The 57,671-nt window shown below is 55.4% G+C and carries 45 protein-coding genes, 1 tRNA gene and 1 pseudogene (1 of these 47 only partly in view); 27 read left to right on the forward strand and 20 right to left on the reverse strand.

Annotated features, from left to right (window positions below):
* The first annotated feature begins 596 nt into the window (after positions 1-596).
* The 5 genes from LA5095_RS11335 to LA5095_RS11355 all read left to right on the forward strand — a co-directional run bounded on the left by LA5095_RS11335 (position 597) and on the right by LA5095_RS11355 (position 6,941).
* On the forward strand, positions 597-3,830 hold the full coding sequence (locus LA5095_RS11335) for a helicase-related protein (protein WP_055114961.1): 3,234 nt from the start codon (positions 597-599) through the stop codon (positions 3,828-3,830).
* Positions 3,831-3,877: 47 nt separating this feature from the next.
* The gene (locus LA5095_RS11340; RefSeq protein WP_055114963.1) at positions 3,878-4,243 is read left to right on the forward strand and encodes an RNA-binding S4 domain-containing protein; all 366 of its coding nucleotides are present in this window, start codon (positions 3,878-3,880) and stop codon (positions 4,241-4,243) included.
* A gap of 222 nt (positions 4,244-4,465) precedes the next feature.
* Positions 4,466-4,798: a ferredoxin FdxA gene (gene fdxA, locus LA5095_RS11345; protein WP_055114965.1), complete on the forward strand. Its 333-nt coding sequence runs from the start codon at positions 4,466-4,468 to the stop codon at positions 4,796-4,798.
* A gap of 456 nt (positions 4,799-5,254) precedes the next feature.
* Positions 5,255-5,851, forward strand: coding sequence for a CarD family transcriptional regulator (locus LA5095_RS11350; RefSeq protein WP_055114968.1), 597 nt, complete (start codon positions 5,255-5,257; stop codon positions 5,849-5,851).
* A 226-nt stretch (positions 5,852-6,077) separates the two neighbouring features.
* Positions 6,078-6,941, forward strand: coding sequence for an RNA polymerase factor sigma-32 (locus LA5095_RS11355; RefSeq protein WP_055114970.1), 864 nt, complete (start codon positions 6,078-6,080; stop codon positions 6,939-6,941).
* A 33-nt stretch (positions 6,942-6,974) separates the two neighbouring features.
* Here the strand turns inward: LA5095_RS11355 and LA5095_RS11360 are convergent, their stop codons facing one another.
* Positions 6,975-8,000 (reverse strand): alpha/beta hydrolase family protein, encoded by a 1,026-nt coding sequence (locus LA5095_RS11360; RefSeq protein WP_055115619.1) that lies wholly within the window; start codon positions 7,998-8,000, stop codon positions 6,975-6,977.
* A gap of 155 nt (positions 8,001-8,155) precedes the next feature.
* Here LA5095_RS11360 and LA5095_RS11365 point away from each other — a divergent pair, with 155 nt between their 5' ends.
* On the forward strand, positions 8,156-9,241 hold the full coding sequence (locus LA5095_RS11365; protein ID WP_055114972.1) for a helix-turn-helix domain-containing protein: 1,086 nt from the start codon (positions 8,156-8,158) through the stop codon (positions 9,239-9,241).
* On the opposite strand, the gene LA5095_RS11370 is transcribed toward LA5095_RS11365, so the two are convergent.
* Together LA5095_RS11370 and LA5095_RS11375 are read right to left on the reverse strand one after the other, a co-directional pair.
* The gene (locus LA5095_RS11370) at positions 9,222-10,655 is read right to left on the reverse strand and encodes a M48 family metalloprotease (RefSeq protein WP_055115621.1); all 1,434 of its coding nucleotides are present in this window, start codon (positions 10,653-10,655) and stop codon (positions 9,222-9,224) included. The genes LA5095_RS11365 and LA5095_RS11370 overlap by 20 nt on opposite strands.
* A 64-nt stretch (positions 10,656-10,719) precedes the next feature.
* The gene (locus LA5095_RS11375; protein ID WP_144435955.1) at positions 10,720-11,538 is read right to left on the reverse strand and encodes a hypothetical protein; all 819 of its coding nucleotides are present in this window, start codon (positions 11,536-11,538) and stop codon (positions 10,720-10,722) included.
* Positions 11,539-11,946: 408 nt separating this feature from the next.
* Between LA5095_RS11375 and LA5095_RS11380 the strand changes: the two genes are divergently transcribed.
* Positions 11,947-12,023, forward strand: a tRNA-Arg gene (locus tag LA5095_RS11380).
* Between the two features lie 599 nt (positions 12,024-12,622).
* Here the strand turns inward: LA5095_RS11380 and LA5095_RS11385 are convergent.
* From LA5095_RS11385 to LA5095_RS11425, 9 genes are all read right to left on the reverse strand, one after another.
* Positions 12,623-13,249 carry a hypothetical protein gene (locus LA5095_RS11385; protein ID WP_144435956.1) on the reverse strand — a complete coding sequence of 209 codons (627 nt, stop codon included), beginning with the start codon at positions 13,247-13,249 and terminating at the stop codon, positions 12,623-12,625.
* 70 nt (positions 13,250-13,319) lie between these two features.
* On the reverse strand, positions 13,320-14,645 hold the full coding sequence (locus LA5095_RS11390) for a hypothetical protein (protein ID WP_055114978.1): 1,326 nt from the start codon (positions 14,643-14,645) through the stop codon (positions 13,320-13,322).
* A gap of 12 nt (positions 14,646-14,657) precedes the next feature.
* Positions 14,658-15,506 (reverse strand): hypothetical protein, encoded by an 849-nt coding sequence (locus LA5095_RS11395; protein WP_055114981.1) that lies wholly within the window; start codon positions 15,504-15,506, stop codon positions 14,658-14,660.
* Complete coding sequence (locus LA5095_RS11400; RefSeq protein WP_055114983.1) at positions 15,503-16,357, reverse strand: hypothetical protein; 855 nt, start codon at positions 16,355-16,357, stop codon at positions 15,503-15,505. Before LA5095_RS11400 ends, LA5095_RS11395 begins: the two co-directional genes overlap by 4 nt.
* Positions 16,358-17,173 carry a hypothetical protein gene (locus LA5095_RS11405; RefSeq protein ID WP_055114984.1) on the reverse strand — a complete coding sequence of 272 codons (816 nt, stop codon included), beginning with the start codon at positions 17,171-17,173 and terminating at the stop codon, positions 16,358-16,360.
* On the reverse strand, positions 17,170-17,937 hold the full coding sequence (locus LA5095_RS11410; protein WP_055114986.1) for a hypothetical protein: 768 nt from the start codon (positions 17,935-17,937) through the stop codon (positions 17,170-17,172). Before LA5095_RS11410 ends, LA5095_RS11405 begins: the two co-directional genes overlap by 4 nt.
* On the reverse strand, positions 17,900-19,417 hold the full coding sequence (locus tag LA5095_RS11415; protein WP_055114989.1) for a hypothetical protein: 1,518 nt from the start codon (positions 19,415-19,417) through the stop codon (positions 17,900-17,902). The genes LA5095_RS11410 and LA5095_RS11415 overlap by 38 nt, the downstream gene beginning before the upstream one ends.
* Positions 19,414-21,669, reverse strand: a complete 2,256-nt coding sequence (locus tag LA5095_RS11420) for a hypothetical protein (protein WP_144435957.1) — start codon at positions 21,667-21,669, stop codon at positions 19,414-19,416. Before LA5095_RS11420 ends, LA5095_RS11415 begins: the two co-directional genes overlap by 4 nt.
* A 3-nt stretch (positions 21,670-21,672) precedes the next feature.
* Complete coding sequence (locus LA5095_RS11425; protein ID WP_055114992.1) at positions 21,673-23,277, reverse strand: hypothetical protein; 1,605 nt, start codon at positions 23,275-23,277, stop codon at positions 21,673-21,675.
* A gap of 477 nt (positions 23,278-23,754) precedes the next feature.
* On the opposite strand from LA5095_RS11425, the gene LA5095_RS11430 reads away from it, so the two are divergent.
* On the forward strand, positions 23,755-24,453 hold the full coding sequence (locus tag LA5095_RS11430; RefSeq protein ID WP_055114994.1) for a hypothetical protein: 699 nt from the start codon (positions 23,755-23,757) through the stop codon (positions 24,451-24,453).
* Positions 24,454-25,181: 728 nt separating this feature from the next.
* Here LA5095_RS11430 and LA5095_RS11435 read toward each other — a convergent pair.
* From LA5095_RS11435 to LA5095_RS11445, 3 genes are all read right to left on the reverse strand, one after another.
* The gene (locus LA5095_RS11435) at positions 25,182-26,372 is read right to left on the reverse strand and encodes an IS91 family transposase (RefSeq protein WP_055114996.1); all 1,191 of its coding nucleotides are present in this window, start codon (positions 26,370-26,372) and stop codon (positions 25,182-25,184) included.
* A 4-nt stretch (positions 26,373-26,376) separates the two neighbouring features.
* Positions 26,377-27,282 (reverse strand): tyrosine-type recombinase/integrase, encoded by a 906-nt coding sequence (locus LA5095_RS11440; RefSeq protein WP_055114998.1) that lies wholly within the window; start codon positions 27,280-27,282, stop codon positions 26,377-26,379.
* Between the two features lie 268 nt (positions 27,283-27,550).
* Positions 27,551-27,796, reverse strand: a complete 246-nt coding sequence (locus LA5095_RS11445) for a hypothetical protein (RefSeq protein WP_055115624.1) — start codon at positions 27,794-27,796, stop codon at positions 27,551-27,553.
* A gap of 154 nt (positions 27,797-27,950) precedes the next feature.
* On the opposite strand from LA5095_RS11445, the gene LA5095_RS11450 reads away from it, so the two are divergent.
* The 3 genes and pseudogenes from LA5095_RS11450 to LA5095_RS32690 all read left to right on the forward strand — a co-directional run bounded on the left by LA5095_RS11450 (position 27,951) and on the right by LA5095_RS32690 (position 29,367).
* On the forward strand, positions 27,951-28,172 hold the full coding sequence (locus LA5095_RS11450) for a helix-turn-helix domain-containing protein (protein ID WP_055115000.1): 222 nt from the start codon (positions 27,951-27,953) through the stop codon (positions 28,170-28,172).
* Between the two features lie 686 nt (positions 28,173-28,858).
* Positions 28,859-29,074, forward strand: a pseudogene (locus tag LA5095_RS11455) (ATP-dependent Clp protease proteolytic subunit); the annotation flags it as partial.
* Between the two features lie 149 nt (positions 29,075-29,223).
* Positions 29,224-29,367: a hypothetical protein gene (locus tag LA5095_RS32690; RefSeq protein ID WP_158510368.1), complete on the forward strand. Its 144-nt coding sequence runs from the start codon at positions 29,224-29,226 to the stop codon at positions 29,365-29,367.
* A 104-nt stretch (positions 29,368-29,471) separates the two neighbouring features.
* On the opposite strand, the gene LA5095_RS11460 is transcribed toward LA5095_RS32690, so the two are convergent.
* From LA5095_RS11460 to LA5095_RS11470, 3 genes are all read right to left on the reverse strand, one after another.
* Complete coding sequence (locus tag LA5095_RS11460; protein ID WP_055115003.1) at positions 29,472-35,549, reverse strand: tetratricopeptide repeat protein; 6,078 nt, start codon at positions 35,547-35,549, stop codon at positions 29,472-29,474.
* Between the two features lie 299 nt (positions 35,550-35,848).
* Complete coding sequence (locus tag LA5095_RS11465) at positions 35,849-37,069, reverse strand: tyrosine-type recombinase/integrase (RefSeq protein WP_055115004.1); 1,221 nt, start codon at positions 37,067-37,069, stop codon at positions 35,849-35,851.
* A gap of 370 nt (positions 37,070-37,439) precedes the next feature.
* On the reverse strand, positions 37,440-38,681 hold the full coding sequence (locus LA5095_RS11470; RefSeq protein WP_055115006.1) for a Zn-dependent hydrolase: 1,242 nt from the start codon (positions 38,679-38,681) through the stop codon (positions 37,440-37,442).
* A 143-nt stretch (positions 38,682-38,824) separates the two neighbouring features.
* Between LA5095_RS11470 and LA5095_RS11475 the strand changes: the two genes are divergently transcribed.
* The 5 genes from LA5095_RS11475 to LA5095_RS11495 all read left to right on the forward strand — a co-directional run bounded on the left by LA5095_RS11475 (position 38,825) and on the right by LA5095_RS11495 (position 45,182).
* Positions 38,825-40,384, forward strand: coding sequence for an ABC transporter substrate-binding protein (locus LA5095_RS11475; RefSeq protein ID WP_055115626.1), 1,560 nt, complete (start codon positions 38,825-38,827; stop codon positions 40,382-40,384).
* A gap of 83 nt (positions 40,385-40,467) precedes the next feature.
* Positions 40,468-41,412 carry an ABC transporter permease gene (locus LA5095_RS11480; RefSeq protein WP_055115008.1) on the forward strand — a complete coding sequence of 315 codons (945 nt, stop codon included), beginning with the start codon at positions 40,468-40,470 and terminating at the stop codon, positions 41,410-41,412.
* The gene (locus LA5095_RS11485) at positions 41,412-43,349 is read left to right on the forward strand and encodes a dipeptide/oligopeptide/nickel ABC transporter permease/ATP-binding protein (protein WP_055115010.1); all 1,938 of its coding nucleotides are present in this window, start codon (positions 41,412-41,414) and stop codon (positions 43,347-43,349) included. Before LA5095_RS11480 ends, LA5095_RS11485 begins: the two co-directional genes overlap by 1 nt.
* The gene (locus LA5095_RS11490; RefSeq protein WP_055115012.1) at positions 43,346-44,356 is read left to right on the forward strand and encodes an ABC transporter ATP-binding protein; all 1,011 of its coding nucleotides are present in this window, start codon (positions 43,346-43,348) and stop codon (positions 44,354-44,356) included. The genes LA5095_RS11485 and LA5095_RS11490 overlap by 4 nt, the downstream gene beginning before the upstream one ends.
* A 34-nt stretch (positions 44,357-44,390) precedes the next feature.
* Positions 44,391-45,182, forward strand: a complete 792-nt coding sequence (locus tag LA5095_RS11495) for a FadR/GntR family transcriptional regulator (protein WP_055115014.1) — start codon at positions 44,391-44,393, stop codon at positions 45,180-45,182.
* Between the two features lie 81 nt (positions 45,183-45,263).
* Here LA5095_RS11495 and LA5095_RS11500 read toward each other — a convergent pair whose 3' ends face one another.
* Positions 45,264-46,211, reverse strand: a complete 948-nt coding sequence (locus tag LA5095_RS11500) for a LysR family transcriptional regulator (RefSeq protein WP_055115016.1) — start codon at positions 46,209-46,211, stop codon at positions 45,264-45,266.
* A 341-nt stretch (positions 46,212-46,552) separates the two neighbouring features.
* On the opposite strand from LA5095_RS11500, the gene torT reads away from it, so the two are divergent.
* Genes torT through LA5095_RS11545 form a run of 9 tightly spaced genes read left to right on the forward strand, consistent with a single transcriptional unit; the run spans position 46,553 to position 55,097 of the window.
* Positions 46,553-47,626: a TMAO reductase system periplasmic protein TorT gene (gene torT, locus LA5095_RS11505; protein ID WP_055115018.1), complete on the forward strand. Its 1,074-nt coding sequence runs from the start codon at positions 46,553-46,555 to the stop codon at positions 47,624-47,626.
* A 2-nt stretch (positions 47,627-47,628) separates the two neighbouring features.
* The gene (locus LA5095_RS11510; protein ID WP_082442499.1) at positions 47,629-49,191 is read left to right on the forward strand and encodes a sugar ABC transporter ATP-binding protein; all 1,563 of its coding nucleotides are present in this window, start codon (positions 47,629-47,631) and stop codon (positions 49,189-49,191) included.
* The gene (locus tag LA5095_RS11515; RefSeq protein ID WP_055115020.1) at positions 49,192-50,220 is read left to right on the forward strand and encodes an ABC transporter permease; all 1,029 of its coding nucleotides are present in this window, start codon (positions 49,192-49,194) and stop codon (positions 50,218-50,220) included. It abuts the gene before it with no gap.
* Between the two features lie 10 nt (positions 50,221-50,230).
* Entirely contained in the window at positions 50,231-50,962 is a 732-nt protein-coding gene (locus LA5095_RS11520; RefSeq protein WP_055115022.1) for a LamB/YcsF family protein, read from the forward strand.
* Between the two features lie 41 nt (positions 50,963-51,003).
* Positions 51,004-51,246: an acetyl-CoA carboxylase gene (locus tag LA5095_RS11525; protein ID WP_173937339.1), complete on the forward strand. Its 243-nt coding sequence runs from the start codon at positions 51,004-51,006 to the stop codon at positions 51,244-51,246.
* A gap of 11 nt (positions 51,247-51,257) precedes the next feature.
* Complete coding sequence (locus tag LA5095_RS11530) at positions 51,258-52,628, forward strand: acetyl-CoA carboxylase biotin carboxylase subunit (protein ID WP_029062781.1); 1,371 nt, start codon at positions 51,258-51,260, stop codon at positions 52,626-52,628.
* A gap of 10 nt (positions 52,629-52,638) precedes the next feature.
* Complete coding sequence (locus LA5095_RS11535) at positions 52,639-53,514, forward strand: 5-oxoprolinase subunit B family protein (protein ID WP_029062780.1); 876 nt, start codon at positions 52,639-52,641, stop codon at positions 53,512-53,514.
* Positions 53,504-54,478 carry a 5-oxoprolinase subunit C family protein gene (locus LA5095_RS11540; RefSeq protein ID WP_055115024.1) on the forward strand — a complete coding sequence of 325 codons (975 nt, stop codon included), beginning with the start codon at positions 53,504-53,506 and terminating at the stop codon, positions 54,476-54,478. The genes LA5095_RS11535 and LA5095_RS11540 overlap by 11 nt, the downstream gene beginning before the upstream one ends.
* A 25-nt stretch (positions 54,479-54,503) precedes the next feature.
* Positions 54,504-55,097 carry a biotin transporter BioY gene (locus LA5095_RS11545; protein ID WP_235808771.1) on the forward strand — a complete coding sequence of 198 codons (594 nt, stop codon included), beginning with the start codon at positions 54,504-54,506 and terminating at the stop codon, positions 55,095-55,097.
* A gap of 138 nt (positions 55,098-55,235) precedes the next feature.
* Here the strand turns inward: LA5095_RS11545 and LA5095_RS11550 are convergent, their stop codons facing one another.
* The gene (locus LA5095_RS11550) at positions 55,236-56,189 is read right to left on the reverse strand and encodes a LysR substrate-binding domain-containing protein (RefSeq protein ID WP_055115026.1); all 954 of its coding nucleotides are present in this window, start codon (positions 56,187-56,189) and stop codon (positions 55,236-55,238) included.
* 119 nt (positions 56,190-56,308) lie between these two features.
* Here LA5095_RS11550 and gabT point away from each other — a divergent pair, with 119 nt between their 5' ends.
* The gene (gene gabT, locus LA5095_RS11555) at positions 56,309-57,598 is read left to right on the forward strand and encodes a 4-aminobutyrate--2-oxoglutarate transaminase (protein ID WP_055115028.1); all 1,290 of its coding nucleotides are present in this window, start codon (positions 56,309-56,311) and stop codon (positions 57,596-57,598) included.
* Positions 57,599-57,602: 4 nt separating this feature from the next.
* Positions 57,603-57,671 carry the beginning of an NAD-dependent succinate-semialdehyde dehydrogenase gene (locus LA5095_RS11560; RefSeq protein ID WP_055115030.1) on the forward strand. Its footprint extends 1,377 nt past the window's final position, so 69 of the gene's 1,446 nt are visible here — the first part of the coding sequence; it begins with the start codon at positions 57,603-57,605; its stop codon lies beyond the right edge, outside the window.

Consider the following 57,671-nt stretch of genomic DNA (forward strand, 5'->3'; position numbering starts at 1 on the left):
TTGCAGTGCAAAAATTCGGAGCTGATTCAGAGATTTCTCATCTCAAAAACAGAGTGAATCCCGTGACCCGATTTGAAACAGGTGAGGGATGCGGTTGACGCCGACCATTCCGGCAAACAGGATTTGTCGCTTTTCGACTAGCGTCCGGCAAGTCATCACACACCATATATTGTAAGAACAGACAGGAAACATTCGGGAGTCAGCGATTCGTCCGGGTTTCGTTCTTGCTGTGTCCGTTTATTAACCGGCACATTGACGGCGCCACGTACCCGATTCAGATTAAATTAATCCTTGACACAGTTTCCCGAAATTTCCGCGCGCTGATTGCGAAGCGACTCAAGTCTTTGACCAGATTCAGGATTTCGTGGGGCAAATCAGCGCACGGACCATATCTTGTAGGGAACAAATCCTGAATCGTCCGGAGTCCGCGATTCGGTTTCGGTTTGTTCTGGAGTCGTTCTCCACAAGAATTTTGTTTGCTATGATTCGATAGAATTTCACCAAAAGAAATGGCGACATTGTCGTCCGGCCTGTGCTAGACACGCGGCACTAGATATAGGCGCAGAGCCCGAAGAAAGCCGATCAAAACCAATTCCATGTCACGCCCACAAACGTTGCCGCTGCCACCGTCGGCCAGGTCCCGCACCGTCACGGCTGTCCTTGGCCCCACCAACACCGGAAAGACCCATCTCGCCATAGAGCGCATGCTCGCGCAGTCATCCGGCCTGATTGGACTGCCTTTGCGCCTGCTTGCGCGCGAGGTTTACGGTCGGATCGTCGAACGTTCCGGTTCGGACTCGGTTGCCTTGATCACCGGCGAAGAAAAGATCATTCCGGAAAAACCCCGTTTCTGGGTTTCCACCGTCGAAGCCATGCCGCTCGATCTCGATACGGAGTTCGTGGCGATCGATGAGGTGCAGTTGGCCGGTAATCTTGACCGCGGACATGTCTTCACCGACCGCATTCTGAACCTTCGCGGCAAATCGGAAACGCTTCTTCTGGGTGCTGCAACTGCGCGTCCGCTGCTGGAAAGGCTGCTCCCGGGCATAAATGTCGTCACGCGCCCGCGCATGTCCGTCCTGGAATATGCCGGGTCGAAAAAAGTGTCGCGCTTGCCGGCGCGGTCTGCCGTGGTCGCCTTTTCGTCAGATGAAGTCTATTCGATTGCGGAATTGATCCGGCGACAGCGCGGTGGCGCCGCCGTCGTGCTTGGCTCGCTTAGCCCGCGCACGCGCAACGCCCAGGTTGAACTGTTCCAGAACGGTGACGTCGACCATCTCGTTGCAACCGACGCGATTGGCATGGGTCTCAACCTCGACGTACAGCACATTGCCTTCGCCGGAAATCGCAAATACGACGGCTACCAGTACCGTCAGCTGACTCCATCGGAAATGGGACAGATTGCCGGGCGGGCGGGCCGGCACACAAAGGATGGGACCTTCGGCGTGACCGGCCGTGTGGATCCGCTGGACGACAATCTTGTCGAACAGATTGAAAGCCACCACTTCGACAGCCTGAAAGTGCTGCAATGGCGCAACAGTTCGCTGGATTTTTCATCTGTGCGCACATTGCGGCAAAGCCTCGATACGGTGCCTCAGGAACAAGGACTCGCCCGTGCACCGACGGGTGATGACGTGACCGCTCTTGAACTTTTATTGCGTGACACCGCAATTTCCGGCATGGCAAAGGGTGAAAAAGCGATCGAATTGTTATGGGATGTGTGTCAGGTGCCGGACTATCGCAAGATCGCCCCGGCCAACCATGCAGAGCTTCTGAACACCATTTACACCCATCTGATGCAGGACAACTGCATCGCGGATGACTGGTTCACGCGTCAATTGGCCTTCGCAGACCGCACAGATGGTGATATCGACACTCTCGCCAACCGGATTGCTCATATCCGGACCTGGACATATGTTGCCAATCGCCCCGACTGGCTGGCCGATCCGGCCCACTGGCAGGGTGAAACGAGCAACATTGAAGACAAACTATCAGACGCCCTTCACGAGCGCTTGACGCAACGTTTCGTGGACCGGCGGACTAGTGTATTGATGCGACGTTTGAGAGAGAACGCAATGCTGGAAGCAGAAATTACCTCGAGTGGCGATGTGCTCGTAGAAGGTCAGCACATCGGAAATTTGCTTGGCTTCCGGTTTGCACCCGATGCGGCAGCTGAAGGCCCGGACGGAAAGACCGTTCGTGCCGCTGCACAAAAGGCCCTGACCACCGAAATCGAATCCCGGGCCGAGAAACTCGGCAAATCGGAAAACAGCGATTTCGTGCTGACATCGGAAGCCGCGATCCGTTGGCGTGGTGAACCGGTTGCCAAACTGGTCGCCGGCGAAGACGTGCTGACACCGACAGCATTGCTGCTTGCAGACGAGCACCTGACCGGACCGGCGCGCGATACCGTGCAGAACCGGCTTGAGCTTTGGGTGAAAGCCCAGATCGATACACTTCTGAAACCGCTGGTCGACCTGAAATCCGGCGAAGGACTCGAGGGGCTCGCCCGCGGCATTGCTTTTCGCATAGTCGAGGGGCTCGGCATTCTCGAACGCCAGGACGCCGCTGACGAAATTCGCCAGCTTGATCAGGACATGCGTGCGTCGCTGCGCAAGCATGGCGTCCGTTTCGGTGCCTATACGATTTTTGTTCCTGCTCTTTTGAAGCCGGCACCAAGCCAGCTTCTTGCTCAGCTCTGGGCCTTGAAGCACGGTTCGCTGGATATGAACGGCATGACCGAACTGCCGCAATTGTCTGCGTCCGGACGAACGTCTATTCCAGTTGACGAGACCATCGACAAGGCACTGTACAAGGTTGTCGGTTTCCGTGTGTGCGGACCCCGGGCCGTCCGCGTCGACATACTGGAGCGTCTTGCCGACCTGATCCGGCCGTTGATCGCGTGGAAGCCTCTGGATGCTGAAGTTAGCCCGCCGGAAGGTGCGATCGAACAGGGCGGCGGTTTCATGGTGACCGTCGCCATGACGTCTTTGCTGGGTTGCGCCGGTGACGATTTCTCCGCTGTTTTGAAGTCGCTTGGTTATCGGGTCGAAAGCAAGGAAATACAACGTCCGGTGACCGCAAAACCAGACGCTTCCCAAGCTGCGGAAACACTTGCAGTCGAACCGGAAGCGAAGGGTGAAAGCACATCTGCCACGGAAGAATTGGCGGCAGATACCGGGGCGACAGGCGAAGAAACCACCTCTTCAACCGACGATACGACACCTGTCGAAATGAATGCGGAGCCTTCCTCCGAAGACCTTGTGGGTGTTGCTGAAACTGTCAATTCCGACGCGGCGGCGGCAATGCCGACGGAAGGTGCCACCGGCGATACCATTGTGGAAGAGGCACCCGCCATTGCAGCGACGGAGCCCGTCGAAGACGCGGCGCCCTCTGCTCCGGCAGGTGACAACACCGGTAAGGAAGAAACTGAAGGCGCAGAAGCCGCCCCTTCCGAGGCCACGATTGCCGCGTCGTCCGATGAGGCTGCAGCAGAACCTGCCGAGATGGAAACGGTTACGATCGAGATCTGGCGCCCGGGCCGTCAGGACCGGAGACCACGTGGACGTCAGGATCAGCGGCGCGGTGACAACCGCAAGGGCCAGGGACATGGTCCCAAAGGAGGTCATGGTGAAAAGCGCCACGGCAAGGGAGGTGGCGGAAAGGGTGGACCGAACCGCAATCGGAGCGGCCATCAGGGTGGTAACAGGGGATCTGACGGCGGAAACCGCCGCAACAATCCGCCAAAGGACAAACCGATCGATCCGAATTCGCCATTTGCCGCTCTCATGGCCCTCAAGGCGGATATGGATAACAAGGACAAGAAGTAATTTCCCCCGGTCGCACACAAGCTGCCGCTGAAACAGACGGTGGCAGTCTGCGCATCGACAAGTGGCTCTGGTACGCCAGGGTCACCAAATCCCGGTCCCTTGCCCAGAAACTGGCGACAACCGGCCACGTACGGATCAACAGGGACAAGATTTCATCCGCCAGCAAAACCGTCAGGATCGGTGACGTGCTGACCATCGCGTTGGAACGAAGGGTTCTGGTTCTGAAGATTGCCGGGCTCGGATCTCGGCGCGGTCCGTTCGAGGAAGCCCGCAAACTCTACGAAGACCTTTCACCTCCGCTGCCGCCCAAAAAGGAATCGCCACCACCGCCACCTGGACAACGGGAGGCCGGTGCCGGGCGGCCGACCAAGCGCGACCGGCGCAAGATGGACGCGTTTCGCAGTGAAAGTTGATGCTGAATCCGGTATTTGAAGATAAAACGGAATAACTTTCTATTGTCGGCAAGGATTGCGTCAACCTGTGCGCTTGCGTGTGCCAGGCAAAAACGATACCCAACACCGATCTATGGATGAATTCGTGCGCACGAAAGGCAAGTGCCGCACGCAAACGACCGCCGGGCGAATGAGGGGCGCAACAGCCACGAAAATTCGCGACGGCACGCAGCGAGGATACCGATGACCTACGTCGTCACAGACAATTGCATCAAATGCAAATACACGGACTGTGTTGAAGTCTGCCCGGTGGATTGCTTCTATGAAGGCGAGAATTTTCTCGTCATCAATCCGGATGAATGTATCGACTGCGGTGTCTGCGAACCGGAGTGTCCGGCAGAAGCCATTCTACCGGACACGGAACCGGGCCTCGAGAAGTGGATCGAGATAAACGCGGAATACTCGGAAAAATGGCCGAACATTACCGAGAAGAAAGACCCGTTGCCAACTGCTGAGGAATTCGACGGTAAAGAAAACAAGTTTGAAGAGCATTTTTCACCGAATCCACCGACTTGATTCGTTCAGATATTACCTATGCGGCGGTCTGCCGCATGCGTGATCTCGGCGATTGCGAATCATATTTGACCATTAATTTCAATACCCTGCACATAATCGGCGGGCACAGCTTTGTGGTGATTGTGCACCACGAAAGCGCGACACTTTAATTTTCCACAAAAGTATGTTACATATAGGGAACAGTCGTCACCCACGAGAACAACCCCCAAAACGGAGTTTCGAAAACGTGGTCCGGATCCCTGGGAAACCGGATGCGTCGGCTCCCGACAGCGCTTATCGACTGAACAAGGTTCTATAGTGGAAATCGACGACTGACCAGCCCTGACACGCCGCATATCAACAGGCGTTCCATATCGGATCGCTCGGCAGGATGCCGTGTCGCAAAATTAAGGTGACCGTTCAACGGTCCAACACCGGTCCGAACGGATCGAAAACTGCGCAGGAGAGAATACGAGTATGGCAACGAATCCCAAAAAGGCCGCGCAGCGTCAAGGTTTCAAGACCGGCGAGTACATCGTTTATCCGGCACACGGTGTCGGCCAGATTACCGCGATCGAAGAGCAGAATGTTGCGGGCCACTCTTTGGAGTTGCTCGTCATCGTTTTCGAGCAGGACAAAATGACCCTCCGCGTTCCGGTTGCAAAGATCGCATCAGTGGGAATGCGCAAACTCGGCGATCCGGCAGCAGTCAAGAAAGCTCTGGAAACGGTTCGCGGCCGCCCGCGCGTGAAGCGCACAATGTGGAGCCGCCGTGCACAGGAATACGAAGCAAAGATCAATTCTGGCGACCTGAATGCAATTTCCGAGGTTGTTCGGGATCTCTTCAGATCTGACAGTCAGCCGGAACAGTCCTACTCCGAGCGGCAGCTTTATGAAGCGGCTCTCGACCGGATGGCGCGCGAAATCGCTGCTGTTAACAAGTGTTCTGAAACTGAAGCGGTCAAACAGATCGAACAGAACCTCGCGAAATCACCGAGTCGCTTGAAAGCTGCAGCAGCAGCTGAAGCCGAAGCGGAAGCAGAAGATGATGAAGACAAGGAAGAAGCTGCTTGATATCGAGCAGTTTTTACTGTCACTGACAGTTGAAAGGCCCGGCCATTTGCCGGGCCTTTTTTTGTTCAGGGCTACTCTTCAAACCCCGTCAGGCAATGTAGACAAGGGTTTACGCTCGCGCGGCAATCACGCAGAAGTGCACAAAATCTGCGCCATTGCCCCTGCCAAGTGATCTAACCTACGCTTCGGTACGTAATTCTCCCGAGATCCCATCGGAGCGCCAATCATGTCAGGAAACGAAAAGCGGCAACTGGTTCAAGCGGCAATGAAAGCCCCTTACCTCACACGTGAAGAGGAAAGGGAGCTCGCGGTAAGCTGGCGCGAGCAAAAGGACGAGAAGGCACTGGAAAAGCTGTCGCTGTCGCACATGCGGCTCGTGATTGCCGTGGCCTCTCGGTTCCGGAACTTTGGATTGTCGCTCGGCGACCTGATCCAGGAAGGCCATGTTGGTCTGCTCGAAGCAGCCGCCCGGTTTGAACCGGAGCGGGAAGTCCGTTTTTCGACTTATGCCACCTGGTGGATCCGGGCTTCAATACAGGATTACATTTTGCGCAACTGGTCGATCGTTCGCGGCGGCACGTCCTCTTCGCAAAAAGCCCTCTTTTTCAATCTGCGCCGCTTGCGTGCGAAACTCTCCAGCAACCAGACACCGCTCACGGACAGCGAACTGCACCAGAAGGTTGCCGACGCAATCGGCGTCAAGCAGTCCGATGTTGCCTTGATGAGCGCACGTCTGTCGGGGCCCGACACCTCCCTGAATGCACCGGTCGCCGACAGCGAAGGCTCAAGTGCCGACCGGCAGGATTTCCTGGTGTCCGATGCGCCCCTGCCGGACGAAATCGTCACCGGCAACATCGACTCCGAGCGGCGTCACAAGTGGCTTTGCTCGGCGCTCAGGGTGTTGAGTGAGCGCGAACTCAGGATTGTGAGGGAGCGCCGCCTTTCCGAAGACGGTGCAACACTCGAGTCGCTTGGTGCAAAGCTTGGAATTTCCAAGGAGCGGGTGCGCCAGATCGAAAGCCGCGCCATGGAGAAACTGAAATCGGCTCTCCTTGCCGAACAACCCGACAAGGCGGTCTACAGCACATAACCGGCTGTTTTCAGCCCTCCGCGGCGCAGGAATTTATTTGAGCTGTAACACGAATGCGCTCATCGTATCGGAGATCCTCCCGTGAATGGCTGCCCTGTCGGTGCCGGCGGGATCATCGCAGATCGGGTCGTCTTGCTCGTCTTTCAGCAACTTGGCGCCCCGATCCGTGCATTCGGCCAGAAACGTGAAATGATGCGCCGGAGACAGCGTGACATGGTTCGCGTTTTTCAGTTTCCCGACAAGATTGCTGCCATTCACGCCGACATCCGTCGCCGGCCACAGGTTTTCCCTGCCCAGACTTATCACTTGTATGGGGATTGAAGTCTCCAACAGGCTGTCGTCGTCGACCGCGTATGTGAAACCGGGGTCAATAGCAATCACGCCTGCGATACGCGTATCCAGACCGCTTTCTTCCAGACCGTCCGCCATGCTGACCAGGTCCACATCTCCCTTGGCGAAAAACAGGCAATCCTGAGCGGTTCCTTCGAAGCGACTGCAATATTCCGCATAGGCCTTCGCATCAAAAGTAACTCCGGCCAGTGTGAGGGCGCTCGCACCCCCGAGCGAGAAGCCTGCAGCAACAATGCGTTCCTCGTCGATGAACTGCGAAAAAAATGGATCGGACAGCAGGTGATCGAGAGCAGCACTGAGGTCGGCTGCCCTCTCCGCAGGTTGCAGGGACCGGCGTGGTGACGAATCTCCGGAAGTTGATCCTGGATGATTGACACCAACAACGATGATGCCTCGTTTGGCCAGCGCTGACGACATCCAGGACAGGGTATCCATGTTGCCGCCGGACCCATGGGAAAACAACAAAACGGGATAGCGGCCTTTCTTCATACCGGCTCCCACCATTGCCTTGGTACCCTTGAAGAGCGGGTTCTTGCCGATAAAACCGGCATAGGTTCTGGTTCCGGCGGGATACCAGATCGATCCCTGCATCAGCGACGGCCTGTGTGTCGCGGATACCGGGAAACGGTCAAAGCCGGCCAACTCCTGTTCATCGGCATTGGCAACGCTTGCTGACAAAAGAGACAGGGCAAAGAGAAAACGCTTCATGATCGAACATCCTTTCTTGATCTGCGCTTGGCTGATTGGATGGTCTTTTTCTGGCACCCGCCTCTCGATCTGGCGTCCTAAAACCGGATTTAGGTCGCCTCGAACCTGTTTTTGTCCTATCGCGTTGTCTCGTCATTGCATTAACCGAGACGAAGATGATTGTTCTGCCCCTGCCGTTGATCGTTGCCCTCGTGCTTGGCTTTCTGTTCGTCCAGGCAATTCTTGCAGGAAACCGGCCTGTGCTGTTTTCCACGCTCTTGCTGTTGTGCGCCCTGCAAAACTTCGTTGTCGCTGCCGGCCAGTATTACGGTCTGCACTTCGCCTTCCAACTGCAGCCAATCCTGGCTTCGACAATCCCTCCATTGGCCTTTGTCGCCTACATGTCCGCCTCTGTTCGGCAGGTCACACCGGCGCGCGACTGGATACACCTGTTCGGTCCGGCTTTCGTCTTCTTTTGCGTGCTGTTTGCACCCGTGACCCTCGATATTGTCCTTGCCGCGATCTTCCTGAGCTATGGTTTGGCGCTTCTCCTCAGCCTGCACGCCCATAAAGATGCACTACCGCTGGTCAAACTTGAATCCGGCGCAGTACCCCAGCGGATCTGGATGGCTATTTCGATTGCGCTGCTGGTTTCCGCCATGACGGATCTTGTCATCGGCTATGCATTTCAAACCGGCAGTCCGGGTTGGGCCCCAAAAATCATCAGCGCCGGTTCGGTTGCTTCGCTTCTGGCAATCGGATTGCTGAGCGTTTCTCCGGACCTGCGGACGCCGCCTGCCTGTTTGGACAAATCGAGCGAGGATGAATTCGGGCAGGCACCGGCGAAACCGGTCACAGAATTGGAAATCGACCTCGTCAGGCGCCTCGATGAGCTGCTTGTTGTCAGAAAATTCTACCTTGATCCGGGCCTGACCCTGGCAATGCTCGCACAGCGCCTCCACGTTCCCGCAAAAGAGCTTTCAACGGCGATAAACAAGACGACAGGTGAGAATGTATCGCGCTATATCAACAAGTACCGGATCCTGCACGCCTGCAGCCTTCTTCGGGAGGGCGCATCTGTCACGACCGCAATGCTGGATAGCGGGTTCAACACGAAATCCAACTTCAATCGGGAGTTTGCGCGGGTAACGGCGAAAACACCAAGCACCTGGGTTCATGTCGACGCCAATTACCAGGCTGAACCGGTAGCCAGCCTTCCATCCGACAAGCCGGGAACGACATCTAGTCCACCACAAGCTTGACCGCGGTTCCTGCTGGAATGACCTTGTTTCGATTGAGGTCGTTCAGGATCGAGAAGAATTCCAGCCTTCGCGACGGTTCCACACCGCTCATTCCGATCGCCAGCTTGCGCGGCGTGTCGCCTGCCTTTGTCTTGACCACCTTGATACGCAGCGACTGAAGGCGCGCCCGTTCGGTCGGCGTCAGCTGCCGGAAACTGTCGACTGTTTCACGAAAATCATCATCGAAGCCCTGGTTTGGCGACCTGCTCGCAAAAATGAACCGGTATCCCGTCCGGCCAATGCGCACGACGGAAATTCGGAAGGACCAGCCCTGGGTGATTGCAGCGCCGGTGACAGCCGGAAGGCCGTTGATGGTCGTCTCGCGGACACTTTCAGGAAGCAACCCGTTGATCCAGCCTGAATTCATGTAGTCCGCCAGGCTTGAGTATCCGCTGACATCGGCACCGTCGAAACGGATCGCCGTGCCGTCGCCGTTGCTTGCCAGCACGGCCTCTGTGGAGTTTTCCAGAATATAGCCCTTTGGTACGGTAAATCCGATTCCAAGTGCCTTGTGCAGGAAGGATCGCCCTCGCACGAAACCTTCAAGCGGATCGTCGCCATACAGCATGCCGTTGATCTGGGTGAGGTATCGGTCCCGATCACGTTCGCCGATACCTGGCGCTCCGATCTGTCGGGCGGACCGGACTGCGATCTGCAGGCGCTCCGGGGTCGATGGATGGGACGACAGAAAATCGGGCGCACCGGACGATGACGAATCTGCGGACTGATAACGCGCATAGGCGGCCATGGAACGCAGAAAACGAGCAGCTGCATAGGGATCGAAACCTGCTTTGGCCAGCGTCTTCACGCCGATCGCATCCGCCTCCAGTTCCTGAACCTGGCTGAACCTGGCGAACGACAATTGCGACGAGACGATCGCTTTCCGGGCCTCTTCGGAATCCTGAACAACATCCGTCAGGACCTTGTTGGCAAGCTGCTTTGCTTCTGCCCGCTGCTGGCGCTTGATCGCGTGGTTGGCGGTAACATGCGCCATTTCATGCGCGAGAACAGCGGCCACTTCCGAGGTGTCGTTCGCGAGCGCCAGCAGACCGCGAGTGACATAAAGATACCCTCCCGGCAGCGCGAAGGCATTGATTGCCGGAGAATTCAGGATCGTGATCTTGTAGCTCTGGGACGGATCGTCCGAGGCGGCCACCAGGCGGCCGACGACACTTGCGACAGCCCGTTCCGCGCCGGGATCCTTGTAGACCCCGCCATAGGTGGCAACGACGCGAGGATGTTCACGCGCGCCGATATCGTTGGTCAGGCCCGGGCGCAAGGTGCCCGGCGTCACAGTGCCAACGCTGGTTCCATCACCCAGAAGCTGGCAGGACGCCAGGGTCAGCGACAAACCGGCGACGAAAACAGCGCGCAGCCAGTTGCCTGCGGTGACGCGAAGGTCCGCAGCTAGTGCGCCGAAGCGGTGCTTGCGACGGAAATCAGTTGCTGTATCGACCGCCACGTTTTGCCCTTCTGCGTTCGAGAACCACCAGTTGCTCGGGATGCCGGAGCGCAATATACGGTCCGTCTTTTTCCTGCAAGACACCTCTTACTTCAACGACATGACCGGCCAGATCCTCGATCTGCCATCCGGTCAGGGCGAGAGCTTCGTTGAACCTGTCTTCATCGGAGGATTTGAGCGTTACCGTCAAATCGGACTTCCAGTGTCTTCCGAAATTGAGATAGCGGGTGCTGCGGGTTTTTCCAAGCGAAACTATGCGGCCCCGCGCGATCACATACTGTCCCGCCCTGCCGTCGAAGGATTTCGGCGCCGATGTCTGGAAAACCCCGGCGCCAGCCTGGCCTTGCCAAATCCCCGCGTGGGACTTCCTGGCGAACTCTTCCGCGCTTCGCAGCAGGTCAGCACAAGAGGGCGATGCTCTGTCGGGTGCAAAGATCGCTCCACCGTCCCTGAGTATCTGCACCTGCAGAAGATCAGCATCTTCACCATTTTGCATGACGATCCATGAGGGTATCAGGCCCCATCGGTTCGGCTCGTCGATTGGAACCGCCGTAAGACGGGTACCGCTCTTGGCCGAGAGCCGGATTGCCGATGGTGCGCGCTCGGCTCCGGTCGTGAGCACCTGGAGATCGGTGGCGATGAAGCTGCGCCCCTCCCCGTCCTGAAAAACACCTTCCTTGTCCCATGAGACGATCTCGGCATGATTTGCCTGATCGTCGACACAGGATGAGACGCCATCATCAATACCAAACGCCCCGGACACGGGAAGGGATTCACCGTCAGCCTTTGCTGGCATTGCGACACCAAGGAACAGACTGAACAGGCAAGATATGACCGCGCAGCTTCGGAAAATGACAGCGCCGTTGCCGGCACCTTCCCGAAAAAAATGTAAACTGCATGTACCGGTCACCAATTCCCCTCACGTCCGAACGACGCCTGGCCGCCACAATCTTCCGGCAAAGCCGGTCGCTCCCGCCAGTCGGTCGGCAGATATCGGTCTGGCTCATCAACCTGCGAGCGGTTCGCACTGATCCAGTTGCTAAGCAGCGAATAAGGCAAGTCCAAGACAAAGCCCTGAAACGGTGCACTCCTCCATTCAACTCCAGGGCGGAGCAGCAATCGTGCAACACCGTGTCATTCCGGATTGCCTATCATTCAATGGGGCTCGCAAAGTCGCGCAAATCATGTTAATCGACCCCGATCAGGCCCCGTAGCTCAGCAGGATAGAGCATCAGATTCCTAATCTGAGGGTCACAGGTTCGAATCCTGTCGGGGTCACCAGCTTTTTCAATATCTTAGCCTGTGGATGAATTTCACACCCAACGAGTGGCGTCCAAGTGGCGTCCAACAAGGGAACTCAGTTATTTGTTGCTGCAGTTGGGCTTTCGACGTGATGACTAGGTTAGTTGCACCGAAGAAATGAGTGGTGAAGCAACGCAACGACCTTTTTGGGGCCGGAAACGGATCGGCAGCTTTAAGCGCTTTGTTGGTTAAAGCAGACCTTCATGGCAACTAGTTTGGCGTCTGAACCCAGCAAATTTATTGAAATTCATGCAGGCACGATCGAATTCCATATCCGATTCCTCGTCACTTGACACTCATTCCTATTCCAATTTGGCATGAAGTCCTTCGATTGATTGCACCGGGGCCGAAGTTTGGAGCGCCGATGTAAGGGCAATTATTGTCAACGCACCTCTCTTGTCTTGGTTCGACAAAGCGAAACGATACTACTAACTTTGCGGAGAGGATCTTCCAACGAGTGCTGGAGTCTCGAATAGTGTACTCACAAGAACGACCTGGGCTATAGTTTGTCGCACAAATCAAAATTCGAAGTAATTTTTTGGCAAGCGGTTTCAACTCCCAAAAAACGCTTTTGTTTCTTAGTTGGCGTCGAGGATTTTCTTAAGATTGGTGACCGGGTAGTCCACGCCGCGGGTGGGAACGTTGAGGTTCAACTCGGCGGCGACTTCACGAACGAATGACAGGCAGTCAGACCAGGTTAACGTATATGTCTTGCCGCGCCATTTCTCCACCTTCCGGAGGACTGCGTCATATTGCGCTGGATCCACCCAAAGCTGGATCGCAACAGCCGGTTTCTCATCTTCAAGCACAGCTTCCGCGCCACGGTCCTTCAGAACCAGCTTATATCTCAGTAAAGCTGCATCGATGGCGATTTTCTTCGCGTCCTCAGGGTTCATTCCGAACAAGAGCGGGTGCTGCCAGAACACCGCATTGCCTTGCTGGCGCCACTCGGACAAGATTATATACGCATGGCCTGGTTTTTTCTCGTTCGGTCCTGACCAGCGGGCAAGCAAGGTAACAGCATAGACCATGACCCCGTCGCCGATATCGGCGGTCATCGGGGAATTGCGAATATCCTTAAAAAGATAGTTGCCGGGGCTCACGCCGCCGATGGCGACCGTTTCCGGGCCCTTCTTCCCGACGGCAAGGGCACTGTCTGACAGAGCCAAGAGTAATACAATCAGGGTGCAGGTCAGACTGTTCAAAAAGGATCTCATCAATACCTCCTATGCGCGTTTTGACGATTTTTTGCACGCGCTGCATCGTTCGATCACGCTACTGCCCTTGTGCAAAAACCAATTGGTTCAATTGCTTAATACAATGGTCGTTTGTTCCTCGGGTCTTGTCACATTCATGTAGGGCCATGACTGCTGCCGCAGTGAACAGGTGAAAGAGGCCTTTCTGTCCGTTTCCGGCGTGTTCGAGAATTTTATTCGGAACGAAAGCCGGCATCGCCCGGAATTCCACGCGACGATCCCGGGGATCCCCCGCAGAAGACGTAAGTTTCTCGCCATAGCGAAGGCTGAAACGGCCAAAGTCGCTGAGGGCAAAAATCCGCGGCAGAAAACGGCGGTTGCCATCGGCATTTGCGGTCTCCAGGCCGAGTATTGCGGTGCACCAATGGGGGGTATCCCCAGTTTCAGCTTCTGCTGCTTCGGGAAAGTCGTCATTGCCACTTCTATACACACGGCACTCATGCGCGAGCCGTTCACGCAACGGCACTAAATCGGTCAAAGGGCTCAAAAAAGATCGACCGGCTTTCAGTTTATCGGCGATGCTATCCAGCTGAACGGCGAGTTTATCGCGTGCCAAGTCATTTACTCCAACAGGATTTGGATCCAAAAGCGCTAGCAACACCATCTGAGCACGGTCTTGAGCGAGCCTCGCATTCATTTGCTCGTCAGCAGGTGTCATTTTTCTATTCGTAGGTTTCTGACCGTCCGCATGACCCTCGATGAAAATCTTGTCCAGCCCGGCAAATGCGCGCCCAGATACGTAGTCGCGGTCACTGGCGTTCTGTGCGCTTTGGCTCTCGAAGAATCCTCGACCGCGCACAAATACAGCGCTTTTGCACGTATCAATCATCTCCTGAATAGCGTCCGCATCCATCCGGACACTTATGTCAAGCGGTGCAAAACAGGGAAGAACGTCTGTCATCCGTTGGCGTATTTGCTCGATCGCCGCGATACTGCCATCTTCAAGCGTTGGAAGTTCGATTTTTCCCGCAGAAAAAAGTCCCCCGTATCGGTCGGTACGTCTAATTTCGGGTCTTTTTGAAAACTCATTCGAAGCTTTGTACGTGAGGACAGCGACTGACTCTCCATCTGGAACGGTTATGTGTATTTCGCTTGAGAAAGCTCCCTTATGCCCTGGAAAAGTGTCAACGCAGTCTTCCTTGTCCGGCCCACATCGCAGCTCGTACAGAAGATAATCAGACCCCAGGCCGGCGGTCCGCAATTGACTGGTTATACTCTGGAGGCTCCCTAGAGACGCAGCAACTGCCAAGAGTAGGATCGCGACAAGCCCGAACTGGATGTCTACGAACCCAAGAGTTGCTGGGTCCTCCATGCCGCCTTCTTCTTTAGGTTCTACCAAACGCATAGATTGCCCTTATCAACCAACCGATTTGAGTGCATCTGTGGCGGATTCGACGATTTCAAGTATCTCGCCAGAGGCGCCAGTATTGTCTTCAAGCAGATCGCTCAACTCCACCCTGCGGTCGGACAGCTCAGCGAACAGCGCAAGGATGGTGGTTTGCAGGCTACGAAACCGGTCGGCAAGTTGCTCGGCGCGGTTAGCATAATTGGCGGAATGGTTCTCCAGCGTCTCAAGAACACTGTCCGCGCGGTTTTCCCAAGCCTGTGCAAGCGACGCAGTGCGTGCCTCAAAATCATCGACGCATTGTTCGCCGAGTTCAGAAGCGGCCACCCCCAACGTGTCGTAAGCTTCCGTTGTCTCCTCCCGCGCCGAATTGAAGGCGTCTGAGACCTGTTCGACCGTGTCTGTCAGGTTGCCGGCGGTCACCTCCACGCCGTCGGTCACGAGCCGGGAGGCAACCGTGTCCGCAACGCTTTCAGCGCCATTTCGAGCCCTTTCCGTTAAGTCATCGATTTTTTCTTCAAGGCTGGCTCGGTTCTCTGGCGGTGCAATCTGGCCGACCCGCTCCGGCAAGTCGCGCGCCAGCTCGGCAAGGTCTCCCAGTTTGCCAGTCACCGCGCCGGCACGCTTTGCAAACGCTGTTTCAAGCGCGTCCACGATCCTATCAGCGTCGAGGTTTTCCAAGGTTGCGGCACCTACCTCTTCCAGCCGGGCGAGGATTACCACAATGGCGTCAGCTCTTTTTTTGATGCGACCCCGGGCGTCCACCGAGCGCCCGTTCAGCGCCTTCAGCCTGGCAACAACGTCCTTTGCTTGGGCCTCGGCAGCTTCAAAACGACCCTCAAGCTCCTGTGTTGTTTTCATAAACTCACCCCCACGCTCCTGGCGAGGCTTTTGAAAGCGGTGAACACTTCTTCAAGCATATCCGTTACGGGTTCCAGACTGTTGATTGCGTTTTCCAGGGTGCTGCGAACTTGACCACTCTGGGCGCTATCGTCCGTGATCTGGGTCACCAACTGTTCAACCAAATCCTCCAGATAGTCCTTCAAAGTGTTGATCGCGGCTTGCAAGGCTAAGGCGACATCGCTTGCAAGCCGCTCAAAATACTCTGAGAGCAACTGCTCGATTTGCTTGGCGATGGCGTCGCTGGTTGCCGATACGAAGTCGGAAACGGCCGATTGCATTGGTTCCAAAAACTCTTCGGACAACGTTTCGTCGAGAGACTGGATCGTCTCGGCGAACGTGGCTTGCGTTGTCTCCAGCAACGTGCCGATTTGTTCGTTTGCCTCATCCAGCGCCTCGGAATACACTTCGCGCGCTTGCTGGAGTTCTTCGTTCACGGTGTCGAGCCGCTCCAGTATTTCATCCCGGCACGTTTCCGTTTTTCCAATGAGAGCCTGCAATTCGCCGCTGATTTCACCGGTCGGCAAGGCTTCACGAGCGGCGGCGGAGAATGAGGAGAGCTCTTCAGCAGCTTCGCCAAATCCGGCGTCAAGCGCAGTGAGGTGATTACTAACCCTATTATTCATGCCGTCCAAGACGTCCCCAACAAGATCAAGGTTGCCTTGGAACTGAGTAAGCGCTGTCAACGCGGCGGCTTCAGCCGACCGGGCAAGGCGCGATGTACTTTCAATTCCTTCTGTTAGGTCTGACAGAGTTCCGTCGATTAAAAGTACTATGCTTGTAAGATTGTCGATACGCTCCTGTGTGACCATCTAAAGCCCCCCTGCGAGCAGTTTTTTCACCGTGCTAACCGCCTTTATAGCCGGACCGACATTCGGCGCCATCGTCGCTAGCGTGGTGTTTAGTTGAAGACAAACCTGAGACACTGCCTGGTCCAACCCCAAATCCATGACGACATCTTCAAGAACCTCGGAGACGATTTTCCGGGCCGCTTCTTCGATCTGGTCCCGTATCAAACCTTCACAAAGTTCTTTGAACTCCTCTTGGACGTCAGAGACCTTCTCGCCCACCGCGTTGGCGCCGCTCTCACCGGCGTCCAGAGCGGTTTCCATCAGGTCGTCGATAACGTTCACGAGGGACTCAAGCAGTTCATGCGCCGCCTGTTTGACCCGTGTTTCTAACAATTCTTCAAAACCATCCCCCAATTCGGCGCCCGCGTCAGAAATGGCGCTTTCGACTTCTGACAGGTGGTCTTCGGTGTCGGTGACAACTTCAACCCAGCTCTCAGTTTGGGTCTCCACTGTTTCCGAAAGCGCATCGGTGACTTCGGAGAAGCTCGCAGCCGCGATTTCCAACTCGGCTACCTGCTGCGCAAGGCTGTCGCGTTCTTCTCTAAAGACTTCCGGCAATCCGGTCAGTCGACCCAGTTCTGTGATCAGACCGGTGAGACCATCCAACTCGTCGAGGTCGAGACTGAATTCGGGAAGCTCAATGGCACCGGCCTCGTCCGCCACATTTTCGGCTATGCTGGCTGTTTCCGTGCCAAAAACTTCAATGGTCTGGCGCAATTCACCTGCCGAGGCCTTGACCTCTTCAAGGGACGCTTTCAAAGCTCTCAGGTCGGTCATGCCATCAATTCCATGATGGGTCTCAGGGCTTTGATCTTCTCCTGGAGGTCGGCAACGGGCTCAAGGACGTCATTGACTTTGCCAACGCCTTTGTTCAGAACGGATTCTGCTGTGTCCATTGCTTTTTCTGCTTTCGTGAACCATGCGTCGATCGTTTGTGTGGCATTACTCATGTCTGCTCCAAGCTTGCCGGTGAGCTGGTCCGACAACTCTTGATCCAGACGAGAGAGCTCATCGCCCCGCTCGATCAGAAACGCATCAACCGTCTCTTCAAGGCCTTCCTGTGCCGTCGCAATCTGTTCACGCCATTGTTCCAATTCGGCGGTAAACGTGTCACTGCTAGCCGTGATGGCGCCGTTAAAGAGGTCGTTTGCTTCCAGAATATCGTCGGTCGCATCGTTGACGAGCTCGGCCAACGCGTCGAACTTTTCCTCTACCTCCGATTCCGGGGTGTCAATGGGCTCGAGGGGATCAAAACTTGTTTCCAGGACTTCGATCGCCTTATCGATGTGTTCTTCGACAGGCAAAAAGAGAGCTTCCGCGATTTGCCCGAATTCATGCTCAAGGGCCTCTTCGTTTGTCACTAGTTGGATGGTGGCCACGGCTGCTAGCACCGCGGATAAGGTACCCGCTGATTGCTGCAACTGATTGGTTACTACTTCTTCCAGCGTGCAGACCGCGTTCTCGGCCGCGTTGACCAAGCCTTGCGCATCCTGCAGGTAGCCCTCAATCTGTTCCAATACCGTTTCGAGGTCGTCCTCCATCCGTCACCTCTTTTTGCCCTTGGCTGTTAAAACCATAAAAACTTAGAATTCCCTCGAAGTCATGCATGTCCTCCGGAAGACTTTCGATGCATGTTTCAATCAGTCTGCGGCGGACGGTCTTGGCTCTCTTCTGCAGATCATTGGAGTTGTCGTATAGCGCCCGCGTGCTAGTGCAGTCATGCAAAATGCCCTTCAGCCGCTCCTCGTTTTGGGGCAGCAACAAATTATTTAAGAGGCGTTCGAAAGCAGCAGTATCGATCAGAAGCGGCTCGACTTCCCGGCCATAAGGCGTGATGTCATCGGCCGCGGTCTCACAAGGGCCTCCATTGAACGATGTTGCGGCAATCGTTTGAGGTGCGGTCTCGTCGTAACCTGGAAAAAAAAGATTGGCGACGTAGAGCCGGCTCACGCTCTTTTGAGCCGCGCACTTGGTCAGTATAAGCGGTATCGCTCTGCCTTCGTCATCCCTGTATGTCAGGTAAACTCTTCCAAACCGGTCGATATCCAGGGTTTGGGTCAATCCCCCACGCGGATTTGCCGACGCGAGCGAAGATTTTGACAACTCGGCGGTTACTTCCGCCCCCCTTTCGCCCAATCGACCGGCACGCGGTTTGATCATGATGGTAAGGACGGGGAGGTCGACTAACACAAAACCAGACTTAACGAGGTCATCGCCTTCGGAGACTCTTTGCGATAAGATATTGATGCAGTAGTCCTGCGGAGTCTTGTCGATACTGAGCGCTACCTGTGCCCTTAACGGAGGCACTTCTGATTTTGAAACGATCGGAGTTTTTTTCCCAAAAGCCTCTGTAACGACAGGGTAGGGCACAGGCGTTTCATTAATTCGAAACCACGACGCTAGAAAGAGATTGTCGTCGCGTTCGAGATCAAGCGCCGGGGCATCGCCGTCGTCAGCCGTCGGGACCTGGTCACGCTGTCCAAGGTCTTTCCAGTTTCCCCTCTCCAGGATTTCACGCCTCGCCCAATCGGAAAGTTTGGGGGTTGCAGCGGCCCGGCCTTTTACACGCATGCGGCGCAGAGCATATCCAAACCAGGGGGCAATCGCACCTGGCCAAGGGTATTTACCGGAGCCATCAACTTGTGCATGAAAATGCTGACCAATGGCCAGGACATCTATGCTATCCAGACGGAACAGGTCCGCGGCCGCCGTCTTAAGGATCTCCAGAACAAGACCGGTCATTAGCAGATCTCTATCGATCAGTTGTTTTTTGATCTCTTGATGCTGCGTCACATCCCACTGCACGACCGAGAGACCCTCTGCCTCTTTTCCAACCAACCAGGACGATCTGACTGCTGTGTCGTTGGATTTTCTGCGGGCGCCAATAACCGGCAGCGGATCGAATGACCTTGTCCTGCGCGTGCGGCTATCCGCGCAGACAGTTTTGTCCGCGATGAGGTTCGCCTTAACGGTACTGAACTCGGCATCATACTCAAAAACGAGAAGGTGCGTGCTGCTCATGTCAGCTCCAATCCTGCAAGACGGATTTTGCTTCTCAGCGATTTTTTGGCATCGGACCGGCTGGATTTCACCACCGCTTCATTTTCCTTGATTTCCGCCAACAAATCATTGATTGCGGTCTTCGACGCCGACAACGCGTCTTTCAACCGTCCAGTTCCGCGAGCATCGTTGCGCGATTTGTCTGCTTTAAGCCCGGTCGCAATAGCCTTGAGCTGCGCCCGTAGTATCTCCAAATCCCGTTCTACTGCTTGAAGAAACTCCTGCTTCGCCGGACCGATCAACGTCGTGGCAGCAGCCTCATAGACACGGTGGGTATCATCGCGCAACTTATCGAGCTTTTCGCCCTGCATGTCGCGGACCGTCAAGAGCCCCAACCAAACAGGGAGCGCCGCCACGACCAGAAGACCTAACCAGAAGCCGCCTGCCAAGGCCAGCGACATAAAACACGCCTGCCCGACATCGGTACTACAGGCCGAGATCGACGGTGTGAAACTCAGGAGGTTGCTTAAAAAGCCGTTGGCAGGTACTCCCTTAAGCAAATTCTCCTTGCTCAGACCTAAGATCGATGCTCCTAATACGAAGACGCCACCGATTTTAAGGCCTTGGCGCACCAGAGTCCGATAGCTTTTCGACCGAAGTTTAAAGTTTTTCGTCGCCGGCACTTTTTCAATCTCCGGAGGCTTTGCGACCGAAGCCTTGATCTTGGCCGCCGACATGGCGGCGGCGGCCCTGTCTGCGGGAACGGTACTTGTTCTACGCAATGACCTTGGCAACGATCCGTTCGCTGCGACCGCGATTTCGAGATTGGCGATCTCTCCGCTCAAGATGGTCGCGAAGTAAAGCTCGTATATAAGGCCCGCGGTATGTGCCGTCTGATAGCACCGTTCGGCAAGGGCGTCTGCTATGAATTCCGTAACCGTTTCCGAAGGTCGAACGGTCTTCAACGCATCCAAGCGGCTTTGAAGAAAATTGCGTTTGCTATCATCTTCCCACTCGACCCAATCTTCTCGCACAGCGTCGTCGCCCCAGCGCCCCCAATCGCGGCTACCTTGCCCCTTTTTTTTTCCACCGACGCCACTGTAGTTTCCGGCGGCCAGTCTGGATTTTAGATCGGCAAAGATGTGCTCGACCATCTGGCCAATCCGAATACGGGCGTGATCGATGCGCTCATCGATTTGCTGTTGGAGATCGCCAGCCTCCTTGGCGGTGTCTTCCGCCTTTCTGTGCTCGGCAACAGTCAAGGCGCCCTCGAAGGCACGTCCTTCAGCTTCGCGCTGCGCAAGCCGTTCTTCCAGTTCGTCCCTGTCGCCAGCCAACACCGTTGCAAGATTCGCACGCGTTTTATCGCCAAGCTTGTTCACCTGATATCCGAGCGGCACGAACGCCTCATGCGGCAGCCGCGTCAGGTTCAGATCCGCGTATTGTTCGGGCAACACTCCGTCGACAATAGACTTGATTTCCGTCTCCGGCTCTGGCAGCAAAACAACGATCTGGCCCTTTACCGCAGCTTCCAATTCGGAAAGAGCAAAAATCCGGGTGTTTTGCCAGGCTTCAAACGCCTCATCGTTTTTTTTGCTCGCTGCTTTCGATAACCGCCGTTTCGGCGGTAAAGCCCAATCGGCGCTAATGTCGAGAATGAGGGGTGCCTCAGGACCTGCAGGATCGGTCTCTTGGGACAGTTCAACTAAATCGACCTCAAAGCCACCGGTCTGGAGACTCTGCTGCAAAGTCCGCAGCTTCCTTGACATGACTCCGCCAGTTGACAGAACGTTAATGCGGTTCCCGGTGGCCTGCATAGACCACCAGAGCGGGCTCTGGGTGTCCTTGGATGTTTCGTCCAGGCTGACCCAGCGAAGATTGGCACCGGCATAGTGATGCAACACCAAGGATTCGATTTTCGCGAAGTTCTTTTCACCACCATGCAGGCGGGCCAGGACAATGTCCGGGGTCCACGGCAAGCAGGCCAGTTGAGACATAAATGCCGCTTCAGCTTCAGCGTCCCGCGGGGCATTATCGGCGGCGATAACCGTCAGCACCGGGTGCGATGCAGGTTGATCGGAGAGGATCCAGCCGTTGCGCGCCTCGTCAAACTGAACCACGCCAAGTGCGTAGCTGTATCCGCTCAGCGCAGTCATGATTTGAGATTTAAAGTATTCGCCAGTGTTAATCAGTGCTGCAAGCCGGCTTGCAAGGCAGCTCGCTTGCTCAGTCGAGCAATTGCTGTTGCAAGTTCGGGCAAGAACGACTTCCATGGTTTAAGTGATCTCATCGGTGGGGGGGATGTCGTTCCCGGGCTCCAATGCACCGGAAAGTTCGCGTCTTAGCTTCTTCAACTCATCCAATTGGTAATCGAGTGCGCCGATTTTGGCGTTTAGCAGCGTCAGACTTCCTTCACTGTTCTGGTAGACCTTATTCAGATCGACAATGCCCTGTGCCGCGTTGGTAGTTGTGGTGACAACCCTTTCAAATTTCTCGGCAATCTCCTTACCGATCGGCGCTGCCGCGTCATCGACACCCAAGTACCGGTTCCAATCCTCTCGGATATTAGTCCCGGTGGCTTCCAGTTGCCGGGCCGCGTCCATGACTCGCGTTTCAAAGGTTTCGCCAGAGTCAAGGACCTGCTGACGAAAGGTTTCGGCTGTCGGCGTTGGCAGGTCGCCGCCTTCAAACTGATGTTTGCCGGCGATCAAGACGTGGAAGTTGTTTCCGGTTGCATCCACCTTATCCTTGAAATCACTTGATGCGCCGTCGACCGCCCATTTGAACTGATCTCCAGACTCGGAGATTGTTTTTCCAAACTGCTGGGCGAACTTGATCGCGGATTCCGCTGCTGTCTGCAAGACTTCCGCTGGGGCGTCTCTGACGGCTTGAAGGGCGCTTTCCAGAGCATGCCTGGCTTCCTTGATTGCGGTTTCGGCCTGTTCCGCGGAGTGTTTCACAACCTTTTCCGCTTCCTGAGATGCGGTTTTCAGGGTGTGATCCGCCGTCTCGCCGGCGCTTTCAATCACCTGCTTCGCGTCGGCTAAGGCGTCTTTGAGGGTCCGTGTCGCCGCGTTGTATTCACCAACCGTCGCCTCCAATGTTTTGGTGGTGGTTTCCAAGGACCCGAACAGACCAGTAAGCGCAGTGTTGGTCTGGCGTTGCTCCTCAACAAGCGTATACACCTCGGCGCTGACGCCGATCGAACGAACATTGACCTCTACTCTGAGTGCATCCTCGAACTCGACGAATCCCCGCGTTGCCCTTTTCAAGTGCCATGCGATCATTACCTGCAAGATGATGCTGCCCGCTAAGCCGACAAAGGTGAAGGAAAACTTCCCGGAGATCGAGGCAATCAGTCGTTCCTGAGATCCCGACAAGTCCTGAGAAATGGAGATCAGCGCCAAGGTGATGAAAAAGACGGATGCGGTCAGACCAAGCTGAACAAACCGCCGTGACATGGCTGTTGCACCTGGGGCGTCGATGATGCGGGCCGGCAGAGCGCCTGAAAACACGTCGGACAACCGTGCGTGACTTACCAGGCCTTCTTTTGTCCGCAGCACCAACTGGTCAGAATAACCTGTCAACGCGTTGGCGATTTCCACCCGTGCAAGGTAATGCACAGGCGGTTTTCTCTTCTGCAGCACTTGGTTAAAGTCATCGACGGTCGGACCGCTGAATTCGCCTTCGCGCTTCTTCAGGATTTGTGCAATTTCTGCCACCGATTTGGTGAGTTCATCGATTGATCGACGACCCTCCAAGATCCTGGCGAGCGCGGAAACCATCAGAGCGGTAACCAGCAAAAGAAATACAATCGATGCCCAGAAAGTAAATGTGGAATCAGCAAAAACACTCAGAGAATCTTCAAACCCGCCCAGCATCGATGCCAATACCCTACATTGATCTTGAAAAGGAACTATTCAAATTAGTTCCAGCCCACCTTTAAGTCGCAATAAGATTCAGGTACTTTATAAAAATTGCAAGAAAAAAAATCTTGAGCACGTATGACTTGCATTTGTGGCAGTTTCCTTAGGGTCAGTTCATGTTGGGACTGCTGGATTCATTCGGCTGCCGTAGTTCCCGTCTTTGCGGGCACCGGATTTGGGTCAGCACAGTTTTCGGCAATCGTTCATGCTCCGGTCAAACTCCGGTGACACAGGGCGACGTTTTAACAACCGTCATTGCAATCTTTGATACACATCGACAGACTCTTGCACTTTCTCTTAAACTAGCAAGCGACGCTCGCGGATCGGATCGAACCGTTTCTACCATTTTGGGAAACGGCGGTCAGTCAACCGTCTCGGTACCGACTAAGACTGATTTTTTGGGTTCACATCTGGGGTTTTCAAATGAGATCTATGCTTGCATTACTTGTTATGATGCTTTTTCCAAGCCAATTGGCCTGGGCCCAATCGGCCTGTCAATCCAATGAGAAGAGTTCCTGCGCGGTCTACTCGGACTGTATCGAAGCCAATTGCAACTGCGCGGCTACTTCCCATAATTATTCCGGGACTTTCGGGCCGAAATACTGCACTCGGTTTGGCGCGGAGAGCAGCTTTAGCGCAAACGGCTCCGCGTGGCGTGACAAAACGCTCCTCTGCCTGAAGGACCGTATCTCGCAAGCGTATGTTGCTCACAGCGATGGCAGCGGAAAGGGCTGCGACTGCGCCGCCATTCAGGCTGCGGCGATAGACTCGCACAGCAGTTGCTATTTGGACACGCCGTCCTTCTGCCAACTCTCACAAGCCGACGTTCGCGTGCTCGCCCGAATTGTCGATACGCCCGACATTGCCAAACTCGGATTTCCCGGCCTGCGGGAAATGGGGATTGTACTGGCAACCTGCTATTGGGAAGAAGGCAAAGACGTGGGGGACGAACTTGCCCGCGCATTTGTCGACGAGACAGTCGCGGAAAATACCGAAATTGCGCAGGATGTAGCCCTAACCATTATCAGCCACGCAATCGAGTACGCCGTTGAGCGGGCCAAAGCCGAAGCTGCAACCGCCTTGCGCCAACTGTTTGATGATTATTTCCCGAACGAAATCCCAAGAGGTTGAGAAGGAATTCGACTCAATTGAATCTTGCCGCCTTTACTTCGCTATGTAACTAGCCTGGTGAAATCGAAAAAGCTCGACGATAACCAGAGTGCCTTTTTCGCATTCCATCCCCTGAGAGGTTCTGAACAAATTCTCTCCGTGTTGACCTGACCTGACCTGAGACTTAATCCCTCCTGGTCACCAGAACGTTCGGCGTCTTTGGAATTCGGCACTGCTGCGTATCTATCCTGCTGAAAGCACTGTTAGTTCATGGTCTTTCTCTTGATTTTTTCGCGTGCGAGCAGGTTGATCTGACCACACACGATCTAGACGTCCTCCGGGTGAATTTGTCTGGTTTTTGTGATAGAACTCATTGCTTTGGTATTCAATAAAGGCGCAAATAATGGCGGCTCTTGCGACCTGACCGTAGTCACTTGTAGGTCCGAAAAGGCTAAGGGTTTCGGGTGCCGTGAGGCGTACGAAAGCCTCCCATGCAGGAACCCGCGGTCGGCACACTCCAGGCTATGGGGTTTTGTTTTTCGCGGCAGGTCTTGGACAGATCCAAACAGCAGCAAATGGTAGATTGAGCCAGGCGGGCAAGCAGCATAGTAGCGTTGGCTCAACTCTTTTCGCAGTGACCTTGGGCGGGTTTTCGCGGCTGAGATCCTTCCTCTTTTCAAAGCGCGCAAGCCGTCCCTTTGGCCGGCACCGTTGCAGGGCGACCATATGATCGAATAGTCCATGCCGGGTCATGGTGCAGTCTCCCGGTATGACGCGGCGCAGTGCGGCGGTGCACGGGGCTGTTGCCAGCGGGCGAAGGTCTCGATGATGACCATGTGGCCACCGCAGCAAGGGCATGGCGGGCGCGTCTCGGCAGGCTCTGGCGCATCCTTTTCGAGCTCCGAGGCGACGCTCAGCAACTCGCGAGCGTGATCGAGACTGGCCTTGCGAGAGGTGCCGGCAAGAAGTCCGTAGTGGCGAATGCGATGGAAGCCGCGCGGCAGGACATGGAGCAGGAAGCTTCGGATGAACTCGTCCGCGGTGAGCGTCATGACCTGCTGCCGGTCGGTGCTGTCACGGCGGTAATCCTTGTAGCGGAAGGAGACCCCGTTCTCGTCGAAGCGGATGAGACGGCGGTTCGAGATGGCGACCTTGTGAGTGTAGCGGGCCAGATAGGCGAGCACCGCTTGCGGTCCGGCAAAGGGCGGCTTGGCGTAGACAACCCAGCGTTTGCTGCGGACAGGCTTCAGATGACGCAGAAAGGCCCTGCGATTCGCCAGTTGGCTCATTGATCCGAAGAAGGCGAGCCGTCCTGCATCGTGGAGTGTTATCAGCCGGGTCAGGAACAGGCGACGGAACAGCTTGCCCAGCACCCGCACTGGCAGGAGGAATGCGGGGTGTGACGATATCCAGCGCGTTCCGTCGAGCGAGATGCCGCCGCCCGGCACGATCATGTTCACATGTGGATGATGCACTATCGCCGACCCCCAGGTATGCAGCACCGCGGTGATGCCGATGCGGGCTCCGAGATGCTTCGGGTCGGCGGCGATCGTCAGCATCGTCTCAGACGCCGCCCGGAACAACCGGTCGTAGACCACTGCCTTGTTCTGGAAGGCAATGGCGGCGACCTCGGCGGGCAGCGTGAAGACGACATGGAAGTAGCCGACGGGCAGGAGGTCGGCCTCCCGCTCGGCCAGCCACGTGCGCGCGGCGGCGCCCTGGCACTTGGGGCAGTGCCGGTTGCGGCAGCTGTTATAGGCGATGCGCCAGTGCCCGCAGTCCTCGCAGGCCTCGACGTGTCCAACCAATGCAGCGGCGCGGCACTGTTCGACCGCCGACTTCACCTTGAGCTGGGCGAGGCTCAGGTGTCCCTCATGGGTTGCCCGGTAGGCTGGCCCGGCAGCGCGGAAAATATCGGCGACCTCAAGCGAGGCGCGCACTTGTTCACTCGGGCGGCGTCTTGCCTTCCATCAGCGCCATCAGCCGGTCGAGAGGTCCTGCGACCGCGTGGATCGTCCGGGTCGAGACCTTGGCGTAGAGCGCCGTCGTCTCCAGCTTGCTGTGTCCGAGCAGAACCTGGATGACCCTGATATCGGTACCGTCCTCCAGGAGGTGGGTTGCGAAGCTGTGCCGTAATGTATGCGGGCTGACACGCTTGCGAAGACCGGCGACCTCGGCCGCTTCCTGAACGGCACGATGCAATTGCCGCGACGAGATCGGATCGGTGCAGCTGCGCCCCGGAAACAGCCAGCCATAGGGCAGCATCACGCCGCGCCGCCTGCCTTCGCGCCACCACACACGCAAGAGCTCCAGAAGTTGCGGTGAGAGCATGGCGTTGCGGTCCTTGCGTCCCTTGCCCTGTTCGACGCGGATCAGCATGCGGGTCGAGTCGATATCGTCGACCTTCAGATGCGCGACCTCGGAGACACGCAGGCCCGCGCCATAGGCGACACCGAGTGCCGCCTTGTATTTGATGCCAGGCGCCGCCTCGAGCAAACGTGCGGCTTCCTCCACGCTCAACACCTCGGGCAGCTTGCGCGGGTTGCGGGTGATCACCAGAGTTCGCGACAAATCCCGCCGGTTCAGCGTTACCGTAAACAGAAAGCGCAGCGCCGAAACCGTGCTGTTGATCGTCGCCGGGCCTACGCCGGTCTCGTGCTGGTGCAACTGGTATTGCAGGATGTCCTCGGCGGTCGCTGTGTCGGGAGGGCGCCCGAGAAACGCGGCGAAGTTCCTGACGTGGCGAACGTAATCATTCTGTGTATGGGAGCCCAGGCCCCGCATCACCATGTCTTGCTGAATGCGCTGACGCAGCGGTGTGATCGGGGTATCGGTCTGAAAGGTGGTCATGGCGAGTTCCTCCTGTTGAAAGGAACTCCATGCTCGGACCTCAGCCTCTACCTGCCCAGAGCTTCAGACGATTCTTCTAAGCCTCGCCAAGCGTACCTTCCCGCGCAGCGGGTTCGTGCAAGTGGGCGCAAAGCGGCCGTTCGTGAGACGCGGTTGGAACAAATGACTGGAGCTACTTACCAATCTCGGTTTTCGGCTTAAACTTGACTGACGAGCCGCCAATGAATTCCAGATAGGGGTATCAGAGCCGCTCAACGTTTCAATACAACTAGGCAGCAAAGAGTTCCTTGTAACCTTCAACCAACAACCAGTTGGCGCGAGCCAAGTGACTTCCTACGATTTTTTTCGCAAACTCTGGTGACGCCGCAGGATCAACCCCTAAGATTGCCCGAGCCATTTCCAATTCGTTAGCTCCGTCCGATGAAGCGACAAGCAACTTCATATAGAGCGTAAAGTGTTCTTTGTCATAACCAGTGACGCGATCTGACCAAGGAACTGTTTCCTGAATTTTCATGTTCGTGGCGGCCTTCAAACCAAGCGTAATAAAGACTTTGCTGAAGGCAGCCGGATCGTGCCCAAGCTGCTTCCCGCATTCAATTGCGCACATTATAACGAATAGGAACTATCGTTCCTAGAACGATAGTTCCAGCTTTGATCCTGATGTCGTCATGGACCTCAATGAGGTTATGGCGATCAACATGCGTCGATTGCGCCATGATCAAAACTTGACGCAAGAGGAACTCGCGGCTCGAGCTGACGTCAGCATGCGGTATCTGGGTTCGATTGAGCGCGCTCGTGTTTCGGCTAGTGTCACTGTACTGGGCAGGCTTGCAAATGCTCTGAGTGTTGATCCGTGTGAATTGATTAAACAGCCGAAACCGAAAACGTAGAACTCGGAGTTCCTGGAGCGAATCCGACCCGATCCATTCGATTTTTGGTTGCGGAAAAGGTAGTGCGAGAACCTCTCACCCAAACGGGAGGTTCTCACACTACCGATCAACACAATCGACGTTGCTGTCGTGACGCTTTCATTTATGCATTCACAAATAGCGTGTCCGGTCAGTTAGATTTAACCGCCTGATCACCTAGCCAATCCAACAAAACTGACGAAATCTAGCGTTCCCGGGCGGGAAAAGAGTCCAAGAAGCCTTCCAGGAAGAGGAAAGAAAATCCATGAAAAATCAACGGAATAGCGATGTATTTAAGAGGGCAAGATAAAAGGAACAGGTGCAAGACCCGCCTAAACATCAGTCTGCACATCGGGTTTCACCTGCACCAGGCGGCAAGCTTCAAGTGCAGGTAAATGAATTTAAGCGTATGAAATTAATGGCAAAAAGCCGGTGCAAGCAAAGCACAGGCGCGGTTTCCATTGAAAATGGCCTACTAAGGGGTTTCACCCCTCGCGCCCGCAAGGGAGCCGTGGCTCGCCTGCGGCTGCGCCCGCACCACACCCTTGCACTTGCTACCCCCACGCTCGCCACTTGGCAGGGGTGCAGGGTACCCCACCTTCGAAGGTGAGCCGGAAAGTCACAGTAAGTCGCGGTGTCGGCCTTCGGTCCGAATGGACACGACCATAGGTAGGTTCCAAGGGCAGGCATCTGACATGGCGATCCATGCCGAGGAAATCCTGAGAACGAAGCAGCACATGACGCGTCTCTACGCCGAACATTGCAATCGGACATATGAGGAGTTCGAAGCTGCAATGGACCGGGACCGGTTTATGACACCGAAAGAAGCTCTAGACTGGGGACTAATCGATCGCATCTTGGTCGAACGTGACGACATGGAATGATGCTAGCAAAAGCATGTCTAGCTTTCATCGGTTCAAACCAGAATGAACTTTATGCAATGTGGATCGGCTACAAAAAACTTTTTCGCCGCAGCGCACAACAGCCACCACATCCGACGGATTGAACTTGGCCCAACGGTAAACCAAAATCGATGACCTGGCTCCATCGCTTCAAGCAGGAATCCGGTCTCGCCGACTGCGCTTCCCGGCCCTGCCCCACCCATGGCCGCCTCCAGGAATGGACCTTCGAAAACATCGCCAATGCCTGGGAACGCTACTACATGATGAAATGGTAGTTGTTTAGGAGGGGAAGGCCTTCCCCCGCCTGCAACCCGCCAGGGCGGTTTTCCGTCACCCCTTCTACAGGGACAATGTTCTCTGAGCCACACAGGTTCTTGAACTATGTTTCGACCCTTAAATCTCTAATAAGGCACCACAAAGGCTGGGCCTGATCTACTAAAGTTTGGTCGACCAATTTCATTGCTAGCTGATGTAACAAACGGTGTCCCGTTGGCCACTGATCATGAACATGGCGAAGCAGGTCGCATAGCCTAGTAATTTTATCCTGCGCAGTTGAAGAAACGCTCTGCGCATGTGCACAAACTGCATCGAGCAGCTGAGCAAACAAATTCTCCGTTTCCAGTTTCGCCCAGTCGTCAGGCAGCTCAGGTGGCCCAGAATAACCAAACCGGAGCGATATCAAATCAGCAATCATTGAGCAGAAGCGCTCTTGTGAATCTAACTCTCCGGTAACCCTTCCGTACAATCGAAGCAGGACTTTCTCATTGTCAGATAATGGCAATCCCCTTGCACCGCTCAGAACACTCTCAATTTCAGTGGTCAATTCGCCCAAAATCGCTTCAGGTAACTCTCCAGGTCTCGATAGCAAGAACATTGCAAGAAACTCTGGATTTTTTGACTCTCGGAAATCGGTTAGAAGCTTCTCTGGAAAGTCCGCACGCCCTGCAGATTCGAAATCACTATTCTGGGAAATAAGGCCGCGTTCGATCCAGTCTTGGTAAGAAGTGTTGTTACTAAAAAGGCCGTCTGGGGAATCCACTTGTTGAAACAGCATGTTCCCGCTTGGACACCAACTATCATCTCGAACAATGCCAATGACGCCTAGCAAATCCGCATCCGCCTTGATGCTCAGTGTTCTTTCAATTTTCGCTGTCAACCGGTCGAAAATTCTTTGCCGACACCAGTCAGCAGATAAATCTATGCCACCATATCTCAAAGTGGGCGAAGCTGCATCGCCCTCCAGCACCTGATCCAGACTGGTTCTACGAGATCTCTCAATTATTTTCCGTGCCGCGGCCAAGTCTACACTATTGGTACTAAACACCTTAGTAACCTGAGCTGACCATACCCAAACAAGCGCCACCAGCTGCCAGTCGGGAACTCCCGAATAATCAATTCGAACACGGGCTTCCCGTATCCCTTTCCGGACTAAAAAAACAAAAAAATCTATCTGTTGATCAAAAGTAGGCTCACTATCATCCAGCCAAGGAAACTCAGCTTTCTCACGCCCGTTTTTCTTGAGATAAACGAGACAACTCTCAAATAAAAAGTTTGGGTACTGAGGCTCCCAATCCGCGAGTTTTTCAAGATCTACATCCATCAAAAAGGCCTGGAGAACACTTGTTCTGCCAAGTGCCTCCTGCTTCCCGAAAACGCTTTCAAGTGCCTCATAGGCCTTGGCTATTGCATCGAGGGGCGTTTCTGCGGCTCCATCAAGCCGCGAATAGTTGGTCAATGTGTTTTTTGACGGCAAATCCAAGAGCCGGATGTCAAGTTTCCCTCCGTTTTGCAGGTTCTCAGATATGCTGGCCAGTGTTTCGGCAAAGTTGCTCTCGATCAAAGAACGCCAGTCCTTGATGCGGGCGTTGACTGTAATATCCTTTTTCAGGATATCCTTAGCCCGTTTTGTAAACTCTGGATCAGCGCCGCCCGCATAGGAAACACTGTCAAAGAGGCTGAGCCTACCGCGAGCATCAGGTGCCGAAAGCATGGCTGTTTCCAGCGCTAAATCACCTGTAACTTTTCCATCGGAAATGACAACTTTTTCAACAACGTCGTCCTGCCGCTTCACCGATAAGGTTACTTTGGCCTCGCCCTCAAGGCACGTGATCACAGTTTCACCGGTTTCGGCGCGAATAGCCCTTTCAATTCCTGCTCCGACTTCCGAGCAGGTGAAGTCACCAAGTGGCGTTTTTATTAAGAATTCGCGGCGAACAAGTAGCTTTTCTGAAAACCCTTTAATCGAATATATCTCGTCCTGAAGAGATTCAGGCAGCAAATCGATCAATTTGTTGACTTCTTGTACGAACAATCTTGTTACGATCGCAGCGGACTCATCATCCTCTTCGACCACCAAGCGTGGCGACAGTATTTCTACAAATAGTTTTGCTACACGCTCTCTGAGAAGAGGGTCACACAAAAAACGAGCAGTTAAATGGCGTTTGAATAGCCAATTGAAAAACCCAGAAAACTGGTCAATGCTCTTCTCTTTATTCAAGAAGGTGTCTAACAGCGGCTGAGCAAAGCATTCCATAATAACAACGCTGGCAACCGAATAGTAATGTTCAGCTGGCAGGTCTGAATCTAGTCGGGCTATTTCCAAGCGCAGGTTTTCCCACACCCAATTACTCGCTGCAACGCGATGATCTTCCGATCTCTCTTTCTGAGACCAAATTGCATTAAGCATCCGAGGAACAAAAAGAATATTGCTCTTTGCTAATCTGGGTTCTCCAACTGGAATCCCATCCTCATCAACACGATTTTCCGCCCAATCAATAAACTGCAGCAACCTCAATTGGCGACCGAAAGCAAGACGTAATTCCTTCAACGTCTTGGTTTCTTTTACAACTCCATCCGCCAACCTCGCATTGATCAAAGCATCTACACAGCGCTCAACTTCTATTTTAGAAAAACCTACTCCTGCGACAAGAATTTTCCGACGAACGTCCGCAACTCTCTCAGATTTCACTAAACCTGAGGTCTCAAGGCCGCAAAGTGTCTCGTGATGCGTCACGATGTTTGATGAGTTGTAGCGGCTTAAAAACCTGTCTTCGATCCAAACCAGCGGTTGTTCCTTACTGCCCGCGTAATGTAGGCATTCCCACAGAGAACCGAGTAGTGCATTTTGCTCCGGATAACTCTGAATATCGCACTTGCTGCGATCTGGTTCTGGCGGCCATGGAATAGATTTCCATTGGTCTACTCTCAACCGCTTTGCCACAAAGGTGTGCAAATTCTCCAATTCACTAAGAAGTTGGGATCTGCGCTCTGATTGACTGACAACATTTCGAAGTTCGGCCACTTGAGCAGAAGTGGTTGTCAATTCGCATACCTGCTGTACTTCTTCCAGAACGTCACAGCGCATTAGCGACCAAAGCAGTGGCCCTGAAGCGCAAAAGTATTCTTTAGTCGGCCCTTGGATCTCGCCGGGAAGCCGCTCCGCATGAAGATCCTGAAAAAGAGCTTCTTGCTGTGCTTCGGAAAGTAAACCTTCAGAAATAAGTTGCGCCAACATGCGGTCCAAATCTACTGACCGGCTTTCGTTTGAGTGGGGTTTTGGCACGAGAGTCGTATTTCCCGGTAGAAGCGGGATTTTTGAAAGAAAATTGCGTTCAAATTCCCAAAACCTACGGCAATCATCTGAATCCAATACAGGTGAATATTTATTCTGGATTTCATTTAGGAAGCCGGGCACACTTCTCGGCAGTATTATCTGGAATGCTTTTTCAAGCTCGGGGAGAAGTCCAAATCTCATTGCAAAAAGCAACGCTGAAACATCAAGCACCAGCGGATTCTTTCCACTCTCACTCAGCTGAATTTTTCTGGCAGGAAGTCCCGCTGTCTTATGGAGTGGCGGAAGGAGGGTACCGGTATCCGATTCTGCCCAATGAGGCCCAGAAAACATGACCTCCGCGAACAGACCATAGTCGTTTTCAAATGCTTGGTGGGCAATCAAACCACCGGACAACCATTTTTCATGAGATTGTTTTGCATGGTCTAGAATGCGCTGCAGCTGCGCAATCACTTCTTCGGCTGAGTCAAACTGTGTGACATGATCCGAAGAGAAAAATTCTTGAGCTAACGCGCGATACTTATGCGATAAATCGACCCGGAAAGAACCAACCTTTCGCTCAAGTTCCATCAAATGGGGCACCGCTAACAGGTCGACTTCATCCTGTGACAAATACCGTTCAGCCGCTATACGTGAGAACTCTGGATCTTTGTCGGAACTAATCTGTGCAGCGATGAGATAATCGCGCGGCTCTGCGTCGTCAGCATCCACCAACTGCCGAACGAAAGGCAAAGCCTCTTGAGTTTGTCCCAGCGCAACGAGTCTGTGAATTATGTTGCGCTGAATTTCAGCGTTCGGTGCCCGCCGATTTAGATCAACCAGCTGGCTTAAAGACCGGCCACCCTGACCGCTTTGATCAAGAGCCCGTGCCTTTAAATACTCCATATTTGGCGGGAGCTCACGGTCATATTGAATAGGAATTGAAGCATCAATGATCTCAATGCATCGATCTGGATCATTACACTCGAGCGCTGCTAAAGCCGCTAAATGGTGAAGCCTCGGAATTTGAAACTTGAGGAGTTGCTCCTGAGCTTCATTTAAGAATACCCAGGCATTACCGGACGCTAAAACTTCGGCATAAATCAACCATGCCTCAGCGTTATCTCCCTTTGGCCGAAATTCCGCTGCATAGGTTTTTGCGGCGTCTATGTCACCATTTGAAATTTGGGCTCTTAAATCATTTCCGCGACTGTTAAAAATCTCTAGCCATTGGGTTAGAAATTCTTGTTCTTCTGGAAATTTGCCTATGTGCTTCTCAATTATATGGGCGCTATTAGCCCTGCCCTTTTGATCATCCTCATTGAGAATTGCACGAACAACAAGGTGTGCCGATGTCCCTCGCCCGAGCCTAACTTCATCCTCGAGGTACTTACGGAGTCGTCCAATTGGAAGATCGACATAAATCGCATCAGCCCAAGCAATATGTAGCGGGTCTGGCTTAGAACGCTGAACAAGTTCTTCGGTAAACTTTATGGCATGATTCCGTTCACCGCGAACTCCAACCATTAATGCGAGCTTCCAAGTCTCACTGTCTTGTTTTTGGCCGCCAGAACATCGATGGATCAAACGCTCCGCTACATCAATTGCACTACGGAGATGTTCCTGAGCTTCGTGAGTTTGAATAATCAGCGCCGGATTGAAGGGACTTGGAACCTGGCCGACGGTAGCATCAAAAGAAGCTACCATGGCACTTCTCAAGCATGCGTGCATGTAGGCTAGCGCTGCGCTATAGCTCTTCGGAGAAAGACTCAAAGCCTCTTGCGCGCAAACAAGAGCTGTTTCAGAATCGTTGCGTCGAGAAGCAACAAGTGAAAGCAGTCTGAGTGTTTCAGAACTTTCCGGCGCAGATTGAATAACATCCTCGGCACTATCCAAGTCGCCAATCTCAATCAGCAGTGCTGCCTTGATATGGAGTTCCTCAGGTTCGCTGCTCTCATTCAAAATTTGCAGCGCATTATCTACCCCATCACGATGGTATGAAATGAGTGCTGGAAGCACATTATTCGGAGGCTGCTCGTAGGATATTGATTTATTTAAAAAAGCCTGCGCCTTATCGTGATCTCGATCGTCTAGTACCAAGGAAGCCCTTAAACGCCATATTCGCGCTTTGATAGCCGCCGGAATGTCCTTCCAGTCAGTCGATTGATCATCGATAGTATCTAAGTAATTTTGAAGAGGCTCGCTATCGCCGTATCGGCGGGCCTGGATGTGAATCTCCAAAAGGTCGGCAACACTCTTGGAAGCTTGTTTCTTGAGGCCCTCAATCTGCTCATCTGTGAGATTATTTCCAGACAAACCAATCTGAGAGCTGCCAGAACCAACCTCAAGGTATTGGACAAACCTATCTGGATAGATACGGGCAGACCATGCTAGTTCAAAAAATTCTTGTACCAGCTCTGGATCTTTTTTTGCGATTTCGTGGAGGTCTTTATTCAGCCACGGAACAAACTCAATTCCCAATGACTTTAGAAGCTTATGCTGTTCGCGAATTGCGTCATTTATACTATCGCTGTTGCCATCCTTCGTTATTGCGAGAATGAACCGCTTTACCTTTTTCCCTTTCCAGTGACCATCAAGATGTTTAGTAAAATCTTCAACCCAGTCGGCAATTGAAGCTCCCGTAACCGACGTGTCGTGATAGCATTTCGCGGATAGAACAGTCTCAGGGTATCCCGCAGTAGTGAAGCACTCTACATCAATGCCAAATTGTCCCAGCCCCCTTTTTCGCTTTAGCTCATAGCGATCGTATTGAGAGTATCTTACCCTGCATAACCAACGACAACATTCTTCAAAAGGAGTTTCAGTTAGCTCATAGAACGGCAGTGTTTCATTCTTAAACTTTGCCGGCAGCGCAGACTGCTTTTTGGGTCGTACTTTTCTCGCCATCACACCCAATATGAACCAGTCTAGACACAGTAGACAAGCAACTTGTTCCCGTTTCGTTCAAATACTCCAAGAAATCCACATCGAAACCACTCGCAGGCCTAACAAACTAGGCCCAACTCAAACTTGTTAAGTCGTTTTGTTGGCCGAATTCATCAGAAATCAATCGCATCTTTTCAACTTATCTTACCGGCAGCACTGCTGCCGCGATGAAGACCTGCCGGAACTGGTTGCGGGTAAGCGGACCTTTGTGTAGGCGCGAACCAAATTTGTGATTGCTAAGTACGATTTTCACCGGTTAGTCATTCTGTCTCCGCACCCATCATCTTCTCCAACGACAAACCGATCGCATCTGACGCACGTCTCGCCGGGTCGTCAGCTATATGCGCGTAACGTTGCGTCGTCATCGATGAAGCATGCCCAAGCAGCTTGCCAACAATTGGCAGGCCAAATCCGGCCATCGCCCCGACACTGGCTTGGGTGTGCCGGAGATCATGCAATCTGACATCTTCGAGTTCGGCGCTCGTGCGAATGTGGGTCCAGGGTCGTTTAAGATCATGCCTCGGTTGATCGGGAATGTCGCCAGAGATGACATATCGATCAGTGCGCTCCATGGATTCAAGGATGGCGATCGCGGACCGGTTCAAGATCACTGTTTTCCGGCCGGTCTTGGAATCGGGAAGAAACAATAGCCCGCGCCCGATATCCACTTTCTTCCATTGCAGATGAAGGATTTCCCGAAGTCGGCACCCAGTCATCAGCAACAGGCGAATGGCATTGGTGACGTGCAAGGGATAGATGATCGATTGGTTGCCTTTCGCAACGTGTTTGCGCCTGTAGCCAGTGACTTTGATGGTCCAGGGCAACCCTTTGGTCTCTGCTAGGACAAGGGTGCTGCCTAACCTCGCCAGCTCTTCGTCGCTGAGGTAGCGTTGGCGCCCTTGCTCCTTAAATCGCTTGACGGCCCGGGTTGGATTGAAGGCCTCCGGGACGCAGCCATTGTCAGCCCCCCAACTGAACACACTGCCAAGATAGGCAATGACCCTGTTGGCGTTAAACGGTTGCTCCACGAGACTGATGTGGATCTTGTTTAAGTCCTTTGTGGTGATAGCCTCGGCTGGACGCTTTCCAAGTACCGGCAGCACGTGTTTGTTCAGAGCTGACTTGTAGTTCGTCAGGCTTGCTGCCTTCAGTTTTGGACCGTGTCCCTCAACAAAAAGCTCCACCAGTTTCGAAAGCGTCACGGCCTTGCGCTTGGCGTCCCGTTCCTCCGCAGGGTCTTCTCCGAGGGTCACATTAGCCAGCACCTTCTTGGCAGCGCTACGGGCTTCCTCGGCTGTCAATGTTCCAACATTGCCTAGCTTCACCTGCCGTCGGATGTTACCATTTCGGTACCGACATACGAATGTCTTGCGACCGCTGGCGCCGACCCTGATACCGAACCCGCTGATCGCGTCGTCCCAGACGAAGTAACGCTCGTCTTTGGGTGCCAGGGCATCAACACTGCGTTTTGAAATCTTCAATTAGGGCCGCCTCAAAATGGTCTCTGCGCTCTGTCTGGCCTCCAAGTGGCGTCCATATGGCGTCCAAGTGCAAGCAAATTGGTGGAAGTGTCGTCCAAAACAGTCAGGGAAAAAGATCAACAAATACAATTAGATACGAAACATAATCCGGTTTCAAGAAATTTGAGAAAACGCTATAAATCCATTTCCTAATCTGAGGGTCACAGGTTCGAATCCTGTCGGGGTCACCAGTTTCATAATATTTGCAGATACTTGAAAATCGCTCCTGCGCTGCATCATGTGCAGTGTCGGACACCGGACCGCGAACTTGTCCTGTGTCACGATTGGTTGACAACCCGGATTTCAAGTCTTGAGGGAGCTGCTTGGCGGTCTATTTGCCAAGCTCGATCAGCGCCTGCAGAAACAGGTTTGCACCCCTTTCGATGTCGACCCAGTCGCTGTGCTCACCCGGAGAATGGCTGATTCCATTGCGGCTTGGCACGAAAATCAACCCGGAAGGACAGATGCTCTGCATGGTTTGCGCATCGTGACCGGCACCTGAAGGCATCCGCTTGGTCGCAAGTCCCATGTTTCCCGCCAGGGTTTCCAGCCGGTTCGCAAGGTCTGCATCAAGTTGTACCGGCGGCAGCCAGCTTCGCTCGGCAGACTTCAGGCTCAGCCCCGACTTGCGGGCCACATCGAGGGCTCGGTCGTGAACCATGTCACGTAACATCCCCATGACGCTTTCAGATGTGTCACGAAGGATGACGGAAAAGTGGGCCTTGCCAGGAATTGTATGCGGCTGATTTGGTTCCAGGACAACGTGCCCGATTGTGATGCGGGTCTGGTCGGTTCCGGCCTGCTTGATGATCTGCGGGATCTGGTGCGCCAGTTCCGCAAGGCCTGCAAAGGCATCGGAACGCATCGACATCGGTGTTGTTCCCGAATGATTGGCAATGCCGTTGAACGTGTATTCAAGGTAACAGACGCCGGATACCTGGTCTGAAATTCCAACCGATACCTGGTCCTGCTCAAGGACAGGGCCCTGTTCGATGTGGAGTTCAAGAAACGCCCTGATCGTCCCAGCCGGTCTTGCCGCGGATAAGATGGCGCGAGGATCAAGGCCCTGCAACGTCATCGCATCTACCAGTCGGACGCCGTCTGCATCCCTGGCCCGGGCGATCCAGTCAGCAGTGGCCAGGCCCGCGATCGCCTGTGATCCCAACATGCCGCCAAACCGCCCTTCTTCCTCCGAGGTCGCCAAAACTTCGATTGCAGTGGCCGGTTCGAAACCGGCGTCCTTCAGTGTCCGGACACATTCCAGGGCAACGCAGACACCGAGCGATCCGTCAAATGCACCACCGTTCGGCACAGTGTCCAGATGCGACCCTGCCAGGATGCAAGGCCCGTCGTCGGGGCCGTAACGACCGAAGAGATTGCCCGCACCGTCGGACCAGACCCTCAGGCCGTCTTTCCGCATTTCATCTCCGAACCATGCCCGGCAGGCCAGGTCCTCGTCTGAAAAACCCGGGCGGTTGAATCCGCCGGTTTCAACATCGAACCCGAACCGGTTCACACCATCGAGCAGGGTCTTGAGGCGGTCCGGACGAATGCTGGGCCCTTGGTGCGGCATTCGGATTTCTCCCTGATTTACAGCGCTTAAGCCTTGTTTTCCCCGGTATGTCAGTCCCCGGATGAAAATTAATATGAAATAATTATTGCGAATATGCAATTAATCATGATTAATTAGATGAAGACACAAAGAGGGGAATGGTCATGAAAAAGATTTTAGCTGCGGCAGTTGCCTCGGCCTTTTTTGCATTTGCGCCTCAGACACAAGCGCAAACTCCACCCAATGTTCTGGTTGTCGGTCAGATCGCGGAACCGAAATCGCTGGACCCCCAGGCCGTAACGGCGGTCAACGACTTCCGTATCCTCGTCAATCTCTATGACGGTCTGACGCGCTACAAGGACGGTACGCTGGAAGTCGAACCTTCACTTGCCGAAAGCTGGACGATCTCCGAAGACGGCAAGGCCTATACCTTCAAACTGCGCGATGGCATCACCTTCCACGACGGCACACCGTTCAACGCCGAGGCAGTGAAGTTCAATTTCGACCGAATGCTGGATGAAGAACACCCATACCACGACACAGGCCCTTTCCCCTTGTCGTTTTTCTTCTCCGCGGTTGAAGACGTGATCGCGGAAGACGACACCACTGTAACCTTCAAGCTGAATGCGCCCTATGCGCCGTTCCTGTCCAATCTCGCCTACCCGACCGGCCTGATCGTTTCTCCGGAAGCGGTCAGGAAACACGGCAAGGATTTTGGTCGGAACCCATCGGGCACCGGCGCCTACAAGTTCGGTGAATGGGAAGCAAATGCGAAGGTCGTGGCGGTCAGGAACGAAGACTACTGGGACGGCGCCCCGGCCCTGGAAGCCCTGATCTACCGCCCGATCACGGATGCCAATACGCGGATCGCCGAAATGCTGTCCGGTGGACTGGATGTCATGGTTGAAGTTCCGCCCGACAGTTTGCAGCAATTCAAGTCGGACGCGGGTTTCAGTGTTCTTGAGCAGGCCGGTCCTCACGTCTGGTTCCTGATCCTGAATGCCAGGGAGGCTCCGTTCGATACCAGGGCAGCCCGGCAAGCCGCCAATTATGCAATCAACAAGACCGCGCTCGTTGACAACATTCTTCAAGGCACGGCAGACGTCGCCGCCGGCCCGACGCCTCCGGCCTTCGCCTGGGCGTATAACGAAAGCCTCGAGCCCTATCCATATGATCCGGAAAAGGCGAAGGAACTGCTGAAAGAAGCAGGCTACAACGGCGAGGAAATCACCTTCTACGTCACCGAAGGCGGTTCCGGCATGCTGGATCCCGTTGCTATGGGCACGGCAATCCAGGCAGATCTTCAGGCCGTCGGCATGAACGTCAACATCGAAACCTATGAATGGAACACCTTTCTGGGCAAGGTGAATCCCGGCCTTGAGGGCAAGGCAGCCATGGCTGAAATGGCCTGGATGACCAATGACCCGGACACGCTGCCGTTTCTGGCTCTTCGCACGGAAGCATTTCCCGACAAGGGCGGTTTCAACTCCGGATATTATTCCAATGCAAAGGTCGACGAACTTCTGGACAAGGCCCGTCAGGTGACCGATCAGAACGAACGCGCCGCTCTTTACAAGGAAATGCAGGAAATCGTCAGGGAAGACGCTCCCTGGGTTTTCGTTGCCAACTGGAAACAGAACGCTGTCACCAGGGCGTCCGTCGAAGACTTCAAGCTGCAACCGTCCTTTTTCCTGATGTTGCAGGACGTCAAGAAGCCGCAGTAAACAGGAGATTGTCCCGGCGCGAACGAAAAGCCGCCGGGACAATCGTGTTCATCTCAGTTCCGGCATGCTAGGGAGCAAGAGCATTGGGCGCCTACATCGCCAAGCGTCTTCTGGCCGCCATTCCGGTCCTTTTCGGATTGACGATCATCGTTTTCCTGATCATGGCCATGATCCCGGGAGACCCGGCCACAGCCATTCTCGGGTCCTATGCCACTCCGGAAAATGTTGCCAAACTCAACCGGGACCTCGGGCTCGACAAAAGCCTGCCCGAGCAATACGTCATCTGGCTTGGAAATCTCTTCCAGGGAGATCTCGGCCGCTCCTACAGCCTGAACAGGCCTGTGCTCGATGAAGTCCTGGAACGGTTTTCCGCAACGCTGATCCTTGCCGGCACCGCACTGGTTCTGTGTTCTGTCTTCGGGCTTCTGGCCGGGATCGTGTCAGCGGTGCGCCAGTACGGATGGGCCGACAAGATCATCACGCTTCTTGTGCTCATGGGCATTTCGACGCCTTCCTTCTTTCTGGGGTTGCTGCTGATCCTGGTATTTGCCGTAAAGCTTCGTCTGTTTCCGGCATCGGGCATGTACGCCATCTACGGCGGTGGTGACCTTCCTGATCTCTTTCACCACCTGACCCTGCCCGCACTGACGCTTTCCGTCGTTGCGACCGGTGTCGTCGCGCGCCTCACCCGGACGGCGATGCTGGAAGTCCTGAGGCAGGATTACATCCGCACCGCCCGTGCCAAGGGTCTCCCGGAACGCAAGGTCATCTGCAAACATGCATTCAAGTCGGCATTCGTCAGCGTCGTTCCGGTAATCGGGATTCAGGCAGGATTTGTCATCGGGGGGGCGGTCTATATCGAAACGGTCTTTCAGTGGCCAGGCATCGGTTCCATGCTGGTCAAGGCGATTGCCACGCGCGATCTGTTGCTTGTTCAAGGCGGAGTTCTTGTCGTCGCGGCAGCCTATGTTCTGTTCAATCTGCTTGCTGATGTCGTGCAGACGCTGATCGATCCGAGGTTGCGCTGATGACGAACGCGGCAATCAGCGGGAAAGGCCGGCAGGCCGGCAAGTCAGCACGGCCGGGAACACTTTCCCTGCTTCTCAACAACACGCTGGCAACAGCCGGTCTCATCATCCTGATTGCCGTCTGTCTTCTGGCGCTGGCAGCACCCGTCCTGCCTTTGCTCAACCCGGACGTGACTGCCCCTGCAAACCGTTTGCTGCCCATTTTCAGCGCCGGCCATCTGCTTGGAACCGATCATTTGGGAAGAGACCTGCTCTCCCGGCTGATCTGGGGAACTCGCGTCTCACTTGCGGTGGGCGTTTCCGCCACGATCATCGCCGCGGTCTTCGGATCGGTTCTTGGACTGGTCGCGGGATATGCCGGCGGGCGCACCGACACCGTCATCATGCGCGGTATCGATATGGTGATGGCGTTTCCCTATATCCTGCTCGCGCTTGCCATCGTTGCCGTGCTGGGGCCCGGATTGCTCAATGCGCTCTACGCGATTGCCCTGGTGAACATCCCGTTTTTCGCCCGAAACATACGGGGAATCACCCTTGGTCTGTCCCGCAGGGAATTCGTTGATGCCGCACGACTGTCGGGAAAATCTCCTGCCCAGATCCTGTTTGTGGAAATCCTGCCGAATGTGCTGCCTGTTATCGTCATAACCATGTCGACAACGGTCGGCTGGATGATCCTCGAAACGGCGGGACTGTCGTTTCTTGGCCTCGGAGCACAGCCACCACAGGCCGATCTCGGCTCCATGCTTGGCGAGGGACGCAAGATCCTGTTCACCGCGCCGCATGTATCTATCGTCCCCGGGGTTATGATTTTTGTGCTCGTGATGGCGATCAACCTGCTCGGTGACGGCGTCCGGGACATCCTGGACCCGCGTTTGCGGGCGGGGTCGCTGACGAGACCGGTCGCACGGACTGCGGTTTTGCGCAATCCTGCAGATGTTCCTGCCCCGTCCGGTGACGAAAACATCCTGGACGTGCGCCGGCTGCGCACAGAATTTCAGATCGGTGGAACAGTCTACCATGCCGTTGGCGGCGTCGACCTGGCTCTCCGCCAGGGCGAATGCCTTGGCATTGTCGGCGAATCCGGGTCCGGCAAATCCGTCACGGCAATGTCGATCATGGGCCTGGTTCCAACGCCGCCCGGTCGCATTGCGGGCGGAGCGGCCTATCTGGAGGGCGAGGATTTGTTTGCAGCGAGCGACCGGCGCATCCGTGACCTCCGCGGCGGCTCTGTCGCCTACGTGTTCCAGGACCCTCTCTCTACCCTTCACCCGCTCTTCACGGTTGGAAATCAGCTTGAAGAAGCCATCCGTACGCATCAGCCCCTTTCCAGGGCGCAAACCAGGCAAAAGGCAATCGAACTCCTGTCACTTGTCCGCATTCCAAATCCGAAGGAACGTCTGACAGCCTATCCACACGAGCTTTCAGGAGGCATGCGCCAGCGCATTTGTATCGCAATGGCACTGGCAAATGACGCCAGGGTGCTTATTGCCGATGAACCGACAACGGCACTTGATGTTACCGTTCAGTCCCAGATCCTGACCCTGATGAACGGCCTGCGCCGCGAACGCAACGCTGCAATTCTCTTTATCACGCACGATTTCGGCGTCGTGTCCGCAATTTGCGACCGCATTGCTGTCATGTATGCCGGCCGGATTGTTGAAACCGGAAAGACAGACGACATCCTGGCCAACCCGCAACATCCCTACACTGCAAAACTCATCGAGTGCGTACCGGTCCTGGGCGAACCTGAGCGACGCCTTGACGCGATTGAGGGGCGCCCGCCTGTTGTGAACGACCTGCCTGACGGATGCGCATTTGCCGACCGTTGCCCACATGCCCAAAGCCTCTGTCGCACAGGGGACATTGAGCTTGTTGCTGCCGGTGCAAACCGGAGTGTGCGCTGTCTTTTCCCGGTGAACACGGATCCTTCCACATGAACGACGGGCGAAAAAAGACATCCGGTGAAGACACATTGCTGACCATTAGCGGCGTGGAAAGAATATTCGGCGGCGAACGCAGGCTTTTTGGCGGACGAGCTCCGGCTGTTCATGCGGTACAAAGCCTGAGCTTAAATGTCCGGAAAGGCGAAACGCTTGGCGTCGTTGGTGAATCCGGATGTGGCAAATCCACCCTGGCGCGCCTTGTGGTCGGTCTGGATGATCCAACGTCGGGAAAGATTGTTTTTGACGGTGAAAATCTGGCCGATCTTGCCCGAAAGGACGGCAATGCCCTCGCGCGAAAGGTACAGTATGTCTTCCAGGACCCAGTCGCCTCGCTCAACCCGCGCAAGACCATCCGGACCATTCTGGAAGCGCCGCTCAAGCATCTGACAGACCTGGACAAGGATGGCCGTGAAAAACGGCTGACAGAACTGCTGCAGGCAGTGAACCTGGCGCCGGAATTCCTGGAACGATATCCACACGAGTTTTCCGGTGGCCAGGCCCAGCGAATTGGCATTGCCCGCGCACTTGCGGCCGGACCGGAACTGATTGTGCTGGACGAGCCTGTTTCCGCGCTGGATGTCTCCGTGCAGGCACAGGTGCTGAATCTCCTGGACGATTTGAAGAAGACCTTTGGATTGACCTACATCTTCATCAGTCACGACCTGTCGGTGGTTGAGAGTGTGTGTGATCGTGTCGCGGTCATGTATTTCGGCCGGATAGCTGAACTCGGACCGGCGCAAAGTTTATTTGAAGCACCCATGCACCCCTATACGGATCTTCTCATGCGATCCGCGCCGGCTCCCGGGCGGCATGAATTGATGGCTGAAGACGCTTCCGCCGAACTTCCCGACCCCTACAATCCTCCCGCCGGATGTGCATTTGCCGCCAGATGCAACCGCAAGACCCGGACATGTCTGGATAATCTGCCTGCCTCTGATCAGGCACCAGGCCCCGATTCCGGCCACATCGCAGCTTGCTATCATCCACTAATAGAGGCATAGCCATTGGAATGTTGGCTTTGAAGTTAGCCTCGGCATGAAGATTGAAGACACACCATTGGACCCGAAGACCCGCAAACGTCTGCGTCGGCCGGATATCGTTGCGCAACAGATCCGCGAACGGATTATCGAGGCCGGGCTCCGTCCAGGTGACCGGATTCCCGCAGACTGGCTGTTACCGGAATCCGTCAAGGTATCGCGTGGGACCTTGCGCGAAGCATTGAAAGTACTGGAATTCCAGGGATTGATATCGTCCCGCAGCGGCCCGGGTGGCGGCATCTTCGTTTCCTCGGTGGAGCCGGGGGAAGCTATCGGACTGCTGGACAACCTTTTCCTGTTCGACCCGCCCTCCATCGCCGATATCTATACGCTTCGCAAACAATTGGAACCCGAGCTTGCTGCATCGGTTGCAGGCAATCTGACCGCGGAAACTTTCCAGGCACTGCAGGGCTGTATCCGGCTTTACGAGGACGAACCCGAAACAGCGGAAGAAGAATACGCTCAGCGGCTCGCCGAGCTTGATTTTCATGAAGAACTCACCCGGCATTGCAACAATCCGATCCTCGCATTCACCTGTTCCTTCCTGCTCAGTCTCCTGCGTGACATGACCGTGTGCCGGTCGATCTACAAGGAACCCAACCCTGCCTTGCGGGAAACAGGCCTGCACTATCAGGTTCGTCTGCTGCGGGCGATCAAGGCGGAGGATCCGGAACTGTGCCGGACGATCATGCGGGGGCACATGCTGGAAGCAGAAAAGTACATGCTGGAGCGTGCCGCAATGCGTCCGCCCGGGGAAAGCTCCCCAACCAGCTCCACCGACTCCCGATAACAAGTCAAACAGAACGGTCACCGCGGTGCTGTCAGTGTCGACGCGGGGCGTCAAACCCGTTCTGTCGATTGCCATCCGGCCTCAGACCACGGGTGCCCGGATTTCCGTGCCGGCAAAGTTATGCGATTGATCGGTTCCCATTCCCAGATGCATGAAGTCGATAAAGGCCTTGGTTGCCTCGTTGTAACTGCGGCCGTTGCGCCAGACGAGGCCAACATCCATCGTCGGAATTTCATCCGATACCTCGATCACTTCAACGCGCCGTCCTTCCAGGCTCCAGGGCCGGTGCACCATGTCCGACAGGATGGAGACACCCATCCCGTTGGCCACCATGCTGCGCACGGCTTCCACCGAGGATGTCCGGAAAATTGTATTCGGCCTGTAAGGCGTGCGGTTCCAATAGCGCTGCGCCGTGTTGCTGGCCTCGTCAACTGTCAGCATGATGTAGGGTTCCTCGGCCACGTCCTGCAGTGAGACCGAGGGTTTCTGAAGATATTTGTGATGAGCGTCGACCCAAAGCCGCCGACGGGACCGCCAGAGAGTGTCGTGTGCCAACTCCTCGTGATTGACGATGTTCGATGTCAGCATGACCGACAGGTCGAAGCCGTTCGTAACAAGGCCTTCCTCGATTGTCGGGCGGTCGGCCTCTGACAGATTGATTTTCACGTTGGGAAAAGCACGTGAGAACCGCGCGAGAAACGGAGGGAAGAAATAGCCGGAAATCGTATAGCTGAGCGCCAGGTTGATCGACCCTTTCACATCATCGCGGATGCGGCGCGGGATCCTGACGGCCTCTTCGACCGATTCAATGATATGGCGGGCATGTTCCAGAAAGAGATTGCCTTCATAAGTCAGTGACACGCCGCCCGCATGACGTTCAAACAACCTTGCCCCGATAAGGTCCTCAAGGGACTTGATAGCAGTCGTGATCGCCGACTGGGAGACATTCAGGTCCATTGCTGCCCTGGAAATCTGACCTGCATTGGCGGCGGCGAGGAAATAGCGAATTTGTCGAAGAGACGGTTCCATCTGAATTTCCGATTCTGTTTATCTATTTTTCTGAATTTCGATAAAAACCCATTTCACGCCCAGATTGCGCTTACCGCTCAAGTTCAATCGTATTGAGTGCATAAAGTCAGATCTTTCATTGCTTTAATAGTTGAAACAGGCGAACCGACACTCATCGGAATGTCAATCACTCGAGCTCATACCATCTGTTTTTTCGATATTATTATGTTTAAAATCATATTTTACAATATTGCTTGCGCTCCTCAATATCAAGCCGTCCGCAGCAGAAGACCCGCGGCAGGGTCCGCCGGATCGATGAAATCAAACCCGTAAACGTTTGAATCCAAGGGGAACGAGAACTCATGAAAAGAACTCTGGTGGGCCTGTTGGCCTCGACGGCGATATCGTTCGCAGCCGTGACGGCCGCGTCGGCCGCAAACTGGTTCCCGGTTCCGGTTCAGGTCTGGGAACCGGCCTTCGACATGGACAGCCCAAGGCGGGACTTCACCTATGTGCCGCTCGACAAGGCCTCCAAACCCTGGGAAGTATGTGTCTCCTTTCCGCATATGAAAGACGCATACTGGCTGGGCGTGGATTATGGCGTGACGGAAGAAGCCAAACGGCTGGGCGTCAAGATGCAGGTCGTCGAGGCGGGTGGATATACCGAACTCAACAAGCAGATTTCCCAGATTGAGGATTGTGTCTCCGCCGGTGCCGATGCCGTGATCATCGGTGCGATTTCCGCAGACGGCCTCAACAACCTTATTCAGGAAATTCGCTCCAAGGACATCCCGGTCATTGACGTGATCAATGGAATTTCTTCCAAGGAAATCACCGCGAAATCTCTTGTCTCTTTCGGTGAAATGGGCGCGAAAACAGGGGAATACCTTGCCAAGCTGCACCCGGCCGGCTCCGGCAAGGCAAAGGTTGCGTGGTTCCCTGGCCCCTCCGGAGCAGGATGGGTGGAAGCCGGCAATGCAGGTTTTGCAAAGGCCGTCGAAGGCAGCGACATCGAGCTCGTGGAAACCAAGTACGGTGACACCGGCAAGGAAGTGCAGGCCAAGCTTGTTGAAGACACGCTCGAGGCACATCCCGATCTCGCCTACGTCGTCGGAACTGCTGTCACGGCCGAAGTCGCCGTGCCGATCCTGCGCTCGCGTGGCCTGACGGACCAGATCAAGGTCGCGTCCTACTACTTCACGCCCGGCGTCGCGCAAGGTTTGAAACGCGGCCAGATTCTCGCCGCACCGACCGACTCAACAGTCCTTCAGGGCCGCATCGCTGTCGATATTGCCGTGCGTGCGCTGGAAGGCGAACCCTATGAAAAGCATGTCGGCCCGGCCCTTTACGTGGTGCATCAGGGCAATCTGGGTGAGTTCGATGCGTCCTCCACCCTTGCGCCGGATGGCTTCAAACCGGTTTTCCGGGTCGATTGACAATGGTCTCTCAAGCCTCGGATGCAGTGGTCCAGGAGGTTGGGGAGGGTGCGCGCACCAGTGCGCACCCGCTCCTCAGGACCGAAAGCCTGACCAAGGACTATCCCGGTATCCGCGCCCTCAACGAAATGAATTTCGATCTGCGCAGTGGTGAGGTCCACATACTCTTCGGTGAAAACGGTGCCGGCAAGTCGACGTTGATCTCGATGCTGGCGGGTGCAAATCATCCCACCAGCGGCAAGATCCTGTTCGACGGCAAAGAGGTGCACCTCGGCAGCGTTCATGAAGCAAGGGAACTGGGCATCAGCGCGGTCTTTCAGGAATTCTCGCTCATACCGCAGATGACGGTTGCCGAGAACATGTTTCTGGGTGCCGAACCGACACAGGGCGGGTTTCTTCGGCCGCGGGAACAGAAGGCAAAAGCCGAGGAGATTCTAAAAAACCTCGACTTTCATTTGAAGCCTGGCCGCCGTGTCGATCACCTCACGCGTGCGGAACAGCAGATGGTCGAGATTGCCAAGGCTTTCCGCACGGATCCGTCGGTTCTCATTCTCGACGAGCCGACCGCGTCGCTGACAAACCATGAGACCGAACAGTTATTCAAACTGGTCGCCAAACTCAGGAAACGCGGTGTCGGCATCATCTACATTACCCACCGCATGGCGGAAATCCGCGAAATCGGAGACCGGATCACCATTTTGCGCGATGGCAGGTTCATCGACACGGTCGATGCCGCCACGACCAGCGAAGATCGCCTTGTGGAACTGATGACCGGCCGCGTTGTCGGGCAGATATTTCCGAAAGTGAACTACAATCCGGGCGAAACGATACTGGAAGTCGATAACCTGCACACGCCTGGCTCCGGCGGGCTAAACGGCGCGTCAGCCTTTGTCCGCCGAGGTGAAATCGTCGGATTTGCGGGGCTGGTTGGCTCCGGAAAATCAAAATTCGCCCAGGCCAGTTTCGGCTCTTACCCGATAGAAAGCGGCAGGATCCGTTTCAAGGGACAGGACGTCGGCAAGCCGAAAACCCGGGACATGCTCAAGCGCGGTTTCATGTATCTGCCATCGGACCGCCGGTCCGACGGGCTGATGATGATGCGGCCTGCGCGAGAGAACATCAGTCTCGCCTCGTTGACCAACGCACCGCTATCGGCAGGCTTGTTCCTGAACACCCGTGCTGAGAACCGTGTCGCATCCGAACTCGCCGACCGGCTGAACCTGTCTCCGCGCCGTATCGAGCGCCTCGCTGGACAGTTTTCCGGCGGCAACCAGCAGAAGTTGATGCTTGCACGCAGCCTTACCCGCGAGTTCGATCTGATTGTCTTCGATGAGCCGACCGTCGGCGTCGATGTCGGCACACGCGCGGCCATCTACCAGTTTATTGCCGAGCTCAGCGAGAACGGAGCGGCCATTTTGCTGATTTCATCCGACCTTCCCGAAATCCTTCACCTGACCAATCGGACTTACGTCTTCTATCGCGGCGAGATCCAGGCCGAACTCGCCGGTGACGACATCACGGAAGCCAATGTCCTGGCCCATTTCTTTGAACGAGAAGAGGTTTGAATGACCGTCTCATCCGAAAGCTCCGCAGCGGGTACAAGCACACTGGCGGATCTGCCGAAGAAGGTGTTCGTCAGATTGGGGATCCTTCCGTTTCTGCTTGTGATTGCCGTTGTCGTGTTCACGATCCTGTCCGACAATTTCCTGACCGGTCGAAATCTGCTGAACGTCCTGAGGCAATCGGTCTTTCTGACCATCGTGTCGATGGGGCAGATGCTCGCTCTGCTGACCGGCGGTTTCGATCTGTCTGTTGGAACCACACTTGCGTTGACCTCCGTCGTCGGTGCGATGGCGATGGCAGCCGCTTATGCCGCGATGCCTGACGCTGTCTGGCTGGCTATCTTTATCGGTTGCTTCGCCGGCATCGTCGCAGGAACCATGATCGGTTTGTGCAACGGTATTGGTGTCGCATTTTTCGGCGTCTCACCTTTCATGATGTCGCTCGGCATGACATCCGTCGGCTTCGGCATTGCCCTGTTTCTGACGGGCGGAACACCGGTCTACGGCATGCCGCAGGCTTTCGGGGATGTATTCGGTTTCGGATCCTTCCTTGGAATCCACACTCCGATCTATGTCGCCGCCCTGCTTGCCGTCCTGCTGTTCGTCTATCTCTACCGCACCCCGTTCGGGCGATACATCTATGCCGTCGGCGGAAACGCCAAGGCGGCGGGACTTTCAGGCATCAACACCAGGGCAACACTGCTTTGGACATACATCATGTGCGCTGCCATGGCATCAGTCGCCGGCATGCTGCTGACGGCCCGGCTGGATACGGGAGAAGCCAATATCGGAGCGTCCATGCCGCTCGAATCGATTGCCGCCTGTGTGATCGCCGGCGTCAGTTTGCGCGGTGGTGTGGGTCGTCTGGAAAACGTCATTCTGGGAGCTCTCTTCATCGGACTGGTCCAGAACGGCATGAACCTTGCGCGCATTGAATCCTACCTGCAGACGGTGGTCCTCGGTGGATTGCTGATCCTTGCAGTCATCGCCGACCAGATCCGCTTGCGCTACGTCGCATCCCTCAAAGACTAAGAGCCAGAACATGCAGACAAATATAAATTGCGACATGGGAGAGAGCTTCGGCATCTACAAGATGGGCAACGATGAAGCCATCATGCCCTACATCACCGAAGCAAATATCGCCTGCGGATTCCACGGCTCGGACCCGAACCACATCCGCAGAACCGTCGAACTCTGCGCCCGTCACGGCGTCAAGGTCGGGGCACATTTTTCCTTGCCGGACCTGCCTGGTTTCGGCCGGCGCGAGATGAAGATCGATCGCGAGGAGATGGCAAACATCATTCTCTACCAGATCGGCGCGCTGAAAGGTTTTCTGGACGCGGCGGGAATTCAGCTCTGCCACATGAAGCCGCACGGTGCGCTTTACGGAATGGCGGCCCGGGAAGAACACATCGCCCATGCAATCTGCGATGCCTGTCACGCCTACGCGGTCCCTGTCTTCGGCTTGAGCGGTACGCTTCACGAGGAGATATACACTGCACGAGGTCTGGAGTTTGTCGCCGAATTCTTTGCCGATCTTGACTACGATCAAAACGGCAAGCTGCTGATCACACGGGAACATCCCGTGCTCGATCCCCAGTCGGTCGGCCAGAAGGCACTGCGCGCTGTCACCGAAGGCAAGGTCACGAGTGTTACCGGAGAGGATGTACCGGTTACCGCGAAAACAATCTGCATTCATTCCGACACACCCAACGTGGTGGATATCGCAAAGGCCGTCCGATCGGCGCTTGAAGACTACATCGAGGCCGCTTGATCAGTCGGCTGACCGAACAAGGCAAGAGGGGAATCTCAATCATGGCAATCCACGAAGTCAGGGCAATGCTGCCGGGTGTGTTCTACCGCAAACCCGCACCTTCCGATCCCAACTACAAGGAAGAGGGCGACGCGGTTTCCAAGGGAGACGTCATTGGCCTGATCGAGGTGATGAAATCATTCCACGAAGTCATTTCCGATGCGGACGGCACCATCCGGGCGTTCAAGGTGGAAAATGAAGACGCCATCATGCCCGGTCAGGTTCTCGCGGAAATCGAAGGGTGATCGGAGCTTCCATGTCCCTGTCCAAGATACTCATTGCAAATCGCGGTGAAATCGCAGTGCGGATCATTCGCGCAGCGAAGGAACTCGGGCTGAAAACAGTCCAGGTTTACAGCTCTGCCGATGAAACGTCGCTTGCGGTGCAAATGGCCGATGAGGCCGTCGAAATCGGCCCACCGGCAGCAAAAAAGTCCTACCTCGATATTGATGCGGTTTTGAAGGCCGCCAGGGAAACGGGTGCAGATGCCATTCACCCGGGCTACGGATTTCTGGCCGAAAACGCGGAATTCGCAGATGCGGTCGCTGCGGCGGGTATAACATTTGTCGGCCCGTCCGGTGATGTCATCCGTCGCATGGGAGACAAGGCCTCCGCCCGCCAGGCAGCAACGGAGGCCGGCGTCCCGACCGTCCCCGGCAGCCAGGGTGTGATAGACGATCTGAACGAGGCCTGCAGACTTGCGGAAAACATCGGCTTTCCCGTGATGATCAAGGCGACGGCCGGTGGCGGTGGCCGGGGTATCCGGATCGCGAACAGTGCCGGGGAATTCATGGCGCTGGCACCGCAGGCGTCTTCCGAAGCAGAGGCGGCATTCGGTGACGGCGGGCTTTACCTTGAAAAGGTGATCGAACGCGCAAGACACATCGAGGTCCAGATTCTCGGTGACGGAGAAAACTTCATTCATTGCTACGAACGTGAGTGTTCCCTGCAGCGGCGACGCCAGAAGGTCTGGGAAGAAGCTCCGTCGGCCGCACTCTCGTCCGACGTCCGCGAGAGGCTGTGTGCATCCGCCGTCGCCCTCGCGGCGGCTGTCAGGTACAAGGGTGCCGGCACGATCGAATACCTCTACGACGATGCCAGCGGCGACTACTACTTCATCGAAATGAACACCAGGATCCAGGTCGAACACCCGGTCACGGAGAGCATTACCGGCATCGACCTGCTGGCAGAAATGATCGCCGTGGCCGGAGGCCAGCCCCTGTCGGTCCGGCAGGAAGACGTCACCTATCGTGGCCATGCGATCGAAGTGCGCATCAATGCGGAGGATCCTGCCGCGAATTTCATGCCCTTCCCGGGAGTTGTCGGTGATCTGCGCATCCCCGGCGGACCCGGGGTGCGCTTCGATCACATGCTTTATCAGGGCTATCAGATCCCGCCTTTCTATGACTCGTTGCTGGGCAAGCTGATCGTCAGCGCCGACTCTCGCGAGAAAGCCATCATCCGCCTGAAACGGGCAATCTGCGAGCTCGGACTGGACGGCCTCAAGACCACGGCGCCGCTCTTCAAGGCGCTCGCGGAGGCGCCGGATGTTCTGTCCGGCGACGTTCATACGAAATGGCTGGAGCCCTGGCTCGAGGCAAATTCAGACAAACTCTCAAGCCAGTAGGGAGATCCAGATGAGCTCGAGATACACATTCGGAGGCGACGAGCATATCTTCGTGGAAGTCAACGAGGAAATGTCCCTGGAGGCATTCTTCAAGGCTCTCTCGATGACCAATGCCGTCAGGAACGCCGATATCAGGGGCGTGACCGAGATCTGCCCCGCCAATGCATCGTTTCAGATCAAGTTCGACCCGGATCTGATCCATCCGGATGACCTCATGTCCGAGTTGAAGCGAATGGAAGAAATCGCTGACAAGGAAGAAGCGGTTCTCAACACGCGCATCATCGAAATTCCGGTCTATTACCAGGACCCGTGGACACATGAGACGCTGATGAGGTTTCGCGAAAGGCATCAGGACCCGGAGGCGACGGATATCGAATATGCCGCGCGGATCAACGGGTACGACACTGTTGCGGATTTCATCCAGGCCCATTCCGCCTCGCCATGGTTTGTCTCCATGGTCGGCTTCGTCTCCGGCTTGCCGTTCCTCTATCAGATGGTCGATCGGAAGCGGCAGATCCAGGTGCCGAAATATTTGCGCCCAAGAACCGACACGCCCAGGCTGACGGTGGGGTACGGCGGCTGTTTTTCCTGCATTTACTCAGTCCGCGGCGCCGGCGGCTACCAGATGTTCGGCATCACGCCCATGCCGATTTACGACCCGGAACAAAAGGTCAATTACCTGAAGGACTTCCTCGTCTTCTTCAAACCCGGCGACATCGTGAAATGGAAACCGATCACCCGGGAAGAATACGAAAGGAACCTGAAGGAGGTCGAGGCGAACACGTTCAGTCCACGTATTCGCGAAGTCGTCTTTTCACTGGACGATTTCAACCGGGACATCGATGGCACCAACGCCAAGCTTCTGGAGGTTCTCAATGCCGGTTAATGTAAAATCTGCTGGACTTGCAACAACGGTCCAGGACCTCGGCCGTCCGGGCTACTACCACCTCGGCATTCCGATCGGCGGTGCCATGGACAGGCTTGCCCTGCGGGCCGCAAACATGCTCGTTGGCAATGACGAGGGAGCTGCATGCCTCGAGGCCGTGTTCATGGGTCCCGAGCTCGAGTTCACCGAGGACACGCTGATCGCCATTACCGGCGCCGAACTTCCACCGAAGATTGACGGCGAGGTTCGGGACACCTGGACGACGCTCAAGGTCAAAAAGGGACAGGTCCTGTCCTTTGACTATCTGCGCGCCGGAGCCAGGGCCTACATTGCTGTTGCCGGCGGCATAGACACGCCCGCCAATCTCGGCAGCCGGTCGACCTATGCAATCGGTGCGCTCGGCGGCGTGAACGGCAGGGCCATTCAACCGGGCGATGTACTGCCCGTCGGAAATGCCTCCGTGACAGTCTCGGAAGGAACGACAATTCCGGCAAACCTGCGGCGCGGCCCGGACAAACCGGCGGAGCTGCGGGTCTTGCCCGGGCTCTATGCTCACCGCGTCAGCGAACGGTCGCTCGACCGGTTTTTCCAGGATACCTGGAAGGTCGCCTCCGAGGCCGATCGCATGGGTTACCGCTTCCAGGGCGGCGCTCCGATCGAATTTGTCGACAGGGAACCGCCCTTCGGTGCGGGATCCGATCCCTCCAACATCACCGATGCCTGCTATCCCTACGGTTCCATACAGATACCAAGCGGCACCGAGCCGATCATCCTGCACCGCGACGCGGTTTCCGGTGGCGGGTACTTCATGGTTGGCACCGTGATTTCAGCCGATATGGACCTGATCGGACAACTTCAACCCCATACGGAAACCCGGTTCGTGAAAGTGAACATGCACACGGCACTGTCAGCACGCCGCGAACGGGCCGCAGCGATTGAAAACATGCGTCAGGCCCTTGCCTGAGCAGAACCGAAACAAGGAATTCGCAATGATCAGCACGCAGAAACATGCCACGCTTGCCGACATGCTCTGGCAAAGCAACCATCCAGGGCTGCGCACTCTGGCGCTTGCGGTCCTGGGAAGTATGGCGCTCTGGGTTTCGGCTAAGATCCAGGTGCCGTTTTATCCCGTTCCCATAACCATGCAGACCTTCGTCGTTCTGGCGATCGGCATGGGCTTCGGCGCGCGGCTCGGCGCTGCGACCGTCGGTCTTTATCTCTTGCAGGGCCTTGCCGGATTGCCGGTCTTTGCCGGCACCCCGGAAAAGGGAATCGGGCTGGCCTACATGATTGGCCCGACCGGCGGTTATCTGCTCGGCTTCGTGCTGGCCGCAGCTGTCGTCGGCTATCTCGCCGAACGGGGTTTCGACCGCAATGTCTTCACGACCGCAATCGCCATGATCGTCGGCAACGTCGTGATCTACGTGCCTGGCCTGCTGTGGCTCGGTACGGTCGTCGGCTGGGACAAGCCGGTGCTGGATTGGGGCATGACCCCTTTCCTGTTCGGCGACGCCGCCAAGATGCTGCTGGCCGCTGCACTCTTGCCCATGATCTGGAAGATAATCGGTTCCCGGCAGTCCTGACTGACCTTTCCTGCATTCCCGGAAAGTCCGGAGAAAGGGAGCGGATCACAAATCCGCTCCCTTTCTCGTCTTGAAGTCCGCAATCAGGTATCCGACCCGGACGCCCTGCAATCATCTGGCACACGCATGATCTCACGTTCAAACACGCTCATACGTGCCAAGCATATGCTTCAACCAGGTTTGAAACCGTTGAATTCGTTCATCATTGGCAACTGCGGGCCGCATCAGGAGAAAGTAGCCGCCAACCTTGATATCGGTTTGGAAGAGCTCGACCAACCGGCCTTTTGCGATTTCCTCTGATGCCAGAAGATTGCTCGTAAGAGCAACGCCCTGACCCGCGAGCGCCGCGTCAAATCCGAGGCTCGCGTCCCATAACCTTGATCCGCTCAGAGCATGATTGAAATCCACCCCGGCGTGCCGGAACCAGCTTGTCCATTGTTCGTAGGAATCCTCGTGAATCAGCGGCAGGCGTGTCAGGTCTGTCAACGAACCCAGTTGACCGTTCTTCTTTAGCCAAATTGGACTTGCGACTGGAAACATGCGCGGCTGAATCAATGGAGTCGCGCCTTCGGGCAGTCGATTGGCATCTGAAAACCCGATCATCAGGTCGGCTTCTCCGCCGGCAAAGTCGGGGATTTGGTCAATCGCACGCAGCAGAACATCACCGTGCAGGATTGCTTGACGGATCCGATCCAGCTTGGGTGTGAGGCAGCGGGTTGCCAGACCCGGAACGCACCAGATGACCAGTTCGTCCGCACCCGCTTTCGAACGCAGCTGGGCCGACACACGGGCGATATCTTGAAAGGCGTCTGTCGCCGCCGCAAAAAGCGTGGAGCCCTCGGTGGTCAACGTAATTCCACGTGGCCCTGCAGAGACCAGCTTCCGGCCAAACCATGCCTCCAGGTTCTGAATATGCCGGCTGACAACTGTGTGGCTTATGCCGATATCTTCCGCCGCCTTGCGCATGCTGCCGGTGCGGCCGGCTGCTTCGAAGGCACGCAACATGTGAAGCGGCGGCAACCGGCCTGCAAGTGGCCGTGCCGGATCGAAATGCCGACCGCCGGCAATTCCTGAATGACTTGGTTTTGGCATCGAATGATCGCAGATAGTGGTACATCAGGTGCACCACAGTATCATAATCAAACTGCTACCTTAAGCCTCGGAATAACCGTTAGCGTTCACGCGACTTTGCCAGCTCAAAGGGTAAAAACGTGAACAATGAAATCTTGCAACACCGCAGACGCGCTGCTGTTCCGCGCGGGATCGCCACGGCCTATCCGACATTCGTCAGTCGGGCGGAAAACGCTGAAATCTGGGATGTGGAAGGGAATCGGCTCATTGACTTTGCCGGAGGCATTGCCGTTCTGAACACGGGTCACCGTCACCCGCGGATCATGGAAGCAGTCAGGCAGCAACTCGACAGTTACACCCATACGGCATTCCAGATCTTGCCCTATGCGCCTTATGTCGAAGTCTGTGAACGCCTGGTACAGCTTGCTCCGATCAAAAACGCGAAGGCGGTCCTGTTTTCAACCGGTGCGGAAGCCGTCGAAAATGCGGTCAAGATTGCACGAGCGGCCACGGGACGGCCCGGTGTCATCGCCTTTTCGGGAGGATTTCACGGCCGCACTGCCATGACCACGGCCCTTACCGGCAAAGTCTCTCCCTACAAGACCGGGTTCGGAATCTCTCCGCCCGGGATCTATCACGTTCCATTCCCGGTTCCCCAACACGGGACCAGCACCGAAGACTCGCTGAAGGCTCTGGACACACTCTTTCGAACAGATATCGGACCTGACAACACCGCTGCGATCATCATTGAACCGGTTCAGGGGGAAGGCGGTTTCCATCCTGCGCCTGTTGATCTGCTCACCAAGCTGCGCGGGATCTGCAGCCGGGCCGGTATCGTCCTGATCGCCGACGAAATACAGACCGGTTTTGCGCGAACCGGCAAGATGTTCGGCGTCGAGCATAGCGGCATTTCACCCGACATCATGACGGTTGCCAAATCCATGGCAGGCGGCTTCCCGCTCTCCGGGGTTATCGGGCGTGCCGATATCATGGAGGCAGCTGAACCGGGCGGTCTGGGCGGGACCTATGCCGGAAACCCGGTCTCCTGCGCAGCGGCGCTGGCGGTCATAGATGTCATTGCAGAAGAAAAACTGGTCGAACGGGCCAATACCGTGGGTACGCGCATCAAGACCCGGCTTCAGGAGATTGCGAAACGCAACGACAGCGTCCCTATCGCAGCACTCCGCGGCCCGGGAGCAATGGTCGCATTCGATATTGTCCGCAAGGAAGATGGGCAGGAACCCGATGCCGTCGCGGCAAAACGCGTCACGCAGGCAGCACTCGATGCCGGTCTGGTACTTCTGTCCTGCGGTGTTTTCGGCAATACCATTCGCATCCTCAATCCGCTGACAATAACCGACGACATTCTCGATGAAGGTCTCGACATTTTGGAAGGGGCGCTGAAAACAGCCCTCGAGACGGAGGATTGAACCCTTGTTGAACTTGAATGACTCAGGTCTTCTCAAACAACAGGCCTACATGAATGGTCAGTTTACCGGTCAT

It is taken from the genome of Roseibium album, assembly GCF_001404515.1.
GTDB lineage: Bacteria > Pseudomonadota > Alphaproteobacteria > Rhizobiales > Stappiaceae > Roseibium > Roseibium album.

Bases quoted from the DNA above. Each gene is read 5' to 3' on its own strand.
- LA5095_RS11335 (WP_055114961.1), top strand. From the start codon at position 597: ATGTCACGCCCACAAACGTTGCCGCTGCCACCGTCGGCCAGGTCCCGC.
- fdxA (WP_055114965.1), top strand. From the start codon at position 4,466: ATGACCTACGTCGTCACAGACAATTGCATCAAATGCAAATACACGGAC.
- LA5095_RS11350 (WP_055114968.1), top strand. From the start codon at position 5,255: ATGGCAACGAATCCCAAAAAGGCCGCGCAGCGTCAAGGTTTCAAGACC.
- LA5095_RS11355 (WP_055114970.1), top strand. From the start codon at position 6,078: ATGTCAGGAAACGAAAAGCGGCAACTGGTTCAAGCGGCAATGAAAGCC.
- LA5095_RS11360 (WP_055115619.1), bottom strand. From the start codon at position 8,000: ATGAAGCGTTTTCTCTTTGCCCTGTCTCTTTTGTCAGCAAGCGTTGCC.
- LA5095_RS11365 (WP_055114972.1), top strand. From the start codon at position 8,156: ATGATTGTTCTGCCCCTGCCGTTGATCGTTGCCCTCGTGCTTGGCTTT.
- LA5095_RS11375 (WP_144435955.1), bottom strand. From the start codon at position 11,538: ATGCCAGCAAAGGCTGACGGTGAATCCCTTCCCGTGTCCGGGGCGTTT.
- LA5095_RS11390 (WP_055114978.1), bottom strand. From the start codon at position 14,645: ATGCGTTTGGTAGAACCTAAAGAAGAAGGCGGCATGGAGGACCCAGCA.
- LA5095_RS11395 (WP_055114981.1), bottom strand. From the start codon at position 15,506: ATGAAAACAACACAGGAGCTTGAGGGTCGTTTTGAAGCTGCCGAGGCC.
- LA5095_RS11400 (WP_055114983.1), bottom strand. From the start codon at position 16,357: ATGGTCACACAGGAGCGTATCGACAATCTTACAAGCATAGTACTTTTA.
- LA5095_RS11405 (WP_055114984.1), bottom strand. From the start codon at position 17,173: ATGACCGACCTGAGAGCTTTGAAAGCGTCCCTTGAAGAGGTCAAGGCC.
- LA5095_RS11410 (WP_055114986.1), bottom strand. From the start codon at position 17,937: ATGGAGGACGACCTCGAAACGGTATTGGAACAGATTGAGGGCTACCTG.
- LA5095_RS11415 (WP_055114989.1), bottom strand. From the start codon at position 19,417: ATGAGCAGCACGCACCTTCTCGTTTTTGAGTATGATGCCGAGTTCAGT.
- LA5095_RS11420 (WP_144435957.1), bottom strand. From the start codon at position 21,669: ATGGAAGTCGTTCTTGCCCGAACTTGCAACAGCAATTGCTCGACTGAG.
- LA5095_RS11425 (WP_055114992.1), bottom strand. From the start codon at position 23,277: ATGCTGGGCGGGTTTGAAGATTCTCTGAGTGTTTTTGCTGATTCCACA.
- LA5095_RS11430 (WP_055114994.1), top strand. From the start codon at position 23,755: ATGCTTGCATTACTTGTTATGATGCTTTTTCCAAGCCAATTGGCCTGG.
- LA5095_RS11440 (WP_055114998.1), bottom strand. From the start codon at position 27,282: ATGACCACCTTTCAGACCGATACCCCGATCACACCGCTGCGTCAGCGC.
- LA5095_RS11445 (WP_055115624.1), bottom strand. From the start codon at position 27,796: ATGAAAATTCAGGAAACAGTTCCTTGGTCAGATCGCGTCACTGGTTAT.
- LA5095_RS11450 (WP_055115000.1), top strand. From the start codon at position 27,951: ATGGACCTCAATGAGGTTATGGCGATCAACATGCGTCGATTGCGCCAT.
- LA5095_RS32690 (WP_158510368.1), top strand. From the start codon at position 29,224: ATGACCTGGCTCCATCGCTTCAAGCAGGAATCCGGTCTCGCCGACTGC.
- LA5095_RS11460 (WP_055115003.1), bottom strand. From the start codon at position 35,549: ATGGCGAGAAAAGTACGACCCAAAAAGCAGTCTGCGCTGCCGGCAAAG.
- LA5095_RS11470 (WP_055115006.1), bottom strand. From the start codon at position 38,681: ATGCCGCACCAAGGGCCCAGCATTCGTCCGGACCGCCTCAAGACCCTG.
- LA5095_RS11475 (WP_055115626.1), top strand. From the start codon at position 38,825: ATGAAAAAGATTTTAGCTGCGGCAGTTGCCTCGGCCTTTTTTGCATTT.
- LA5095_RS11485 (WP_055115010.1), top strand. From the start codon at position 41,412: ATGACGAACGCGGCAATCAGCGGGAAAGGCCGGCAGGCCGGCAAGTCA.
- LA5095_RS11490 (WP_055115012.1), top strand. From the start codon at position 43,346: ATGAACGACGGGCGAAAAAAGACATCCGGTGAAGACACATTGCTGACC.
- LA5095_RS11495 (WP_055115014.1), top strand. From the start codon at position 44,391: ATGAAGATTGAAGACACACCATTGGACCCGAAGACCCGCAAACGTCTG.
- LA5095_RS11500 (WP_055115016.1), bottom strand. From the start codon at position 46,211: ATGGAACCGTCTCTTCGACAAATTCGCTATTTCCTCGCCGCCGCCAAT.
- torT (WP_055115018.1), top strand. From the start codon at position 46,553: ATGAAAAGAACTCTGGTGGGCCTGTTGGCCTCGACGGCGATATCGTTC.
- LA5095_RS11510 (WP_082442499.1), top strand. From the start codon at position 47,629: ATGGTCTCTCAAGCCTCGGATGCAGTGGTCCAGGAGGTTGGGGAGGGT.
- LA5095_RS11515 (WP_055115020.1), top strand. From the start codon at position 49,192: ATGACCGTCTCATCCGAAAGCTCCGCAGCGGGTACAAGCACACTGGCG.
- LA5095_RS11520 (WP_055115022.1), top strand. From the start codon at position 50,231: ATGCAGACAAATATAAATTGCGACATGGGAGAGAGCTTCGGCATCTAC.
- LA5095_RS11525 (WP_173937339.1), top strand. From the start codon at position 51,004: ATGGCAATCCACGAAGTCAGGGCAATGCTGCCGGGTGTGTTCTACCGC.
- LA5095_RS11530 (WP_029062781.1), top strand. From the start codon at position 51,258: ATGTCCCTGTCCAAGATACTCATTGCAAATCGCGGTGAAATCGCAGTG.
- LA5095_RS11535 (WP_029062780.1), top strand. From the start codon at position 52,639: ATGAGCTCGAGATACACATTCGGAGGCGACGAGCATATCTTCGTGGAA.
- LA5095_RS11540 (WP_055115024.1), top strand. From the start codon at position 53,504: ATGCCGGTTAATGTAAAATCTGCTGGACTTGCAACAACGGTCCAGGAC.
- LA5095_RS11545 (WP_235808771.1), top strand. From the start codon at position 54,504: ATGATCAGCACGCAGAAACATGCCACGCTTGCCGACATGCTCTGGCAA.
- LA5095_RS11550 (WP_055115026.1), bottom strand. From the start codon at position 56,189: ATGCCAAAACCAAGTCATTCAGGAATTGCCGGCGGTCGGCATTTCGAT.